The 57671-nt window shown below is 65.2% G+C and carries 58 protein-coding genes (1 of these 58 cut by a window edge); 29 read left to right on the top strand and 29 right to left on the bottom strand.

The window, feature by feature from the left end:
• Window positions 1-137, top strand: the 3' end of a protein-coding gene (locus tag NA5_RS16510) for a helix-turn-helix transcriptional regulator (RefSeq protein WP_062986737.1). The gene continues 826 nt to the left of window position 1, outside the view; only the last 137 of its 963 coding nucleotides appear in the window; its start codon lies beyond the left edge, outside the window; it ends in the stop codon at window positions 135-137.
• Window positions 138-173: 36 nt separating this feature from the next.
• Here the strand turns inward: NA5_RS16510 and NA5_RS16515 are convergent, their stop codons facing one another.
• Genes NA5_RS16515 through NA5_RS16530 form a run of 4 tightly spaced genes read right to left on the bottom strand, consistent with a single transcriptional unit; the run spans window position 174 to window position 5163 of the window.
• Window positions 174-1625 carry a GntP family permease gene (locus tag NA5_RS16515; RefSeq protein ID WP_062986740.1) on the bottom strand — a complete coding sequence of 484 codons (1452 nt, stop codon included), beginning with the start codon at window positions 1623-1625 and terminating at the stop codon, window positions 174-176.
• Between the two features lie 11 nt (window positions 1626-1636).
• A complete protein-coding gene (locus NA5_RS16520; RefSeq protein ID WP_062986742.1) occupies window positions 1637-2254 on the bottom strand; it encodes a bifunctional 4-hydroxy-2-oxoglutarate aldolase/2-dehydro-3-deoxy-phosphogluconate aldolase in 618 nt (205 codons plus the stop codon).
• Between the two features lie 5 nt (window positions 2255-2259).
• Window positions 2260-3870: an N-acyl-D-amino-acid deacylase family protein gene (locus NA5_RS16525; protein WP_062986744.1), complete on the bottom strand. Its 1611-nt coding sequence runs from the start codon at window positions 3868-3870 to the stop codon at window positions 2260-2262.
• A 9-nt stretch (window positions 3871-3879) separates the two neighbouring features.
• The gene (locus NA5_RS16530) at window positions 3880-5163 is read right to left on the bottom strand and encodes a type III PLP-dependent enzyme domain-containing protein (RefSeq protein ID WP_062986746.1); all 1284 of its coding nucleotides are present in this window, start codon (window positions 5161-5163) and stop codon (window positions 3880-3882) included.
• An 88-nt stretch (window positions 5164-5251) separates the two neighbouring features.
• On the opposite strand from NA5_RS16530, the gene NA5_RS16535 reads away from it, so the two are divergent.
• From NA5_RS16535 to NA5_RS16545, 3 genes are read left to right on the top strand one after another with little or no spacing between them, the layout of a single operon-like run.
• Window positions 5252-6349 carry a sugar kinase gene (locus NA5_RS16535; RefSeq protein ID WP_245672260.1) on the top strand — a complete coding sequence of 366 codons (1098 nt, stop codon included), beginning with the start codon at window positions 5252-5254 and terminating at the stop codon, window positions 6347-6349.
• Between the two features lie 49 nt (window positions 6350-6398).
• Window positions 6399-7169, top strand: a complete 771-nt coding sequence (locus NA5_RS16540) for an IclR family transcriptional regulator (RefSeq protein WP_062986748.1) — start codon at window positions 6399-6401, stop codon at window positions 7167-7169.
• Window positions 7166-7573 (top strand): RidA family protein, encoded by a 408-nt coding sequence (locus NA5_RS16545; protein WP_062986750.1) that lies wholly within the window; start codon window positions 7166-7168, stop codon window positions 7571-7573. Before NA5_RS16540 ends, NA5_RS16545 begins: the two co-directional genes overlap by 4 nt.
• A gap of 86 nt (window positions 7574-7659) precedes the next feature.
• On the opposite strand, the gene ppc is transcribed toward NA5_RS16545, so the two are convergent.
• The 7 genes from ppc to NA5_RS42225 all read right to left on the bottom strand — a co-directional run bounded on the left by ppc (window position 7660) and on the right by NA5_RS42225 (window position 15960).
• Entirely contained in the window at window positions 7660-10431 is a 2772-nt protein-coding gene (ppc, locus tag NA5_RS16550; protein ID WP_062986753.1) for a phosphoenolpyruvate carboxylase, read from the bottom strand.
• 102 nt (window positions 10432-10533) lie between these two features.
• On the bottom strand, window positions 10534-10953 hold the full coding sequence (locus NA5_RS16555; RefSeq protein WP_062986755.1) for a VOC family protein: 420 nt from the start codon (window positions 10951-10953) through the stop codon (window positions 10534-10536).
• Window positions 10954-11086: 133 nt separating this feature from the next.
• Window positions 11087-11194, bottom strand: coding sequence for a maltose acetyltransferase domain-containing protein (locus tag NA5_RS43565; RefSeq protein ID WP_503826374.1), 108 nt, complete (start codon window positions 11192-11194; stop codon window positions 11087-11089).
• 18 nt (window positions 11195-11212) lie between these two features.
• Window positions 11213-11788 carry a GTP-binding protein gene (locus NA5_RS16560; RefSeq protein ID WP_062986757.1) on the bottom strand — a complete coding sequence of 192 codons (576 nt, stop codon included), beginning with the start codon at window positions 11786-11788 and terminating at the stop codon, window positions 11213-11215.
• Between the two features lie 28 nt (window positions 11789-11816).
• Window positions 11817-12248, bottom strand: coding sequence for a DUF742 domain-containing protein (locus NA5_RS16565; protein WP_062986759.1), 432 nt, complete (start codon window positions 12246-12248; stop codon window positions 11817-11819).
• Entirely contained in the window at window positions 12245-12673 is a 429-nt protein-coding gene (locus NA5_RS16570) for a roadblock/LC7 domain-containing protein (RefSeq protein ID WP_062986761.1), read from the bottom strand. The genes NA5_RS16565 and NA5_RS16570 overlap by 4 nt, the downstream gene beginning before the upstream one ends.
• Entirely contained in the window at window positions 12670-15960 is a 3291-nt protein-coding gene (locus NA5_RS42225) for a nitrate- and nitrite sensing domain-containing protein (RefSeq protein WP_245672261.1), read from the bottom strand. Before NA5_RS42225 ends, NA5_RS16570 begins: the two co-directional genes overlap by 4 nt.
• A 354-nt stretch (window positions 15961-16314) precedes the next feature.
• Here NA5_RS42225 and NA5_RS16580 point away from each other — a divergent pair, with 354 nt between their 5' ends.
• The 9 genes from NA5_RS16580 (at window position 16315) to NA5_RS16620 (ending at window position 22892) form a co-directional block, all read left to right on the top strand.
• Entirely contained in the window at window positions 16315-16848 is a 534-nt protein-coding gene (locus tag NA5_RS16580; RefSeq protein WP_062986763.1) for a DUF3558 domain-containing protein, read from the top strand.
• A gap of 18 nt (window positions 16849-16866) precedes the next feature.
• Entirely contained in the window at window positions 16867-17253 is a 387-nt protein-coding gene (locus NA5_RS16585; RefSeq protein WP_062986772.1) for a hypothetical protein, read from the top strand.
• A gap of 347 nt (window positions 17254-17600) precedes the next feature.
• A complete protein-coding gene (locus NA5_RS16590) occupies window positions 17601-18500 on the top strand; it encodes a helix-turn-helix domain-containing protein (protein ID WP_157110451.1) in 900 nt (299 codons plus the stop codon).
• Window positions 18497-18703 (top strand): DUF397 domain-containing protein, encoded by a 207-nt coding sequence (locus NA5_RS16595; RefSeq protein WP_157110452.1) that lies wholly within the window; start codon window positions 18497-18499, stop codon window positions 18701-18703. Before NA5_RS16590 ends, NA5_RS16595 begins: the two co-directional genes overlap by 4 nt.
• A gap of 276 nt (window positions 18704-18979) precedes the next feature.
• Window positions 18980-19942 carry an alpha/beta hydrolase gene (locus NA5_RS16600; RefSeq protein WP_062986779.1) on the top strand — a complete coding sequence of 321 codons (963 nt, stop codon included), beginning with the start codon at window positions 18980-18982 and terminating at the stop codon, window positions 19940-19942.
• Window positions 19943-20163: 221 nt separating this feature from the next.
• On the top strand, window positions 20164-20454 hold the full coding sequence (locus tag NA5_RS16605; protein ID WP_062987202.1) for a DUF427 domain-containing protein: 291 nt from the start codon (window positions 20164-20166) through the stop codon (window positions 20452-20454).
• Window positions 20455-20508: 54 nt separating this feature from the next.
• On the top strand, window positions 20509-21276 hold the full coding sequence (locus NA5_RS16610; RefSeq protein WP_062986781.1) for an alpha/beta hydrolase: 768 nt from the start codon (window positions 20509-20511) through the stop codon (window positions 21274-21276).
• A gap of 25 nt (window positions 21277-21301) precedes the next feature.
• On the top strand, window positions 21302-21820 hold the full coding sequence (locus NA5_RS16615; RefSeq protein WP_174555237.1) for a PspA/IM30 family protein: 519 nt from the start codon (window positions 21302-21304) through the stop codon (window positions 21818-21820).
• Between the two features lie 43 nt (window positions 21821-21863).
• Window positions 21864-22892: a hypothetical protein gene (locus NA5_RS16620; RefSeq protein WP_062986783.1), complete on the top strand. Its 1029-nt coding sequence runs from the start codon at window positions 21864-21866 to the stop codon at window positions 22890-22892.
• 4 nt (window positions 22893-22896) lie between these two features.
• Here the strand turns inward: NA5_RS16620 and NA5_RS16625 are convergent, their stop codons facing one another.
• From NA5_RS16625 to NA5_RS16640, 4 genes are all read right to left on the bottom strand, one after another.
• The gene (locus NA5_RS16625) at window positions 22897-23670 is read right to left on the bottom strand and encodes an ESX secretion-associated protein EspG (protein WP_062987206.1); all 774 of its coding nucleotides are present in this window, start codon (window positions 23668-23670) and stop codon (window positions 22897-22899) included.
• A 23-nt stretch (window positions 23671-23693) separates the two neighbouring features.
• Entirely contained in the window at window positions 23694-24953 is a 1260-nt protein-coding gene (locus tag NA5_RS16630) for a hypothetical protein (protein WP_157110453.1), read from the bottom strand.
• A 286-nt stretch (window positions 24954-25239) separates the two neighbouring features.
• Entirely contained in the window at window positions 25240-25629 is a 390-nt protein-coding gene (locus NA5_RS16635) for a DUF5984 family protein (RefSeq protein WP_062986787.1), read from the bottom strand.
• A 196-nt stretch (window positions 25630-25825) separates the two neighbouring features.
• Window positions 25826-26719 carry a LysR family transcriptional regulator gene (locus NA5_RS16640; RefSeq protein ID WP_218020102.1) on the bottom strand — a complete coding sequence of 298 codons (894 nt, stop codon included), beginning with the start codon at window positions 26717-26719 and terminating at the stop codon, window positions 25826-25828.
• Window positions 26720-26767: 48 nt separating this feature from the next.
• Here NA5_RS16640 and NA5_RS16645 point away from each other — a divergent pair, with 48 nt between their 5' ends.
• On the top strand, window positions 26768-27493 hold the full coding sequence (locus NA5_RS16645) for an SDR family NAD(P)-dependent oxidoreductase (protein ID WP_062986789.1): 726 nt from the start codon (window positions 26768-26770) through the stop codon (window positions 27491-27493).
• A 310-nt stretch (window positions 27494-27803) separates the two neighbouring features.
• Here the strand turns inward: NA5_RS16645 and pheT are convergent, their stop codons facing one another.
• From pheT to NA5_RS16665, 4 genes are all read right to left on the bottom strand, one after another.
• Window positions 27804-30308: a phenylalanine--tRNA ligase subunit beta gene (gene pheT, locus NA5_RS16650; protein ID WP_062986791.1), complete on the bottom strand. Its 2505-nt coding sequence runs from the start codon at window positions 30306-30308 to the stop codon at window positions 27804-27806.
• A gap of 46 nt (window positions 30309-30354) precedes the next feature.
• Window positions 30355-31413 carry a phenylalanine--tRNA ligase subunit alpha gene (pheS, locus tag NA5_RS16655; RefSeq protein ID WP_062986793.1) on the bottom strand — a complete coding sequence of 353 codons (1059 nt, stop codon included), beginning with the start codon at window positions 31411-31413 and terminating at the stop codon, window positions 30355-30357.
• Window positions 31414-31520: 107 nt separating this feature from the next.
• Window positions 31521-31742, bottom strand: coding sequence for a hypothetical protein (locus NA5_RS16660; protein WP_062986795.1), 222 nt, complete (start codon window positions 31740-31742; stop codon window positions 31521-31523).
• 126 nt (window positions 31743-31868) lie between these two features.
• Window positions 31869-33293 (bottom strand): MFS transporter, encoded by a 1425-nt coding sequence (locus NA5_RS16665; RefSeq protein WP_062986796.1) that lies wholly within the window; start codon window positions 33291-33293, stop codon window positions 31869-31871.
• Between the two features lie 94 nt (window positions 33294-33387).
• On the opposite strand from NA5_RS16665, the gene NA5_RS16670 reads away from it, so the two are divergent.
• From NA5_RS16670 to NA5_RS40435, 7 genes are all read left to right on the top strand, one after another.
• A complete protein-coding gene (locus NA5_RS16670) occupies window positions 33388-33969 on the top strand; it encodes a TetR/AcrR family transcriptional regulator (protein WP_062986798.1) in 582 nt (193 codons plus the stop codon).
• A 523-nt stretch (window positions 33970-34492) separates the two neighbouring features.
• Complete coding sequence (locus NA5_RS41815) at window positions 34493-34642, top strand: hypothetical protein (RefSeq protein ID WP_218020109.1); 150 nt, start codon at window positions 34493-34495, stop codon at window positions 34640-34642.
• Window positions 34639-35163 (top strand): cysteine dioxygenase, encoded by a 525-nt coding sequence (locus tag NA5_RS16675; RefSeq protein WP_062986799.1) that lies wholly within the window; start codon window positions 34639-34641, stop codon window positions 35161-35163. Before NA5_RS41815 ends, NA5_RS16675 begins: the two co-directional genes overlap by 4 nt.
• 66 nt (window positions 35164-35229) lie before the next feature.
• Window positions 35230-35673, top strand: coding sequence for a rhodanese-like domain-containing protein (locus tag NA5_RS16680; RefSeq protein ID WP_245672262.1), 444 nt, complete (start codon window positions 35230-35232; stop codon window positions 35671-35673).
• An 869-nt stretch (window positions 35674-36542) separates the two neighbouring features.
• Window positions 36543-37208: a hemerythrin domain-containing protein gene (locus tag NA5_RS16685; protein ID WP_062986803.1), complete on the top strand. Its 666-nt coding sequence runs from the start codon at window positions 36543-36545 to the stop codon at window positions 37206-37208.
• Between the two features lie 311 nt (window positions 37209-37519).
• A complete protein-coding gene (locus NA5_RS40430) occupies window positions 37520-38029 on the top strand; it encodes a hypothetical protein (protein WP_157110455.1) in 510 nt (169 codons plus the stop codon).
• A gap of 169 nt (window positions 38030-38198) precedes the next feature.
• Window positions 38199-38585 (top strand): hypothetical protein, encoded by a 387-nt coding sequence (locus NA5_RS40435; protein WP_157110456.1) that lies wholly within the window; start codon window positions 38199-38201, stop codon window positions 38583-38585.
• Window positions 38586-38705: 120 nt separating this feature from the next.
• On the opposite strand, the gene NA5_RS40440 is transcribed toward NA5_RS40435, so the two are convergent.
• Window positions 38706-38876: a hypothetical protein gene (locus NA5_RS40440; RefSeq protein WP_157110457.1), complete on the bottom strand. Its 171-nt coding sequence runs from the start codon at window positions 38874-38876 to the stop codon at window positions 38706-38708.
• 433 nt (window positions 38877-39309) lie between these two features.
• On the opposite strand from NA5_RS40440, the gene NA5_RS16695 reads away from it, so the two are divergent.
• Together NA5_RS16695 and NA5_RS38815 are read left to right on the top strand one after the other, a co-directional pair.
• The gene (locus NA5_RS16695) at window positions 39310-39966 is read left to right on the top strand and encodes a hypothetical protein (protein WP_157110458.1); all 657 of its coding nucleotides are present in this window, start codon (window positions 39310-39312) and stop codon (window positions 39964-39966) included.
• A gap of 112 nt (window positions 39967-40078) precedes the next feature.
• Window positions 40079-40411 carry a hypothetical protein gene (locus NA5_RS38815; RefSeq protein WP_063813432.1) on the top strand — a complete coding sequence of 111 codons (333 nt, stop codon included), beginning with the start codon at window positions 40079-40081 and terminating at the stop codon, window positions 40409-40411.
• Between the two features lie 130 nt (window positions 40412-40541).
• On the opposite strand, the gene NA5_RS16705 is transcribed toward NA5_RS38815, so the two are convergent.
• The 4 genes from NA5_RS16705 to infC form a co-directional block, all read right to left on the bottom strand.
• Window positions 40542-41339 carry a TrmH family RNA methyltransferase gene (locus tag NA5_RS16705; protein ID WP_062986809.1) on the bottom strand — a complete coding sequence of 266 codons (798 nt, stop codon included), beginning with the start codon at window positions 41337-41339 and terminating at the stop codon, window positions 40542-40544.
• 37 nt (window positions 41340-41376) lie between these two features.
• Window positions 41377-41757, bottom strand: a complete 381-nt coding sequence (rplT, locus tag NA5_RS16710; protein ID WP_040689024.1) for a 50S ribosomal protein L20 — start codon at window positions 41755-41757, stop codon at window positions 41377-41379.
• A gap of 126 nt (window positions 41758-41883) precedes the next feature.
• Window positions 41884-42078, bottom strand: a complete 195-nt coding sequence (gene rpmI / locus NA5_RS16715; protein WP_062986811.1) for a 50S ribosomal protein L35 — start codon at window positions 42076-42078, stop codon at window positions 41884-41886.
• Window positions 42079-42139: 61 nt separating this feature from the next.
• Window positions 42140-42826 carry a translation initiation factor IF-3 gene (infC, locus tag NA5_RS16720; RefSeq protein ID WP_084484190.1) on the bottom strand — a complete coding sequence of 229 codons (687 nt, stop codon included), beginning with the start codon at window positions 42824-42826 and terminating at the stop codon, window positions 42140-42142.
• A gap of 338 nt (window positions 42827-43164) precedes the next feature.
• Here infC and NA5_RS16725 point away from each other — a divergent pair, with 338 nt between their 5' ends.
• The 4 genes from NA5_RS16725 to NA5_RS16740 all read left to right on the top strand — a co-directional run bounded on the left by NA5_RS16725 (window position 43165) and on the right by NA5_RS16740 (window position 46754).
• Entirely contained in the window at window positions 43165-43518 is a 354-nt protein-coding gene (locus NA5_RS16725; RefSeq protein ID WP_062986815.1) for a DUF1844 domain-containing protein, read from the top strand.
• Between the two features lie 84 nt (window positions 43519-43602).
• Window positions 43603-44223, top strand: a complete 621-nt coding sequence (locus tag NA5_RS16730; RefSeq protein ID WP_062986823.1) for a TetR/AcrR family transcriptional regulator — start codon at window positions 43603-43605, stop codon at window positions 44221-44223.
• 44 nt (window positions 44224-44267) lie between these two features.
• Complete coding sequence (locus NA5_RS16735; RefSeq protein ID WP_062986825.1) at window positions 44268-45809, top strand: FAD-dependent monooxygenase; 1542 nt, start codon at window positions 44268-44270, stop codon at window positions 45807-45809.
• A gap of 231 nt (window positions 45810-46040) precedes the next feature.
• Entirely contained in the window at window positions 46041-46754 is a 714-nt protein-coding gene (locus NA5_RS16740) for an alpha/beta fold hydrolase (RefSeq protein ID WP_062986827.1), read from the top strand.
• A 165-nt stretch (window positions 46755-46919) separates the two neighbouring features.
• Here NA5_RS16740 and uvrA read toward each other — a convergent pair whose 3' ends face one another.
• The 3 genes from uvrA to NA5_RS16755 form a co-directional block, all read right to left on the bottom strand.
• Window positions 46920-49955 carry an excinuclease ABC subunit UvrA gene (gene uvrA, locus NA5_RS16745; RefSeq protein ID WP_062986829.1) on the bottom strand — a complete coding sequence of 1012 codons (3036 nt, stop codon included), beginning with the start codon at window positions 49953-49955 and terminating at the stop codon, window positions 46920-46922.
• 115 nt (window positions 49956-50070) lie between these two features.
• Complete coding sequence (locus tag NA5_RS16750) at window positions 50071-52167, bottom strand: amylo-alpha-1,6-glucosidase (RefSeq protein ID WP_062986831.1); 2097 nt, start codon at window positions 52165-52167, stop codon at window positions 50071-50073.
• The gene (locus NA5_RS16755; protein ID WP_157110459.1) at window positions 52164-52400 is read right to left on the bottom strand and encodes a hypothetical protein; all 237 of its coding nucleotides are present in this window, start codon (window positions 52398-52400) and stop codon (window positions 52164-52166) included. The genes NA5_RS16750 and NA5_RS16755 overlap by 4 nt, the downstream gene beginning before the upstream one ends.
• A 657-nt stretch (window positions 52401-53057) precedes the next feature.
• Here NA5_RS16755 and NA5_RS16760 point away from each other — a divergent pair.
• Window positions 53058-53690, top strand: a complete 633-nt coding sequence (locus NA5_RS16760; RefSeq protein ID WP_062986835.1) for a response regulator — start codon at window positions 53058-53060, stop codon at window positions 53688-53690.
• On the opposite strand, the gene NA5_RS16765 is transcribed toward NA5_RS16760, so the two are convergent.
• A complete protein-coding gene (locus NA5_RS16765) occupies window positions 53687-54475 on the bottom strand; it encodes a sigma 54 modulation/S30EA ribosomal C-terminal domain-containing protein (protein ID WP_062986837.1) in 789 nt (262 codons plus the stop codon). The two genes, NA5_RS16760 and NA5_RS16765, sit on opposite strands and share 4 nt — an antisense overlap.
• Window positions 54476-54613: 138 nt before the next feature.
• Between NA5_RS16765 and NA5_RS16770 the strand changes: the two genes are divergently transcribed.
• On the top strand, window positions 54614-56353 hold the full coding sequence (locus tag NA5_RS16770) for a sensor histidine kinase (protein ID WP_062986839.1): 1740 nt from the start codon (window positions 54614-54616) through the stop codon (window positions 56351-56353).
• A gap of 6 nt (window positions 56354-56359) precedes the next feature.
• Here NA5_RS16770 and NA5_RS16775 read toward each other — a convergent pair whose 3' ends face one another.
• The gene (locus NA5_RS16775) at window positions 56360-57550 is read right to left on the bottom strand and encodes a beta-ketoacyl synthase N-terminal-like domain-containing protein (protein ID WP_245672263.1); all 1191 of its coding nucleotides are present in this window, start codon (window positions 57548-57550) and stop codon (window positions 56360-56362) included.
• Window positions 57551-57671 lie beyond the last annotated feature (121 nt).

Genomic DNA, 57671 nt, shown 5'->3' on the forward strand with positions numbered 1-57671 from the left:
ATACCCCGGAGGCACTGGTCTGGATGATCACCTCGGTCGATATCGACTTCACCCTGCTCAGCGGCCCACCCGAACTCGTCGCGGCGATTCGTGCCCAAGCCGACCGCTGCGCCGCCGCCCTCCGGAACTTCGACTGAACTGCCCGCCACCGAGAGCGCCGGGCCGCCCCGAGCTCAGCCGACAATCGCGAACAGCACCGCCGCGACCGCGAAACTCACCACCGACAGCACGGTTTCGAGCACCGTCCAGGTTTGCAGCGTCTGCTTCACCGTCAGGTTGAAGTACTTCGAAATGATCCAGAAGCCACCGTCGTTCACATGGCTGAGGATGATCGAGCCCGCCGCGATCGCCATGGCGATGAGTGCGATGGCCATCTGCGAGTAGCCGTGCCCGGTGACCAGCGGCGCGACAATGCCGCCGGTGGTCACGATGGCGACGGTGGCCGAGCCCTGAGCTATCCGCAGGCCGCAGCTGATGATGTAGGCGAGCACGATCACCGGTAGTCCGGCGGCCGACATGGTGTCGGCGAGTGCGGTGCCGATTCCGGTGGCGGAGATGACCTTTCCGAAGAACGCGCCCGCACCGACCACCAGCAGCAGCATGCCGACCGGCTTCAGCGATTCCGCGGTGAGCGTACTGAGTTCCTGCACACTGGAACCGCGCCGCACACCGAGCAGATAGAAGGCGACGAGCACCGCGATCAGCAGCGCGACAGCGGGTGTGCCGAGGAAAGTGAGCACCTGGAGCAGTCGCGAATCCTTGTCCAGCCATTGAGTGCCGAAGGTCGCACCGAGGATGAGCACCAACGGAATCGCGATGATGCCGCCGATGAGCCCGACCGCGGGTGGCCGGGTCTCGGTGCGCACGGCCTCCGGATCCGTTGCGGTGCCCGGACCTTCGCCCTTGCCCGCAGGCTCGGCCTCCGGCCGCACCAGGAATTCGGCAGGCACCTCGACCTGCACGCGCTTGCCGATGTAGGTGCCCCACACGATGCCCGCGGCAATGAAACCCGGTATGCCGCAGACGAATCCCATGATGATCAGCCAGCCCAGGCTAACCCCGAGCAGACCACCGAGCGCCACCGGGCCTGGATGTGGCGGCAGGAAAGCATGGGTCATGGACAGACCGGCCAGCATCGGCATGGCATACAGCACCAGCGATCGGCCACCGCGCTTGGCGGCCACATAGATCAGCGGCGCGAGCACGAAGATGCCGATATCGAAGAAGACGGGGATGCCGAAGATGAGCCCGAGCAGGCCCATGGCGACCGGTGCGCCCCGCTCACCGAAGATGCCCAACAGCTTGCCGGTCAAGACGTCCGCGCCACCGGAACGTTCGAGGATCGCGCCGAGCACCGTGCCGAGGCCGATAATGACCGCGATATGCCCGAGGATGCCGCCGAAGCCGGTCTCCAGCAGCGAATCACCGGACTTGATCGCCGTACCGACGATCTTCGACACCGGTAGTCCGGCGACCAGCGCCAGCCCGAGTCCGGTGAGCAGTAGCGCGATGAACGGCTCCAGCTTGATCTTGATAATGGCGAACAGCAGTACGGCAATCGCGAGACCGCACAGCACCAGCAAACCGGGTGTGGTGGTGCGCAGCCAGTCGACAGTGGCGCCCATATGGGTACCTCTCAATTCATGGATCGAACGAATGACGCCGCACGCGAGGCGATTTCGGACCATCGGCCCGCGGCGACGTCGGATGGGGCCACGACATCGGTACCCGCGGTCACTGCCACGGCTCCGTTGGCGAGGAATTCGGCGGCATTGCCCGCATTGACGCCCCCGGAGGGAATGAGCGCCACATCGGGCAAGGGACCGCGCAGGTCTTTCAAATAGCCGGGACCGAGCGCCCTGGCGGGGAAGATCTTCACCGCGGCGGCGCCGAGGTCGAGTGCGGTGAGTACCTCGGTGGGCGTGAAAGCGCCCATGACGACCGGAATGTCGCGCTCGGCCGCAACCGCTGCGACCTCCGCGCGCACACCGGGTGTGACGAGGAACCGGGCACCGTTATCGATCGCGGCCTCGGCCTGATCGGCATGCAGTACAGTTCCCACGCCGACGACCGCATCGGGAGCCGATGTGGCGATACGCAGGTAATCGAGCACACCCGGCGTTGTGAAGGTGAGCTCCAAGGTACGAATCCCGGAGCGCGCCAACGCATCAGCGAGCGCCAGCGGATCCGGAATCTCGGCGGCCCGCACCACACTCAGCACGCGGTCGGCGCGCATGACTTCCAGTGCGCTCATGGCATTCAATATGTCTCCTTCCGCGTGCCGTCCATGCGCAGCGCACGCCCGGCGAGCTTGCCGGTGGGCGTGCCGTTCTCGATGGCGAATTCGCCGTTGACCAGCACATGCTGAATGCCGCGCGCCTGCTGCTTCGGGTTGTCGAAGGTCGCGGTATCGACGATGGTCGATGGGTCGAACAGCACGAGATCCGCTGCGTACCCGGTGAATACGTGCCCGCGGTCGCTGAGCCGCAGCCGCTCGGCGGGCCGCCCGGTGAGGTGGTGCACACACTCCTCCAGCCCGAGCACGCCGAGTTCGCGGACGTAATGGCCCAGATAGCGCGGGAAGGTGCCCCAGGCGCGCGGATGCGGCCGATCACCGACGAGCAGTGCATCACTTCCGCCCATATGGACCGGATGCACCATGATCGCGCGCACATTCTCCTCATGCCCGACGTGCTGCAGGATGGTGGTGGCCAATTGGTCTCGGCGCAGCAGATCAAAGAACACCGCGACCGGTGCACGATCGGTATCGGCCGCGATTTCCGCGACGGTCTTGCCGACGTACTCCCCCAGTTCCGCATTCGCGACACCGCTGATCTGAATCGTCTCCCATTCGACCGTGACGCCGTGGCAGCCATCGGAACCATTCACGTTCACGTCCAACGTGATTCGCGCGCGCATCTCGGGATCATCGATGCGGGCCAACGCCGCATCCGGCCCACCGGACATCGCCCAACTCGGCAGCAGCGCCGAAAGTGTGGTGGAGCCGGGCAGATACGGGTAGGTGTCGAGGGTGATATCGCATCCTTCGGCCCTTGCCGCATCGATCAGTGCCAGGAATTCCGCTGCGCGCCCGCGGTTCACGCCGAAGTTCATGGTCGCATGGGTGAGATGCAGTGCACAGCCGGTGCTGCGAGCCAGTCCGATCATCTCGGCGTACGCCGCCAACGCGCCCTTGCCGTAGGAGCGCGTATGGGGTGCGTAGAATCCGCCGTACTCTGCGACGATCTCACACAACGCCGCCAATTCGCCTGTGTCCGCATACATTCCGGGCGTATACGTGAGCCCGCTCGACATACCGACCGCACCCTCGCGCAGACCCTGCGCCAGCAGTTCCCGCATCCGCCGGATCTCCGCCACCGTCGCGGGCCGCTGTTCGCTCCCGACGACCAGCAGCCGCAGCGTGCCCTGCGGTACGAGATAGGCGGCGTTCGGCGTTATGCCCTGATCGAGCCGGTCCAGGTACTGCGCGACCGTGCGCCAGGAGAAGTCCAGATCGGTGGGGTTGCCATTCCACCCGGCGATCTGACGTCGCAGCACCGCCAGGGTGGCGTCATCGATCGGTGCGTAGGAGAGTCCGTCCTGTCCGATGACCTCGGTGGTGACGCCCTGGCTGATCTTCGGGAAATGACCGGGCTCGGTGAGCAGATGCAGATCGGAGTGCGCGTGCATATCAATGAAGCCGGGCGCGAGCACCGAACCGGGTGCATCGATGAACCTGGCCGCCTCGGTGATCGTTCGCGGCTCGGCGATCGCGTTGATCCGTCCGCGATCGATGCCGACATCGGCGCGAAAGCGTGGCGCTCCCGTGCCGTCGATGACATCGATATCGCGAAACACTAAGTCCGTCATGGCCACTCGTCAGAAAAAGGTGTGGACGAGGTCGACGACGCGCGGCCGTTCGGCATCGGCATCGTCGACGACCGGAATCAGCCGCCACTTGTCGAATGCCGTGCACGGATGCGAGAGGCCGAGCCGCACCACACTGCCGACCGGCAGGTCAGCAGCGCCGCCGCCCGGAAGCCGCAGGAAGGTGTGCTGATCATTGAGCGCGCTGACGTGTGCCGCCGGATTCAATGAAACTTCCGGTCCCGCAATGAATTGCGGGACCGGAAGCCCCTCATCGAATGGCAGATCGCGCTTACCGGCATCCAGCAGCGCGAGCTCCGCCTCGGGTCGGGAAACGGTCCGCGCCCACCCGTGCATCGCCGAGCGCAGCGGTCGTTCGCTGCGTGGTGCGGCCAGCGGCGAGATGCCCGCGTAGAAACCGTCGTCGTGAATGATGTACGCACCGGAGCGCAACACCACCGTGGTCGCAACATCTTGCTCCTCGGCGAGTCCGGCCAGACATTCGACGACCAGATCAGGGAAGGCGCTGCCGCCCGCGGTGACGATCGCATCCTGCGGATAGCGTCCCGCGGCCGCGAGTTCGCGGTGTAGGCGGGCGATTTCGTCCAGGTAGTGCCGGACGGCGGCGATCCCGTCCGGGGTGCGATCGTGAGCGAGCGCACCTTCATAGCCGCCGACTCCGGCCAGCGTCAGCCGATCGGCGCGGCCGACCGCCTCGGCGATCGCATGCGCCTGCTCGACCGTGCGTGCGCCGGTACGTCCGTGCGGCCCGCCGAGTTCGACGATCACCCGAATGCGTGCAGCACCCGTCAGGTGCTGCTCCATCAGCGCGACGGTCTCGACACTGTCGACCCAGCAGTAGAATTCGAACTCCGGATCCCGCGCCGATTCCTCGGCGACCCAGCGCAATCCCACCGGATCGACCAGCGCGTTGGCCAGCACGATCCGTCCGACTCCGAAGGATCGGGCCACCTGCACCTGCCACACGGTGGCGAAGGTGATGCCCCAGCTCCCGGCGGCCAACTGCTGTGCCCACAGCTGCGGGGCCATGGTGGTCTTCCCATGCGGCGCCAGGCGCACGCCCGCGGCCGCCGCCCAATCGGCCATGACCGCGACATTCGCCGCGACGGCCGCGCGGTCGACGGTCAATACCGGGGTTTCGAACTCGTCGAGGTACGGCGCGGAGTCCAGGAAGTCGCGAACCGTGCGGCCCCATGCCGCGGGCGGCAGACCCTTGTGCTCGGGCCCGAGCATCCGATCCGCCAGTGCGGCAACGGCTTTCTCATCGATCGCCATGTCGCTCCTTCCCGCGGAATCGCGTCCGCCAAATCATGCCTCTAAGGCATTGCATAATTTGCAACGCTTGTTGCACATCGTGTTTTGTGTGGTTATTCTGCACTGGATGGCCGGTGGCCGCAAGGGCAGAAGGGAGATCGATGTGACGTGGCCTACTACGTCGCCCCGCCCGCGGGCGGTGACCATCGGCGAGGGGCTCGCCGTGCTGGTCGCGCGGCCCGGTCCGCTGGAGGACTCGGAGAACTTCGAGCGAACCGCGGGCGGCGCCGAGGCGAATGTGGCCACCGTGCTCACTCAGCTCGAGGTGTCCGCCGCGTGGATCTCCCGAGTCGGCGATGACGGATTCGGCCGGTACCTGACCGGACATCTCGCGGCGCGCGGCGTGGATGTGTCGGCGGTCGTCATCGATCCCGCGCGTCCGACCGCCGTCTATGTGAAGGAGCGCGGCAGCGGCTCGGGCAAGTCGAACGATCTGGCCGACGGGGCCAGCCGCATGCTGTACTACCGCACCGGTTCCGCCGCCAGCGCACTGTCCACCGCCGATCTGACGGCGGCGGCCGGACTGCTCGAGCGCTGCGACCTCGTGCATTTCACCGGCATCACCCCCGCGCTCTCGGAATCCGCGACCGGATTGACGGAAACCCTTGTCGCACTGCCCCGCCGGGGCAAGTTGGTCAGCTTCGACCTGAATTACCGTCCGGCGCTGTGGGCGGGGCGCGTCGAGCAGGCGGCCGAGGTGTTGGCTGGTCATGTGCGTGGCTGCGATGTGGTGTTCCTCGGTGCGGATGAGGCGGACGCGGTCTTCGGCACCGGTGATGCCGATCGATTGCGCGCACTGTTCCCGGAGCCGCAACACCTGGTGGTCAAGAACAACGAGCATTCGGTAACCGGATTCTCCGGAACCGAGCGCGTCGAAGTTCCCGCCCTGGACCTCGAGATCACCGAGCGGATCGGCGCCGGTGATGCCTTCGCGGGCGGATATCTGGCCGCGCTGCTGCACGGACGCTCGCTGGAGCAGCGGTTGCGTTTCGGGCATCTGTGCGCAGCCGCCGCGCTGACCGGCACCGGCGATGTCGCGGAACTGCCTTCACCCGGCGTCCTGCAGGCGTTGGCGGCGCTCGATGAGTCCGCTTGGGGGCGTGTGCGTTACAGCAGGGATGTCGTAGCAGAGAATGTGGCGTCATGAGCGAGCGAATCGAAGACGCAGCGTCCATGACGATGACGGAGCCACGGTCATGAGTCAGAGTTTGTCGCGCGCCTTGACCATCCTGCTTTCGCTCGGGGAGGATGCGCGCTCGCTCGATCAGCTGGCCGGTGAACTCGGCGTGCACAAGTCGACGGTGCTGCGGCTGCTGCAGACCATGGAGTCGCAGCGCTTCGTCACCCATGACAGCCAGCATCAATACGTCCTCGGCTCCCGGCTTTTCGAACTCGCCAACCGCGCCTTGGAACAGCGTGACGTCCGCACCCTCGCGCGCCCACATCTGAGCGCACTGAATTCCGCTACCGGGCAGACGATTCACCTGGCCACCTACGAATCCGGCGATGCCATCTATATCGACAAGTTCGACGCGATCCAGAGCGTGCGAATGTACTCCCGCATCGGCCGCCAAGCCCCGCTGCACTGCACGGCGGTCGGGAAGGTGCTCGTCGCCGCGCAGCCGCGCGCGGAATGGCGAACGATCGCCGAACGCCTCGACTACCGCAAGTTCACCGACCGCACCATCCGCACCCCGGAGCGCTATCTGGCGGAGCTGGAACTCGTTGCGGCACAGGGCTATGCGGAAGACCACGAGGAACACGAGAGCTTCGTCAATTGCATCGGCGTTCCGGTGCGCGATGGCACCGGGACGGTGGTCGCCGCGGTCTCGATGTCGGTGCCGGACATGCTGCTCGACCACGACCAGGTGTTGGCCGAATTGCCGAGGGTCCGCGCGGCGGCCGACGCCATCTCCGCCGAACTCGGCTGGACTCCCGGCCGTACCGCAACGAAAGGCCAATCATGAGTGAGAAGATCGCCATCCGCACCACCGATGCGCCCGCACCCGCGCACACCTTCTCCCAGGGTGTGCGCAAGGGCCCGTTCGTGCAGGTCTCGGGTCAGGGCCCGGTGGACCCGGCGACGAACGAATACCTCTTCCCCGGTGACGTTGCCGCCCAGACGATTCGGACCCTGCAGAATGTCAAGGCGATCGTCGAGGCGAGCGGCGCCACCTTCGACGATGTGGTGATGCTGCGCGTCTACCTGACCAAGCGCGAGGACTTCGCCGTCATGAACGACGCCTACGGCGACTTCGTCACCGCCAACACCACCGGTGGCGTATTACCCAGCCGCACAACGGTTTTCACCGGCCTTCCGCGAGAGGAAATGCTGGTCGAAATCGATGCGGTCGCCATCGTGTCGTCGTAGCTCGTACCTCCGGCAGCTCGCCGAGCGTAGTCATACGGCGGTCGAATTCGGCGTCGGCGACCACCATTCGACTACATCCGGAAGCACTAACCGGAATTGCGCAGTGCGGTGGCGAGTCCGTTCATGGTCAGCAGGATGCCGCGTTTGACGAGTTCGGAATCGTCGCCCGCCCGCAGCCGCCGCAGCAACTCGACCTGCATCTGGTTCAGCGGCTCGAGATACGGGAAGCGGTTGTGGATCGACTCCGCCAGTGACGGGTTATCGGCGAGCAGGTGATCGTTGCCGGTGATCGCGGCGTGCATGCGGATGGTGCGGGCGTGCTCGTCTCGGATCATCCCGAAGATGTGCTCACGCAAGGTCACATCGTCGACGAGTTCGGCGTACCTGGCGGCGATATCCAGGTCGCTCTTGGCCATGACCTGGGCCAGATTCGACAGCACCGTCCGGAAGAACGGCCAGCGGCGATAGAGGTCGGACAGCACCGCCAAACGGTTGGGATCACCGGCGACCCACTCCTCCAGCGCGGCACCGGTCCCGTACCAGCCCGGCAGCATGACGCGGGCCTGACTCCACGACATCACCCACGGGATGGCCCGCAGATCACTCACCGAATTCGTCGGCTTGCGCGAGGCGGGGCGACTGCCGATATTCAGGTCACCGACCTCGGCGACCGGCGTGGACTGTCGGAAATACTCGACGAACCCCGGTGTTTCGTGCACGAGCCGGGCATACGCCGCGCGAGCACGCGCCGCCAGATCGTCCATGAGGTCATAGGACGGCTCGGCATCGGGACCGAGCCCCTCCACATCGAGCAGTGTCGACTCCAGGGTGCCCGCGATCAACGACTCCAGATTGCGATGCGCCGCACCGGATTCCGCGTACTTGGCCGCGATCACCTCACCCTGCTCGGTCAACCGCAGCGAGCCCCGCACGGCACCGACGGGCTGGGCCAGAATCGCGTCATAGCTGCGCCCGCCACCGCGACCGACCGTGCCACCGCGACCGTGGAAGAGCCGCAGCCGAATTCCGGTCTTGCGCGCCACCTCCACCAGATCCAGCTCCGCACGATAGAGCGCCCAGTTGGCGGCCAGATACCCGCCGTCCTTATTGGAATCGGAGTATCCGAGCATGACCTCCTGACGCATTCCCTTGGCGGCCACCAACTCTCGATACACCGGAACATCGAGCACCGCGGCCAAGGTCGCCGCACCGGCACCCAGATCCTCGATGGTCTCGAACAGCGGCACGATATTCACCGGACAACTCGGCGGGCCTTCCGGCTCGCCGGGATCGAGCAGCCCGCCCTCCTTCAGCAGCAGCGCCGCTTCCAACATATCGCTGACCGAGGTGCACATGCTGATGATGTAGTTCGGCACCGCCTCAGCACCGAAAGTCTGGACGACATCCCTTGCCGCACGGACGATGTCGAGCTCTTTGGCGGCGAGTTCGCTCAACCGCGCATGCGGGCCGAGCAGCGGACGCCGGGTACGCAACTCGGCGGCGAGCAGTTCCACCCGCTCCGACTCGGCGAGACCGGCATAGTCCTGATGCACCCCGGCCCAGGCCAGCAGCTCGGTAACGACCTGTTCGTGCACCTCCGAGTTCTGCCGCATATCCAGGCCCTGCAGATGAAAACCGAATGTCTCGATGGCGTATCGCAGCGCGGCCAGGCGGTCATCGGCGAGCAGACCGTCACCGCTGGCGCGCATCGAGACGTCCACCGCATCCAGGTCGTCGAGTACCGCCTGTGGCGTCGGATAGGCCGGAGCGCCCATATCCAGCCCGTCGGCGGGCAATTCGCCGAGCGCTGCGACTGCCGATGCCGACAGGCGCGCCCGAATCCGATGCAGCGCACGGCGATACGGCTCATCCGAATGCGCCGCTGGATCGGGATAACCGGCCTCGGCCAGTGCGGCCACCTCCGGTGTCACCAGCACCAGCCGCGCCGATTGCGACAGCGACTTCTCCAGCTCCACCAGCTCGTGCAGATACCGTCCGAACGCCACCGCCGACGCCTGCGATGCCGCCTGACGCACGACATCCGCTGTCACATAAGGGTTTCCGTCGCGGTCGCCACCGATCCACGATCCCGGGCGCAGGATCGGCCGCGGCAGCAATTCCGCGCCCGGCCAGCGGGACCGCAGCGCCGCCCGCACTTCCGCATTGATCGCCGGAATAACGTTGAACAATGTGATGTCGTAGTAGCGCAGACCGACCGCGATCTCGTCCTGAATCCGCAAGCGCTGCAATCGAATCAACGCAGTGCGCCACAGCGTCAGCACCTGGCGGCGGATCCGCAGCTCCAGATCCGCACGCGCCCGCTCGGTTTCGGTATAGCGCTGCCGCAATCGCATCAACTCGGTAATGCGGGTCTGCACATCGAAGACGGTGCGGCGGCGGGTTTCGGTCGGATGTGCGGTGATCACCGGCGAGACCAAGGCGTCGGCGAGCAGCTCGGCGACTTCGGTGCCATCCAGTGCCGCCGCATCGAGTTTGCGGTAGGTCGCCGCGAGCGAGGAATCCTGCGGCGGCTCCCCCGCTGCCTCATGCGCCGCCCGCCGCCGATCACGCTGGATATCCTCGGCCAGATTCGCCAACAGCACGAAATAGGTGAATGCGCGGATCAGCGGCAGCGCGACCGCGATATCTACGCCATCCAGCATCTCCGCCACCGCGCTGCGCTCGACCTCCTCGCGGCGCACCCGGAACGCCTCGATCCGCACCCGCTCGATCAGGTCGAAGACCTCGGGGCCCTCGTGATCGCGGATGGTATCGCCGAGGACACCGCCCAAAAACCGAATGTCATCGCGCAGGGGCCGGGTCGCGTCCTGTTCCGTCTCGATCCGCGCTTGGCTCATATTTCGACCCTAGTGCCCGGTGCCACACCATTGGCGGTGACATTCGCCTCGGGCGGTTCTCGCCGATGCCGACCTGCTTCGGCATCGGCGAGTGCGACGGACTCAGCCGAGCAGCTGGGAGAACCGCAGGTGGTTGCCCCACGGATCGCGGAAGCCGCAGTCCCGGACGCCGTACGGCTGGGTGATCGGCTCCTGATCGACATCGACACCCGCGTCGCGCAGCCGGGCGAAGGTGTCGTCGACGGCCTCGATGGTGAAGATCAACGTGCCCTGCGCACCGCTGGCCAGCCGCGCCTCGGCGGCCTCGCGCGCGGCCTCGTTCGGATTCATCTCCGGGTTCTCCAGGATGAATTCGATCCCCGGCTGCGACGCCGGACCGACGGTCAGCCAGCGACCGCCCGGAAACGGCATATCCTGACGGACCTCGAAGCCGATGACATCGCGGTAGAACTCCAGCGCCTTATCCTGATCGCCGACCAGAATGGCGACGTGGGTGAGAGTGAAATCCTTGCCGTTGCTCATTGATATCTCCTTGTGTCGAACGGATCACCAGCAAAGACGGGGAGTCCATCCGGAATTCATCGGTGGTCTCGCGAAAATCTGCCCGGGCACACGATGACCCCGCTGCCGAACCACACATCGTTGCCGATCCGAATCAGCGCCGCCGACTCCCAGCACTGCCTGCGCGCCTCATGGCCCACCACTCCGGATCGCTGTCCCGGTACAACTCCCCGCGCAGCATCCGTTCCTTGTGCTCACCCACGAGCGCCAGGTTATGGGGTCAGACGACCTCGCGGGCTTGCAGGGGCGGTGCGGACAGACGCTGGACCAAGACCTGTTCTAGCAATGCCACGAGCACATCCCTTACCGAACTCCGTTCTCGCGCATCGCATTCCAGGATGGGGATCCACTCGTCGAGCTCGAGTGCCTCGCGAACCTCGTCGAGTTCGAAGTGCTCGCCCTGTTCGAAACGGTTGACCACCACCACGAACGGGGTGTTGTGCTCTTCGAAGTAGTCGAGCACCGGGTAGCAGTCCTCGACGCGGCCGGTGTCCACCACGATCACCGCGCCGAGCGCGCCGTCGACCAGGTCGTCCCACAGGAAGACGAAGCGGTCCTGGCCGGGGGTGCCGAACAGGTAGAGGATCAGCGAGCTGTCCAGGGTGATGCGGCCGAAGTCGAGCGCGACGGTGGTCTGGGTCTTATCCGCGCGATGGCCCGGATCGTCGACGCCGATGGCGACCTCGGTCATCGCCGCCTCTGTGACCAGCGGCTCGATTTCGGAGATCGCGCTGATGAATGTTGTTTTGCCGACACCGAATCCGCCGCTGATCACGATCTTGACCGACGAGGGCATGGGCCGCTCGACCGGTGGTGTCCGATATTCAGAGTGCCCGTACAAGGTCCCTGATCCTCTCGATGGCTGCGGTGGAAAGTTCGGGGGCGTCCCGGACCGAAACATGCCCGGCGGCCGCGAGATCGCTGACGATCACCTTCGCGACGCCCACCGGAACGTGCAGCGCCGTCCCGATTTCGGCAATGGAATGCGGCTGCTGACACAGCCGAACGACGGTGCGCTGTTCGAAATGCAGCGGCGCGGACAGCGCGGCAGGCGTTGCCCGCACCAGTGTTTCGATGCGCAGCCCGTCGATCAGTGGCGTGGTGCGTCCCGCCGTGACGACGAACGGGCGCACGAAGCGGTCGTCGAAGTCATCCGGACTGTCTTTCAGCGGCGGATTGGCCGCGAGCCAGCCGAAAGATTGGTTCACCGGGATCATCCGCGGGTCCGGCAACCGCGGCCGGTATGGATCTCTCATCTGCGCAACGATTCGCGCAATTCCGAGATGAGCGCCGGGTCGAGCAGGGCACCGGCGCGTTCGGCCAGCACCGCCATCTCGTAGCCGACGAGCCCGACATCGCAGCCGCCGTCGGCGATGACCCCGAGGCAGCTGCCGTCGCCGAGGGCGGAGACCAGCAGGAAGCCGCGCTTCATCTCGATCATGATCAGCTTGAGTCCGTCGAACGCGTAACTGCGCGAAGCACTTCGGGCCAGGCTGGACAGGCCGGAGACCATGGCGGCGAGTCGATCCGCGCCGGTGCGGTCCAGACCATCGGACATGGCGATGAGCAGGCCGTCGGAGGAGACGGCGACGGTGTCGCGGACGCCGTCGGTATTGCGGACGAAATTGGCCAGCATCCAGTTGAAGGTATGTGGGTCCGCGGTCTGTATGTGGGTGGTCACCGAATCTCCTCTGCGGTGGTGGGTGAAGCCGAGGTTTGCGCCAAATCCGTGACGCACGGGGTGTTTTCGTCAGTCTCCGCTCGCGGCGGTGCCGATGTGCCGCGCTCGTGCCCGGCCCGGAACGACGCGAGCATGCTGCGGATTTCGACGGGTGAGCGTTCGACTGCCGGAGCGCTCGGCGGGCTCGGGGTAAGAACCGTTGGCGCGCCGTCGCTTCCGGCGCCACGCGCCCGCTTATTGCGCTTGACCAATCCGTTCCGGGTCCGCTGCACATCAGCTGCAGCGGATTCTGGTGCCGCTGTTGCCGATTCGGGTATCCGCCACAGCGCATCGCTCGCCGAAGATGCGGCGGGCCGCGTTTCCCCGGTCGTGGGTGCGCTGTCGGTAGGGTGATCGGATCCGTTGACTGCGCGCAGGCTGGTCAGGGATCCGTTGGGCTCATCGTTCGCAGTTCCATTGCCCCTTGGCGAGCCGGTCATCTCTGACGCGGCCATATCGCCGATCGGCATGGTTCCATCGCGCCCGCTCCCGGTGGACACGGCACCGTCACCGGAATCGTCCGACGTGGAAAGGAAGTGGGCGAACGGCACCGATGTCGGCGACGCGAATCCCGGTCGTGTATGCGCGTGTCCACCGGACCTCGTTTTCCGGGGCCCGGATCCATCGGGGTCGGACCCGCCAGTCATTCGCGCATGATGTGTCGGCGCGACAGGTGTCGGACCGCCGGTAATCGGGGCACCGTCGATCGGAGCACTGTTGACTGCGACGCCACCAACCGGAGCGTCATTTACCGGAGCACCACCGACTGGAGATCCATTGTCCGCAATGCCCCCAACCGGAGCACCATTTACCCGAGAACCGCGAGTGGGCGTGCCACTTATCGAACGACCACTGGGCGAGGAGCCATCTACTCGACCACCACTGACCGGACCACTGCCGATCGCGGCGCCGTTGACAGGATGACCGTGGGTCCGGTCACCGTTGACCCGAATCCCACGCCCCGAACCGCCATCGACCGGCATACCACCCACCGGAGCACCGTTGGCCGTCCCCTCGCCGACCGGAGCACCGTTCGGACCACTGCCGATCGGGGCGCCGCTCACAGGATCACCATGGATCCGGTCATCGTTGACCGGGGCACCGTTGCGCGGCGCACCGTGCCTCGGCGCGTCGAGCGCCGATCTCGCCGAAACAGCCTCGCCCGCAAGATGTCCCCTCGAATCACCGACAGGGCCGCCCGGCGCCGACTCGGCAGCATCTTGTGCACCCGGCACCACTCCGGGAGACCCCGCAGCCGCCTCGCGCCGCTCCCCGGCAACGCGCCGATCCTTCTCTCCCGCAATGATTCCCGCGGGCAACAGCAGTCGCGCGACGATTCCGCTCACCGGCGACACATTCAACTCGACATCGATTCCGAGTCGCCGTGCCAACCGGCCGACCACGTAGTGCCCCAGGTAGCGGGTCGGCGCGACGACGAAATCGGTCTCGCCGCGCAGCCGGGCATTCGCCTCGTCCAACTGTGCCACCGGCATGCCGACACCGTGATCAACCACCGCGAGCAGATATCCGGTGGGCAGCTTGCGCCCGTAGATCTCCACCTCCATATCCGGTGGAGAGAAGGCCAATCCGTTCTCGATCAGCTCGGCGAGCATATGCGCGAGATCGCTGACCACCGCGCCGGTGATGGCGATATCGTCCACGCGCCGCAGCACCACCCGGCGATAGTCGTCGACCTCCGACAGCCCGGCGCGAATCACATCGGTGAGCGCGATCGGCTCGGCCCAGCGGCGCGGACTTCCCGCACCCACCAGCACCAGCAGGCTTTCGGCATTGCGCCGCATGCGGGTGGCGAGGTGGTCGAGCTCGAACAGATTGGACAGCGCCTTGGGATCGAGTTCCTCGCGTTCGAATTCACTGATCAGGCCGAGCTGACGGCGAACCAGATTCTGGTTGCGCCGCGCCAGATTCGCCATCGATTCGGTGGTATTGCGGCGAACCAGCGCCTGCTCCGAAGCCAATTCGAAGGCGGTGGTCTGCACACCGTCCAATGCACCTGCCACGGCGGCGATTTCGATGCTGGCCCCGCGCGGTGTGCGCACCGCTGCGGGCGGATCCGGTTGGGCGTCATCGGATTCCCGCCACGCCGCGATCACCCCGGGCAGCCGGTGATTGGCCACATCATCGGCCTCCGCCGCCAGCTCGGCGAGTGGACGCACGATAGCGCGCACACTGGCAAAGACCAGCGCCACCTCGGCGGCCATGGCGAGCAGCGCGGCGAGCAGGAAGCCGCCGAGCGTCAGGAACGCCTCCCTGCGCAGCGCCGCCGCGCGCCGCTGCACATCGTCACCGACCGCCTGCTGCACCGTGCGCTGCTCATCGATGACCGCCGTCATCTGCGCCCACCAGGTGCCCGGATCCACCGAACGCACCAGCGGACCGGCGCTCGACGCGATCGCGATCCGCTCCGATTCGCCTGCCCTGACCGCATTTTCGCTGCGCAGCGCGGCATCGAGCCGGGCCTGCTGTGCTGCGGTCGCGTCCCGCGCGAAAGCGGTGAGACCGGCCATCTTGGCGGCGCGGATATCGAGGAATTCGACATATTCGCCATTGCGGAACTCATCGGCGGCAAACACGCCATTGAGGAAGCCGCGTTCCTTGGCCGTCTGCTCCTTGGCCTCGCCGAGCGCGTACAGCGCCTCCAGGCCGTGCCGAACCTCGGCGTCGCGCGCCTGATCGAGCCCGAGCGTCAGCCGATTCAGCGCGGAAATCCCATAGGTATAGAACTGAAAGGCGGCCTGCCTGCTGGCGCGGTGGGCATCGATCTGCGTGCGCATCGCATCGAACGCGTCGAATTGGCCGATCGCCGAACGTACTCGGTCCGCGCCCGGCGCATTCCCGGCCGCCGCCGCCCCGAGTGCGGCCAGCGCCCGATTCGTCTCGACCCGCTGGTCGGCCACCGCCTGCGCCAGCCGGATATCGCCCCCGAGCAGGCCGTTGGTGAGCCCGCGTTCGCGCTGCGCCTCCTGGACCAGATCCTGTACGACCAGTGCGAGCGACACCGCGTGCACGGTGTCACCGCTGTCGCGGAAAGCCTCGACCTCACGGGCGACCGTCACACCGAGCAGCGCGAGCACCAAAACCAAAGAGACGACGAGGATTCGGGCCAATTGCCCCCTGATCGTGCGCGGTCGCACTATTCTGTTCCCGGCAACCTGGCGTTCACCTCCGGGGTCGGCGGTCATGTCCGGTGTGCCACCGGATTTTTCCGACCGTTGACGTAAACGCACCACCCTGCTCCTCCGATTGCCAAGCCGTGACAGCTCCACCGCGAACGCACGGAAAGTCACGCAGCAGCCTGCTGCAGGGGTATGCCACTGTCAACGCGAAAATCAGACAAAACAGACATTGGGCAGATTTGTATACACGCTGGTAATCCAGCGTTTCCGCGGTATCGATCCGCTCACAACTCACCGGACGAAGGTGTGACGTGACGGCCGTCGCAGAACAGGGTTGCCGAGTATTTCAACGCGCACGATTCTGCACCGAATCCTCGAAGCCCGCGCGCCATCGCGACCACCATTGCCCCCCATATCGTTTGATAGGGTCAAGATCTTCAGAAGTCGCAGGTAGAGAGGGCGGGGATGGCACACCGATGGAAGTTTCTACTGCTCGCGGCGGCCGTCCTGCCGGGGTTGGTCGCGTGCGGGAGTTCGAAGAGCGGCAATCCGAGCGCGAGCAGTGCGACGAGTGCGGCGCCGGTGAAGTTGTTCGATCCGTGCACTCAGATCCCCGATGATGTGCTCACCGCTGCGGGAGTGAAACCAGCAACCAAGGAAAGCGGAATCGCGGGCGTCCACCAATCCGGGTGGGAGATCTGTGCATGGGACGGATCGAAGTATGCCGTCACGGTCTTTTCCACCGGTCGCGCCATGGATGAGTTCGAGAAGAAGCCCGGCAATGTCGAGTTCCAGGATGTGACCATCGCCGGGCGAAAGGGCCGCCAGTTCCGCATCGAAGGCGGTTCATACGATCTGATGTGCGACGTGGCGTTTCCGGCCGCGCAGGGTGCCGTCACCATCAAGTTGAGCAATCACGCGTCTCTCGATCACCCCGATGAGCCGTGCGGACTCTTACGGCGAGCAGCCGAACCGATCGTGCCGGTACTGCCGAAATAATGAGACGAGGGGCATCCATTGAGTGAGGTAGAAACGGCCCTATGGCAGCGCTTTGCCGAGCAGGCCAACGCCGGGGAGCTGTATCTGGACAGCGAAGAGGCCGCACGCCAATGCCTAGCAGCGTGTGATCAGCGCGTCACGGATCTGGAGAGCATCCTGCGGTATGCCCAGCAAGCGCAGTTCGTTTCCGGCTTCGGCGATTTCCACATGGCCGATGATCTAGCAAAGGCGTTCAAAGGACAGGCCAGCGGCGAACCCAACTCGATCGACGCCATCATTCGCGAACACATGGAAGTCGTTAAAGATATGGGCCAGATCATGGCTCTATCTATCAAACGGATCACTGGTCAGGACGTCACCAACTCTGTCCACTTCAACACCAATACGGAATCAACCGGGGAATAAAGCAATCGCACCGTCGACTCGCTTTTGCCATCCGTCAAAGCGTCCCCTCTGAATACGCCTAGGCGCAAACACTTCCGCCCCGTGCCGCTACGGTAGCTCATCTCATAACCGGAAAAGGTTCGGATGTCTTTCTCCTCGCATATATTCGCCTCCCGTCAAGTCAATTCCCATGCCCCGGCGGCGCCGTTCCGCGCCGGGCACTGAGATACCGTCTGATGCATAGCCAGTAAACCACCGAGCAGGTACGGTGGGAGCCCTCCAATTCGATTCGGCCCGAATCGAATTCGCTCCAAACAGACTGACTATTCCATCTAGATTGACATGACTGCGAGTAACGCTAACGAAGGGTGGGTGGCATTACTTTGTCGACCGAATCGAACAACACGACTCTGCCGCGTCGCGTGCTCGGACGGCAACTGCGCGACCTGCGGGAGAAGCGCAAGATGAGCCGGACGCGAGCCGCCCAGGCGTGCGAGATGGGCTCACAAACGCTGTGGCGCTTGGAATCCGGTCGCAGCAGCGAAGTCAAGAAGATGGTCATCAACGCACTCTGCGACCTTTATCAAGCCAGTGATGACGATCGACGCGTTCTGCTGTGGCTCGCTCAGGAGTCCCGGAAGGACGGATGGTGGCAGTCGTACACCGACGCCATGGCTCCGGATTTCGCGATATTCTTCGGGCTGGAGCAATCCGCCAGGCGCATGATCTCATGTCAGTCGACATTGCTGCCAGGTTTGCTCCAAACGCCCGGCTACCGGCGTGCCATGTGGGAGATATCCAAGGCACAGCCGAGCCGACCACTTGATGTCGATCGCGAAGTTGAACTGATCGCGAACCGCCAGAACCGGCTCGACGATTCGGATTTCACGCTGGAAGTGCTGCTGAGCGAGTCCGTGTTGCGACACCGTATCGGTAACGATGAAGTCATGGAAGGTCAGCTGAAACGACTCATCGAGGCGGGGGATCGCCCGAACGTCTCGATTCGGGTAGTCCCGTTCGACGCACCGAATCACTTGGGGCTGACCACTAAAGACTTCGTCTGCATGGAGTTCCCCGATCATCCGAACCCGGCGCTGAAGGAGCCGCCCGTGATCTTCGTGGAGGGCTTCACTGGCGCCCTCTACTTGGACAAGAGCAGTGAGGTCGAGCAGTACATGTCTGCGTATGCCGACATGTGCCGAGTAGCGTTGAGCGAGAACGACACCCGAAGCCTCCTAGTGGCGATTGCAAAGGAGTACGCAGCGTGATGGCTGACTTGTCCGGTGCGGAATGGTTCAAGAGCAGCCGGAGCGCGAGCGGCAAGGACTGCGTCGAGGTCGCACACCTCGACGGTGGCTTGGTCGGAGTACGTGACTCGAAAAACCCAACCGGCCCAGCGCTCGTCTTCACCCCCACCCAGTGGGACACCTTCACCGCAGGCATCCAGAACGGCGAGTTCACCCGGCCCTAGCACCGCCAGCCCAAGCCGCCCCACCCCATCGAGGGTAGTGAAATGGTCGCCGGACACGGCGCCGACAACCACCATTCCACTACCCTCGACAAACCCTCACCAGTCGATGCCGCAGTCGACTCACCAACTGTGGGAATCCGATATCCCCGATTACATGACGCTTCATGGCATTGTCGACGCGAAAATTCCACGGCCTCCGGCAGAGGCCAACCGTCGATGAGGATGTACATGGGTTTGCGTATGTCGGTGTTGCGAGGAAGCCGGGGGTTCCGGCGAATGGCGGCGGTCGCCGCGGCCATGGCGGTCGCGGTCGCGCCGCTGATCGTCGCGGCGCCGCAGGCGAATGCGGCCGCGACCGTCGAGCGGATCGAGCACACCTCCGCGCAGCAATGGCAGATGTACGTTCGCTCCCCCGCGATGAATCGGACCATCCACCTCGATGTGCTGGTACCGGCGAACCAATCGGCATCGCGTCCGACCCTGCTGTTGCTGGACGGAAACGGGGCGTCGGAATCGCAGTCGGCCAGCACTTGGACGCTGCGTGGTGGCGCCAAGGAATTCTTCGCCGACAAGCCGGTCAATGTGGTGATGCCGGTCGGCGGCGGGGGCACCTACTACACCGACTGGTTGAAGGATGACCCGAAACTCGGGCATCAGAAGTGGGAAACCTTTCTCACCTCCGAGCTGCCGCCGCTGATCGACCGCGAGCTGAAAGGCAATGGGGTCTACGCGGTGGGCGGACTTTCGATGGGCGCGGGCGCGGCGGCGATTCTGGCCGTGCGGCACCCCGATATGTTCCGCGCCCTGGCCGCATTCAGCGGTTGCTATTCCACCGACGGTGTCGGGCAGCTCTCGGTACGTCCCGTGGTCGAATCCAAGGGTGGGGACCCGGACAACATGTGGGGCACCGCGGGCAATCCAGAGTGGGCGGCCCACGATCCGAGCAAGCACCTCGACGCACTGCGCGGTAAACCGGTGCACCTGTACGTCGGCACCGGCGTGCCAGGCCCCGACGATGCCCCATTCGACGATCGCTGGTCGTGGCCGAACGACCCGATCCGGGCGAACGAGATCGAACAGATCTCGCATGACTGCACCCTCGCCACCGCACCTGCCATGAAACTGTTCGGCGCCGACCTCTCCATCGATTACGCCGCCGTCGGCGTGCACTCGTGGCCGTACTGGAAGGCCGCACTGCCCAAATCCTGGCCAGCCCTCAAGGCGGGCCTCGGCGTATAAGCGCAAGAGACCATGCGCGGCGTGCGGCCTCCAAGGCCCTGATCGGCCATCGGCCGTAACGCACCCTTTCATCACGGGCAACCGGTGCGCAGAGATTGTGCGCAGCGTCGCGAGCACGATCGGAGATATCGGCCGCCGGGAATAGGGCGGGTGTGGGCTGGGTTACACCCGCTACCTGCGGTTTGTCCGCGGCGGAATTCGATGCGACGGTGGGAGATTCGATGAGTGTGCGAGCCGTATGGAATGGCACGGTGCTGGCCGAGAGTGACGACACCGTGGTGGTCGAGGGTAATCATTACTTCCCGGCGGAGGCTTTGAAGACGGAGTACTTCCGGGACAGCGATACGCATACCGTGTGCGGATGGAAGGGGCTCGCGTCGTATTACACGGTCGAGGTCGAGGGCGCTAAGAATCCGGATGCCGCGTGGTACTACCCGGATCCGAAGCCGGAGGCCGAGCAGGTGCGCGATCGGGTCGCGTTCTGGAAGGGCGTCGACGTCGTCGAGGTGTAGTGCGTTCGGGGAGTCGGCGCGCAGCGGTGGCGGGTTGCGGGTAAGAACGATGGCATGCGACATCCGGCCAGTCCGATCCTCAATGCGCTGACCTTCATGCCCGATCGGTTGATCGTGCAGACGCCGTCGATCCTCGACCTGGACTACACCGAGTTGTCCATCCGTACGCCCGACGGCGAGACGCTGCAGGGTTGGTGGCTGCCCGCCGCACGTTCGATCGGGCACGTCCTGTTCGCACACGGCAATGCGGGCAATATCGGCGACCGGGTGCCGATCTACGCCCTGCTCACCCAAATCGGTTTGGATGTCCTGACTTTCGACTATCGCGGCTACGGCCACAGCACCGGGCGCCCCACCGAGTACGGCACCTATCTCGACGCCCACGCGGCCCGGCGGGTGCTACTGGAGCAGCCGGGCGTCGATCCGGATCGCGTGCTCTATCTGGGTAAATCGCTCGGCGGCGGCGTACTGCTCGAACTGGCGACCGAGCATCCGCCCACGGGATTGATACTGATGTCCACCTTCACCGGCCTGCGTGACGCGGCCCGTTCGGTATATCCCTTCCTGCCCAGTCCATTCGTCCCGGACGCCTATCCGAGCCTGCGTCGCATCCGCAAGCTGCGCGCACCCGTCCTGATCATGCACGGCGACCAGGATGAACTCCTGCCGCTGCGGCATGCCGAGCGGCTGTACGCGGCCGCACCCGAGCCGAAGCGATTGGTGGTCTTTCCCGGCGGGCATCACAACGATCTGATCATGTCGACCGGAGTCGACTGGCAGGGTTTGATCCGTTCTTGGGCGAGCGAACTGCTCACCCCCTGATCGCGCTCGTGCGTAGCCTGGCGATATGAGCGATTTGGGTGAGATCACCGCGCGGCTCGCGGCACTGTCCGATGACGAACTTTTGGCGGTACTCGGCACCGCCACCGCGGGGCGACCCCGGCTCTCGTGGGTGCACACCGCGGTCGCGGAGGCCGCCGGACTCGGCCATGCGAACGCTGAAGCGGCTGTGAGTCCCACCACTGTGACGCCGCATTCGCATGACCAGGACTCGGGCGCCGGTGCATCCGGGCAGGTCGGAGGCTTTTCTCCGGTACCGGCGGTACCGGTACCGCCGACCGGTATCCCGTCCGGCCCGGATGTGGGCGGATATTCGTCCGAAGGCGTACCTACTTTTGAGTCAGTTCGCGATAAGGTCGAGCAGCGCTTCGGCACCGCGCAGGGGATGGGCGAACTCGACCGGCAGACTCCCGCGGGCCGCAGCGCCGACGAACAATGGGAGGCGCGCGAGAAAGCGGCGCGCGAGCGTCTGGCTCAGATACGGAAATCGTTGCACGGCAACGACGTCGAATCGAACGATCCGTAAGCTGACCGAGCGCCACGGACTACGAATGTGATGGTGGTATTCGATGAGCGAGCCGCGTGCGATCGCCGAACGGCTACTCGATGCCCAAGTGGAATTCCTGCTGGCCGAGGTGAGCGGCGAGCGCTTCACCGAGGTCGTCGCCCGGGACGTGGAATCGGTGCTCGGGGTGGCCGACACCCTCGTCTTCCGCGACATCGTCGGCATCGACGATGCCAAGGAGACGGTCCGCACGGTCATCGATCTGATCGGCGGCAGTCCGGTCATCGCGGATATGGTCGGGGTATTCGCCGACTCGATCTACGACAATATCGCCGCGAACAACGACTACACCCTGGGTCAGGTGGTCGACCGCGAACCGGTCGAGGCGCTGCTGGAGAAGATCTTCGGCATGCACCAGGCGCAGGAGCGCATTCTGGAGCGGCTCACCGAGAGCCCGCTGGTCGCCACCGTCGCATCCAAGTTCGTCGACAAGCTCATCTCCGATTTCATGGAGGCGAATAAGCAGATCGCGGGCAAGATTCCCGGTGTCTCATCGCTGATCTCCATGGGACAGTCGGCGGCCAAGTCCGCCAAAAAGGCCACCGAGAGCACCTTCATCGGCGATATGGCGGGCAAGGGCGCGGTCTTCGCACTCAAGCGCACCAACAATGCGATTCGCGAGATGTTGCGCGACGCACCCGTGCACGATGCCGCGATGGAGTTCTGGGATCTGCATGCCGATGAGCCGGTGAGCGGACTGCGGGAGTATCTGACCCAGAAGGATCTCAACGAACTGGTACTGCTCTGCTACGAGATCGCGATCACCACCAGGGAAAAGGAGTACTTCGGGCTGCTCGTGGACGAGTGCGTGGATGTCTTCTTCACCAAGTACGGCGATTACACGCTGGCCGCGATGCTGCCGGAACTCGGGCTGTCCGGCGACGATATCGCCAAGGAGATCCTGCGGTACGGTCCCGCCGTCATCGAGGGTGCGAAGCGCGATGGTGTGCTGGGCAAGCTGATTCGCGAGCGGCTGGAGCCGTTCTACACCTCGGATGTGGTGCTCGGGATTCTGGGCGAGGTCGAAGGCTGAGCCCTCAGCGTGCGAAATGATCGCCGTTGCGGACCTCTTCGACTGTGCGGCCGATCATTTCGCGCAGCGTCGCGGTGATGCGCTGGCGATCGGTCGGCTTCACGATCACGGTTCGACTGCCGAAACTCACGTAGCGGCCGTCATTTTCGAAATCGGTGATCTGGAAGTCCTTGCGGCCCTTGGTATGCCGATTGTCCACACTGCCCAGTGGATACACCCCGACGTGCACGGTGGCGGTCGTCGGCCGACGGAAGAATTTGTCGAACTCCTCGCGCACCGTCGGCCGCCACGCGTCGCGCACCACCGGCGGCGGCTTCTCCAATTCCTCGACCGGCACCTGCATCGGTTTACCTTGTCCCGGACGGGATTCCGGCAATACATCGACCACGGCGGTGGCCAGATCATCGGCCGAGAGGAACAGCAGGTCCACATCCCCGCCGTGTTCGTGATCGGGTCCCGGCTGCTGGATCGCCAGTGCGCCGTGCTGAAAATGCACGCCGCCGTGCGCGCGGATCTTGTGCTCGTTGCGCGGACCGCGGAAGCCCGCCACCTCCACCCTGGCCTCCGGCGCCAGCAGGACCTGGACAGCACGCACCAGATCCTCGTCCAGTTGCGGCACCACCACCTCGGCGGCAGCCCGGCGCAGCCGATCCGAATCCTCTTGGTAGATCTCGGTGGAACGATGTCGCAGCGGATACGGGAGCACATCCCGGCCGGTCGATTCCCAGAGCACTCGGAATTCGAGCGCGGTGAAACGCCACCGCCGCGCGGTTGTCATGCGGTCTTCCTGTCTGACGCTGTTCACTCGCCGATGACCGGCGGGACCGTCTTCGGTGCCTCGGCGAGTCCGATGAGCTCTTCGCCGTTCTGCTGGTTGATCAAGTAATCGGGGACGCCCTTGCTGGACTCGTTCTCGTCCTTGCCGCCGCGATTGCCGGGAGAGCCCATGCCGGACATGCCGTTGCGGCCCGTGCTGGCCGCGGTCGTCGTGGCCGCTGCGGCGGGCGTGGCGGTGCCGGTCGGTGTGCCGGTGACGGTTCGGCCCGGGGACTGAGCGGTCGAACCGGGGGTGCCGCTCGGGCTGCCCGTGGTGGTCGGCGAACCCGTGGTGGTCGGCGTTGTGGTCGAGGACGGGCTGGTCGCGGTGGTATCCGGTTTAGTCGTGGTCGGCTCGGTGCTCGTGGAGGGCGTCGTCGAGCTATCCGTCGACTGGGTACTGGACGGATCGGTGGATGGACTCTGCTCGGTGCTCGTGGGCTCCTTCTTCTCCGTCGGCTGGTTGCCACCCGGAGTGGAACCGGGCTGGCCGCCGCCGGGGCCCGGTCCGGTATCGGTAGTTTCGCCCGGCTTCGCGGTGGGATTATCCGGTTTCGGGATGACCGGGACGTTGGTGTCGGTCTCCTCGATCACCGGGGCGTACACGGTCTTCAGCACCCGGACCGCCTCGGCATGTGCGGTGCTCTCGGCCTCATCGTTATCGCGCCACCCGCGGCCCGCGATCCAATGCCGGGCATTCTCGACATTCGACCGGAGGTCAGGAGCATGCGGCACAAGGGCTTTCGTCGGCTCCAGACCGGTCTTCAGTTCGGCGACCTTGCTACCGGTCAGTTTGGCCGCATTGGCGAGCTGCACGGCCTGGGTGCTGTAGTCGCTGACCGCCTTGGCGACGGCATTGCGCGATGCGCCCTTCCAGATGCTTTCGTCGGTCGCGCGCTTCATCGCGTCGTTGAAGGTATTCAACGAGGTTTCGGCGCGTTTGCCGATTTCGTTCCATGCGGTGGCGAGATTGTCGACGGCGGTGAGATCGATCTTGTCGACCTTTTCGCGCAGCTGTGCGGTAGTCGGCGTATCGAAGTCGTCGCGGCTCTTGACCGAACGCGGTCGGTAGTCGCCCTGGAAGCCGATGCCACTGGCGGTGCTGCGAACACCGTCGCGCTGCTGATTGAATCTGGTCTGCACGGCGGCGGGATCGACACCCGGTTTGCGCTCGTCCCCCGCGATCCAGTCGGTGAGACTTTCCAACATTGCGGAGCCGAGATCCCCTGCGCTCCAGTCGAACATGCCGAACCCCATGGGTTAACCACCCATCGTTTCGGCATCGCAGTGCGCGGTGCTCGTGAGGTCCCGCCCAGCGGTTCGCACCGCTACCGCGAGCAGCATCAACTCCACTCGGTCCATCCCCACCCTCTCGACCCGTCCAGCGGTCCTTACCATATCAAACGGTATCCTGGTCCCGGTCTACTACCGGCCCTCTTTCACAAGAGGCCGTTTTCGCGCTGCCGATCAATTCCTTTGCCGCACTGGATGTTACGTATGCCGAATCGCACGCCACGGCATTTCCGTGCGTTCACGCCGGATGCGGAGCCAGGATCGCCGCGCCTGCACGTACGGCGGCCCAGTCGGTGTCGTCCTGCCGCGCCAAAGCCCGCGGCAACCACGTCCGGCGCTGCTCCTGTTCCCGAATCAGCGCAGGGATATCGAGCTCGATCCCCGGGACGGCTCCGGCCACGGCCAGGTGGTCCACACGCTCCTGCATGGCTTGCAGCAGTCGGTGGTCGAAATCGGTTACGGCAGTAGCAAATTCCTCCGTGCTGACCGTCCTCAGGCCCGACAGCGGCGCGGAGAACGTGATCTCACCGTCGGGATCGGGTGTGAACTGCCACGCCACGGTGACCGTGTCCTCGGGGCAGAGGGTGCGACGGTGACCGTGTCCTCGGGGCAGAGGGTGCGCCACCACCGAAACGCGGGCCCGAATCGCAGATACGAGGCGTCGATCCAGCGCAGGCTGTACGCCTCGGAGGCGGCAGGTCCTCCCACAGCCGCACCACGTAATAGTCCACCTACGACGTTACGGCAGCGCTGCCATCGCCTATCGAGTTCGTAGTCCGCTCGGCATATCTCAGCAGCTCGACACCACCCACTAGCGGTGTCGGCTAGAGACGTATCGCAGTGCGGACGAGATCGGCGACGGCTTTGGATCTGCTGTGTGGTGGCCAAGCGATGACGGTCGTGACCGCTGGTGCGTCCAGCACCGGCACGATCGCGTGAACGTCGCGTAGCTGGGTTCGGACCGACTCGGGCATGACTGCGCAGGTTCGTCCGAGCGCGATCAGTTGGGCCAGTTGGGTGTGGTCGCGAACCTGCGGACCAGGGCCGTCGGGATAGCTCCCGTCCCGTCGGGGCCAGCGCGGTAGGGGCAGATCCGTCAGGGCGGAAACCTCGGCTAACGACATGTGGGGCCGGTTGGCGAGGGGGTGGCCCGCGGGCAGGACCAGGACCTGCTGTTCGGTGTGCAGATCCTCGGTGTCGAATCCGGCGGTCGTGTCGAAGGGCCGGTGAAGCAGGGCGACGTCGGCACGGCCGTCGCGCAGCAATCCCTCCTGCTCGCCGGGCCCGCACAGCATCACTTCGACGGTGACAGCGCCCGGTTCGGCGGCGTAGGCGTCCAGCAGCTTCGATAACAGTTCGCTGGACGCTCCGGCCTTCGTGGCCAGCACCACACCGGGCCGATCGGCGGCGCGGCGGGTGCGGCGCTCCGCGGCTTCGACCGCGTCGAGCGCGGCACGGGCCTCCCGCAAAAGCACCGACCCGGCCTCGGTCAGGGCGATCGAGCGAGTGGTGCGGTGTAGCAGAACCACGCCAAGCCGCCGCTCGAGTTGTTGGATCGCCCGTGATAGCGGTGGTTGCGCCATGGCGAGTCGCTGTGCCGCTCGCCCGAAGTGCAACTCCTCCGCGACGGCGACGAAGTATCGCAACTCCCGCGTCTCCACCGTGTCATCGTATCCGGCGCTCACCGTCACCAATACCCGTGCGGTATGAGCGGCCACCCAGCTGGTGTTGGACGCACCACCCGAGACCGAACCAGGATCGACGGTATGAGTGAACAGACGATCGCGCTGGTGACCGGCGCGAACAAGGGAATCGGATACGAGATCGCGGCGGGCCTGGGTGCTCTCGGCTGGCGAATCGGTGTGGGTGCGCGGGATTCACAACGCCGCGACACCGCGGTGGAGAAGCTACGCGCGGCCGGAATCGACGCTTTCGGTGTACCGCTCGACGTGACCGACGACGCGAGTGTGGCCGCCGCGGCCGATCTCATCGCCGACCGAGCCGGAGGCCTCGACGTCCTGGTCAACAACGCCGCGATCACCGGCGGTATGCCACAGGCGCCCACCACGGTCGATCCCGCGACCGTGCGAGCCGCCGTGGAAACCAACGTGATCGGCGTCATCCGCGTCACCAACGCGATGCTGCCCCTGCTGCGCGGCTCGGCATCACCGCGAATCGTGAACATGTCCAGCAGCGTCGGCTCGCTCACCCTCCAGACCACGCCCGGCAGCGAGACCGGTCCGATTTCCGCCGCGTACTCGCCGTCGAAGTCCTTCCTCAACGCCGTCACCGTCCAATACGCAAAAGAACTGAGCGACACCAACATACTGATCAACTGCGGCTGCCCCGGTTTCACCGCCACCGACCTCAACGGCTTCCGCGGCCACCGCACCCCCGAACAGGGCGCGGCAATCGCGATACACCTCGCGACCCTCCCCGATGGCGGACCGACCGGCGAATTCTTCGACGACGCCGGAACAGTGCCCTGGTGACAGACTCACAGGAGGACCCCGTACCACAGCGAGTGAACCCCGCATACCGCACGTCCGGGTTCACCTCACCAACCGCCCCGAGCGGGTAGCACTCGGCAACGGCTCACTGCGCAGGCAGCACAAGCCTGCCAGCGCGGACGACACATTCTTGTATTCGGCATTTCCGGACGCCGTCGCCATGATCGGTCGGCATAACGAATCCGGAATATGTTCTCCCCGCGAATCACCTGCTGTCGTTGGTCCCACGACTGGCGACGCGGTGGTCGGACAACGGCCCGGCCGAGGCACCGCCCCGGCCGATTTCAGCTCATCAGCCGCGCAGTACCGCTCCGACCGCGTCGGCGGCGGCCGCGACCGCCGAGTCACGCGCGGCACTCGCCTCATCCTCGGTGAGGGTCCGGTCGGTGGCGCGGAAACGCAGGGCATAGGTGAGGGACTTGCGGCCCTCGCCCGCTTGCGCACCTTCGTACACGTCGAACAGGGCGATATCCTCGAGCAACGTACCGCCGCCGCTGCGCAGCGCCGATTCGACCGACGCCGCGGGCACGGACTTCGCGACGCTCACCGAGACGTCCTGAAGTACCGCTGGGAACGGGGAAACCACTGGCACGGGCCGAGATTCGCGCAGCGGCAGCGCATCGAGATCGAGTTCGACGGCGCAGGTGCGCGGCGGCAGACCCGCCCGCTCCAAGACCGCCGGATGCAATTCACCCGCATGCCCGATGACCTGACCATCGACCACCAACTCGGCGCACCGTCCCGGATGCCACGGCAGATAAACCGCGGGACGACGCTCGATGCTCACTCCCGCGGCATCGGCGACGGCATCGGCCAGCGCGAAGGCGTCGGCGGCCTCCGCCGTACGCCCGGCACCCCACGGTCCGCGCGGTTCCCGCCGACCCGTCAGTACCGCGCCGATGTGCACCGGCTGCGCGGGCAGCGAATCGAGCAGTTCCTCGATCTGCGCATCGGTCGGACGACGATCCACCGGCAACGCCGCCACCGGGCGCACATTCGGGCCGGGCAGCACTACCTGTGCGATCCCGAAGATCGCGAGATCGCGCGCGCCACGAGAGATATTGCGCGCGGCCACTTCCAGCAATCCCGGCAGCAGCGTGGTCGCCAATTCCGCGCGCTCCACATCGAGCGGATTCAGCACCCGCGTGGTGTTTCGGCGCGGATCATCGGCGTCCAAGCCCCAGACGTCGAAAATCCCGGCGGCGAGGAACAGCGGCGGCGGCACCTCGACGCATCCGGCGAAGGCAAGCGCCCGGCTCACCGCGCGACGGCGACGCTGCGCGGCGGTCAGCCCACGCCCGGCCGGTGCGGTCGGAATGACCGACGGAATCTGCTCCAGCCCCTCCAGCCGCAGCACCTCTTCGACGAGGTCGGCGGGCTGGACCAGATCGGGCCGCCAGCTCGGCGGCGTGACGACGAGCTGTCCGTGGCCGGTGGCCTCATCGACGCCCACCTCGACCGTGCAGCCGATCTGCGCGAGCCGACGCGCCGACGTTCCGGTCGCATACACCACGCCAGCCACCCGATCGGCGAGATCGATGTCGATCCGGATCGGCGGCGCGGCAGGCACCGGCACCCGCACATCGGTCAGCGCGGATTCCACAGTGCCACCGGCGATTTCGGCCAGCAGCGTGGCGGCGCGATCAAGCGCGACGACATTGATCTCCGGATCCACGACCCGCTCGTAACGCTTACCGGCCTCGGAGACCAGCTTGTGCCTGCGCGCGGTCCGGTAGACCAGCAGCGGATTCCAGGTGGCGGCCTCGAGCACGATATCGGTCGACTCCGCGCCGACTTCGGTTGTCGCACCGCCCATTACGCCCGCGAGGGAGACCACGCCGGAATCGTCGGCGATCACCACATCCTCGGCATCGAGCTCGCGCTCGACCTCGTCCAGCGTGCGCAGCGTCTCGCCCTTATTGGCGGTGCGCACGACGAGACCGCCGTTGAGCTTGGCCGCATCGAAGGCGTGCAGCGGCTGACCGAGTTCGAGCATCACATAGTTGGTGACATCGACCGCGGGCGAAATCGGGCGCACACCTGAGAGCAGCAGCCGACGCTGTAACCACCAGGGGCTCACCGCATTCGGGTCGATACCGGTGACCCGGCGCACCGCGAAACGGGTGCACTTGGACTCCGGTTCGAGCCGCACCGGCCACGCGTCCTGCTCGTCGTCGGGCAGGGTCCGCACCGCCGGATCCGCGTATTCGAGATCGAATCCGCACGCCAGCTCGCGCGCCAGACCGCGGGTCGAGAAGCAGTACCCGCGATCCGGCGTGATGTTCAACTCGATGACCGTATCGTCGAGTCCGAGCAGCTCATTGGCGTCGGTGCCCGGTTCGGCGGTACCCGGCTCGAGCACCAGAATGCCCGAATGATCCTTGCCGATACCGAGTTCGGCGACCGAGCAGATCATGCCGTTGGACACATGCCCGTAGGTCTTGCGCGAGGAGATCTGAAACCCGCCGGGCAGCACACCGCCCGGCAGCACCACGACCACCAGATCGCCGACGGCGAAGTTCGTTGCGCCGCAGACGATCTCCTGCAGCTCCGGGTTGCCGACATCCACTTTGCAGAACCGGATCGGCTTCTTGAACTCGGTCAGCTCGGTGATCTCGGCGACGCGGCCGACCACCAGCGGCTTATCGATATCACCGTTTACCCGCTGGAGCTTGTCGACCTCTTCGACCTCCAGCCCGACGCGGACGAATCCGGCATCGAGCTCCTCCGGCGTCACCGACCATTCGGGGGTGGTCCGCCGCAGGATTTCAGTCAGCCAGGACTGCGCTACTCGCACTTGACGTTTCGCTCTCTCGATCGAAGGTTCGTTGGAATCGACAAGCTCAGGACCGGATACCGAAGGGCAGCGTGAAACGCACGTCACCCTCGACGATGTCGCGCATGTCCGGGATGCCGTTGCGGAACTGCAGCGTCCGCTCCAGCCCCATGCCGAACGCGAACCCGCTGTACACCTCGGGATCGATCCCGCTGGCGATCAGCACCTTCGGGTTCACCATGCCGCAGCCGCCCCATTCGACCCAGCCAGCGCCGCCCTTCTTGTCCGGGAACCACACGTCGACCTCGGCCGACGGCTCGGTGAACGGAAAGTAGTTGGGGCGCATGCGGGTGCGAGTATCCGGCCCGAACAGGGCGCGCGCGAACGCGTCCAGGGTGCCGCGCAGATGCGCCATGGTCAGGCCCTTGTCCACCGCCAGACCCTCCACCTGCGAGAAGACCGGCGTGTGGGTGGCGTCGAGTTCGTCGGTGCGGAAGGTCCGGCCGGGGCACACCACATAGATCGGCAGTTCGCGCTCGAGCAGCGAGCGCACCTGGACCGGCGAGGTGTGCGTGCGCAGCACCTGCCGCGAACCCTCCGGCGCGATATGGAAGGTGTCCTGCATCGTGCGCGCCGGATGGTCGGGCAGGAAATTCAGCGCGTCGAAGTTGAAGTGCTCGGTCTCGACCTCCGGCCCCTCGGCGACCTCCCATCCCATCGCGACGAAGACATCGGCGATCTGCTCGGAGATAACCGTGATCGGATGCCGAGCCCCGAGGGCGTCCCGGCGCGCGGGCAACGTCACATCGATCGTCTCGGCGACCAGCACGGCCGCGTCACGCTCGGCGAGCAGCACCGTGCGACGCGATTCGAATGCCTCCGATACCCGGGCCCGCGCGACATTCACGCGCTTGCCCGCATCCGCCTTCTCCGCCTTCGGCAGGCTGCCGAGCGCGCGCTGCGCCAAGGCCAGCGGCGCCTTACCGCCGAGATGCTCGGTCTTCGCGACCGCGAGCGCATCGAGATCGGCGGCCGCCGCAAACGCCTTCTCGGCCTCCGCCGCGGCGGCGGCCAATGCCTCCTCGCTCAGCGCTGCGTTCTCGACTCCATCGTTGTCGTCGGCCACGATCGTTCGTCTCTCCCCTGGGGATCGGTTCGCGGGTCCGCGTAATTGCCTACCCACATTGCTGCTGGTCGAATCGTATTAGATGCGGCGTGGCCGATTCATCCGGATTACCGCTGTGTCGCTTGCCGACGGTATGCCAGCGCTGCGGTCGGGTCGTTCCCCCAGGCCAGACCCGGCTGCGGCGCGGCGGCGAAATCGCGGTGCCGGTGGCGTCCGAGAACCGGCCCTGCCCGAGCCAGCGCTTGATGACGGGGTAGCAGCACGCGGGATGTCGTCGCCAAACGCAGCGCGCTCGCCCATTGGCCGTCGGCCTTGGACGAGCGCACCACGACATCCGCACCGTTGGATCGATCACCGAAGCGCTATCCGGAACGGGTCTGGCTGTCCACCGACCGGCGGACGCCCCACTCAGTTGCTCACCTGGGCGGACCACTGGTCGCCGAACAGCGGCTTTGTCAGTCCGCGGCGGTAATCCGGCGCGGCAACAGCCGCGACACCAGCGCACCCACCGCCACGATGGCCGCACCGACCCACACCGCCGGAACCAACCCGTCGACAAAACTCTGCGGGTCGACGTAGGAACCGTGTGAGGCGAAGACCGACGCCAGCACCGCGACCCCCATCGCGACGCCCACTTCCCGAATCGTGCTGTTGGTGCCGGACGCCATCGCCCGATCCTCGGGTGCGGCACTGGCCATCACCACGGTCGCACCGGGCGCGAAGGTCAGTCCCATCCCGATACCACCGAGCAGGAACGGCCCGACGAAGGCGAGGTAGCTCGCGTCGACCGCGGTCACCGCCGCCATCCAGGCCAGCGCCGCCGCGAGCAAGGTCTGTCCGGCCGTCAGCAGATTCCGCGCACCGACCCGGTCCACGATCAATCCGGCCAGCGGTGCGACCACCATCGGTGCCATCGTCCACGGCATGGTCCGAATGCCGGATTGCAGCGGCCCCAAGCCCTGCACCACCTGGAAATACTGCGCAAGCAGGAAGATCGAGCCGAAAACACCGACCGAGAAGGTGAAGACGGTCGTATTGCTCACCCGGAATGCCCGGGAGCGGAACAACCGCAACGGCAGCATCGGATCCGGTGTCCGCAACTCCCAAGCGATCAGCAGTGCGAGCAGCACCGCACCGCCGATCAGAGCGGTCAGTACGCCGGTCGAGGTCCAGCCGTCATCGGCGCCGTGGATCACGCCCCACACCACCGCGAGCACACCGCCCGCGGACAACACCAGCCCGAGCGGATCCAGTCGCTTGGCCCGCCCGTGCGATTCGGCCAGCGCCCACGCCGCGAAGGGCAGCACCAGCACGCCGATCGGCACATTCACCCAGAAGATCCACTGCCAGCTCAGCCCCTCGACCACCGCCCCGCCGATCAGCGGGCCGAGTGCGACGCCGAGTCCGGAGATACCACCCCAGATGCCGATCGCGGCACTGCGCATCTTCTCCGGTACCGCCGATGACAGCAGGGTCAGCGAAAGCGGCATCACCGCGGCCGCACCGAAACCCTGAATCGACCTGGCGGCGATCAACATCCAGGGCTCGGTGGCTAGCGCGCAGGCCGCCGATGCCGCCGTGAAGATCGCGATACCGGCCAGGAAGATCCGGCGGCGACCGAGCCGGTCACCGATCGACGTGGCGGTGAGCAGCAACGATGCGAAGGCCAGCGTGTAGGCGTTGACGAACCATTGCAGATCGGCGAGGGATGCGCCGAGTTCGGTGCGGATCACCGGCAGCGCATTGGTCACCACCAGGTTGTCCAGCGTGACCATGAACATCGGGATGCCGACGGCGGCCAGCACGGCGGCCAGCGACCGCCCGCCCGCGCGCGGTTCGACGGACGCCTGCGGATCGGCGGTTACGAGTGTCTCGGACATGTCCAGCCTTTGTTGTAATCGACTGATAACTTACTGTCCGAAGAGTATGCATCGGCTGATAACATGTCAACAAGCGACGACGAAGTGGAGCACGATGGCGAGTTCAGCCCGAACCCGGATGACCGCGACCGAACGCAGCGCGGAAGTATTGCGCGCCGCCGTCACCGCATTCGCCGAATCGGGTTATGCCGCAACGAAAACCGATGAGATCGCGCGACTTGCCGGGGTTTCGCAGCCGTATGTGATCCGCCTCTTCGGCACCAAACAGCAGCTATTCCTGGCCGCGACGCATCGGGTGTGCGATCGCATCGAGGAGGTCTTCCGCGCGGCCGCGGCCGAGCACATCACGCCGGAGTCCACCCCGGAGGAGAAGATCCGCGCCCTCGGCACCGGCTACCAGACATTCCTCAACGAACACGAACTACTCCTGGTCCTGTTGCACTCCTTCGCCGCCGCGTCCGATCCAGCCATCGGTCCGGAAGTCCGCGCCCGCTTCGGCGGCATCTACCGAGTGATCGAAGAACTCACCGGCGCATCCGTCATGGAAATGCGCCGCTTCCTCAGCACCGGCATGCTGCTGACCGTAATGACCGCCATGGGTGTGGCCGGTCCCGACGCGGTCGAGGCTCGCTGGGCTTTCGAAATACTCGAAAACCTCCGCGCCGAGGGCGATTAGCGCATCGGTCCATGCGGTTGGCTCGGTCCGCGTGCGCCTGCGAGCACGCCGGGATGAGCTGGGCCAGCACAGGAAGGGGCTGGCAGTCGGCGGCAAAGCCCGGGCGGTGGCGGTCATCGGACGCATCTCGGCCGACGCTTGCCGGAACCAGCACGGAAAGGTACTGCTAGTCGCTGGAAAATCCCGGCGATGGCGATCACCGGACGCATCTCCGCCCCTACCTTCCGCAACCAACGCGAAAAGGCCCTGCTGGTCGCTGGGAAAGCCCCGGCGGTGGCGGCCATCGGATGCTTCTGCGCCCACGCTTGCCGCAACCAGCACGGAAAGGTACTGCTAGTCGCTGGGAAAGCCTCGGCAGTGGCGATCACCGGACGCATCTCCACTCACACCTTCCGCAACCAGCACAAAATGGTGCTGCTAGTCGCTGGAAAGCCCCAGCAGTGGCGGCGAACGGATGCGTCTGCGCCCACGCTTGCCGCGGCCCCGGTGCCGCTACCGCCCGCGAATGCGCTGCGCCTCAGCGATGACGGTGCGCATGCGGATTTTGCTCATGGTGATCGAGACCGATGGCAACGGCGTCGTGGTGCCGGAAAATGCGCGAGACCGCTTCGTCGCGGTTATTGGCAGCGCAGTCGATCGTCCACCACGACCATGTCAGGAGTATTTCGCTTGACCACATCACTGCCGGTGAATCTCAAGCACACCAACGATATTCATTTTGCGGTCGACGTACCGCTGATGCGCGAAGCGGTGTGTCCGGAGCGGACGCTGTGGTCCCCCGCGGAATTGCGGGAGTTGACCAGGTCGGTCGCCGATGCCCTTGCGACCCCGCTACTGGACATCGTGCGGTTCGATACGCAGCAACGTTGGTGGACCCGGCTGGCGCTGACCATGGGCGTCGAAGTGTGGCTGCTGTCGTGGGCGCCGGGACAGGGCACCGAACCGCACGATCACGGCGGTGCGTCCGGCTCGTTCACGGTATCCATCGGTGAACTCGGCGAGGAATACCGCCACCCCGGCGGACCGGTGCGCACGGCGAATTGGCAGGCCGGTGAAACGGTCGCCTTCGGACCGGATCGCGCGCATCGGCTGCGCAATCACAGCACCCGCCCGGCCGCCTCGGTACACGCGTATTCACCACCGCTGCGACCAGTCCGCGAGTACCGTGCTCTCACGGATTTCGTGGGCGTATGAGCGAGCGAACATTCAATACAGTCGCCAAGGTGGTCACGACGGAGCCGAGCCTAGCGAGGCGCAGTCATGAGACGCGCCCGTTCCCCGGCGATCCCGGCCATGAAAGAAGGTAGTGCTATCAGCGCCGAAGACAGGCTCGACCAAGCGCGAGCCAAGCTGAATCGCGTCGACCCGGAGCAGGCGGCGGCACTGCTGGCCGAGGGCGCATTGGTCGTCGATATCCGCCCACACGCTAACCGCCTCGCCGAGGGCGAAATCCCTGGCTCGGTCGTGGTGGAACGAATCGTGCTGGAATGGCGCCTCGACCCGACCAGTGCGCACCGACTGCCCGGCCTCACCGAGCACACTCCCGTGGTGCTGGTCTGCAATGAGGGCTACGCCTCCAGCCTCGCCGCCGCCGACGTCCTCGAACTCGGCCTCCACCAAGCCACCGACCTCATCGGCGGCTTCCGCGCCTGGCAAGCAGCTGGCCTCCCAGTAACCCCCGGCGGCACCCCACCCGTCCCCTAACCCGGCCACTCGAACCCTCGAGCCGCAGTTGTCGCATATCCAGTACCTACTTCGCAGAGGCTATAGCTTGTGCGAGAGCATCACTGGGTATGCGACAGCTCACGTGACCAGTGGTGGCGAGCACGGGAATGCGTGGTGCCGCAATGGGATCCGGCTTGCGTGGATGTCACGCGCGGTACGGCCCTCAATCGCGCCCTGTGGCGGCGAGCACGCTAAGGCCCTCTGCCCGAACGGCATCCAGCCGTACACCGAGGTCACGCGGCACGGCACACAGTCGCACCCGGTGGCGGCGAGCACGCTTAAGGCCCCCGCCCGCACGGCATCCAGCCGTACACCGACGTCAAGCGGGGCACGGCACACAGTCGCACCCTGTGGTGCCGAGCACGCTTAAGGCCCCCTGCCCGAACGGCATCCAGCCGTACGCCGAGGTCACGCGGCAGGGCACACAGTCGCGCCCTGTGGCGGCGAGCACGCCAAGGCCCCCGCCCCGAACGGCATCCAGCCGTACAGCGACGTCACACGCAGCACGGCACACAATCGCGCCCGGTGGTGGGCGAGCACGCTAATGCCCCCTGCCCCAATGGCATCCAGCCGTACGCCAGACGCCACACGCGGCACGGCACACAGTCGCGCCCTGTGGCGGCGAGCACGCTTAAGGCCCTCTGCTGCAATGTCATCTAGCCGTGCACCGAAGGTCGCGCACGGTGCGGGCCGCAGCCGAACGGACTCATTTGTCGGCATCGCGCAGGAAGTGAAAACGCCTTAAGTCGCCGATAAGTTCGGTGCAAGCGACGGAATGCATCGTTGCTCCAACAAAGCGTGAACTGCTTGCCATCGCGCTCGCGGACCGCAACTTTCGAGGAGCCATTATGACCAGCAATCCCGCCGTCACCACCCGCGTGACCCCCGACGTCACCGGGATGAAGATCGCGCACCGCGGGATGATCGCCGATACCCGACGGTTCGCGCAGATCACCGCCCGGATCGCGGCCGGATCCCCATGCCCGCCCCGCCGCGCCGCGGCCATCACCGAGTACCTGAACCTGCTCTGCGACTCCATCCACCACCATCACACCATCGAGGACGACGTGCTCTGGCCGGTCCTCATCGCGTCCGCAGGTCCCGCCGTCGACGTGCGCGAACTCGAAGACGATCACATCCACGTCGACGAGTTGCTGGCGACACTGCGCACACGCGCGGCCGCGTTCGCCGTAGCCAGCGATAAACAAGCGGCCGCCGCCGCACTCGCCGAGACGCTGGAAACCGCACACACCCTGCTCTCCGAGCACATCGCCGATGAGGAAAAGGTGGTGTTCCCGATCATCGACGAGCACGTCACCCTCGAAGACTGGGCGCGCATCGAAAAGGCGGCAAAGCAGGGCGGCAACCTGAAATTCGAGGTGCCCCGCGTGCTCCAACACGCGACCGAACCAGAACTGGTGCGCATGAAACAGGATGCCGGACTGGCCATCCGCCTGATGCTGAAGGTTCTGGTGCGCGGCTTCAATAAGCGCGAGGCCATCATCGCAGGCTGAGCGCCCGGCAATTCGCTTAGCGGACATGGGAATTCGCGTAGAGACAAATCGAGGCCGCCGTCAGCCGAATTCGGGCGTCTCGGCGCGAAGGCAAATGGTGATGCGTATGCGGTGGTCGGCACGCGCGACGACCACCGGATCGAGGCCGTGCCTCGTTGCCGACAACCACATCGGCGTGATCTCCGGCTGGTACAACGATCAGCCGGAAATCCTCAATCGCGCAACTTACCGATGCGACACCCGCACCGGGCAGCACAGCGCACACAACATCGCCCACTTTGATCTCGTCGGCAAGTCGAAGAAGGATAGATGTGAACTCGGAGATTAAAGAGTACGACGACAGGTGGATAATACAACCTTTACGAAGCAGTATTGCCAATATAGAATGGCGGCCCGATGGATTCGAATTCCACCTCGATTCCGGATTCAGGATAGCTGCCGGATACGGTACCGGACTCTCGCCACGATCACTTGCCGAAGACGATCCCAACCGTCATGTGATCACACACTGGCCGAAATCCGAAATCGAAAGAACGCTTACAGGGCCAATCGTATCGCCAGTATTCTTCAAGTCCGGCAGCTTGCGAATCGGCTTTCGCAATGGATGGAACATGTTTATCTCAGATCGGCACCCCGAGATACCGGCTGAGGTTTTCTGGGGCGATATTCTCATTTGGAACCGATCGGGTATCGCAAATCAATCAGATTATCCGGTTGTTACCATAGACAAATGGTCAGGAGCCAGAATTCAGTCTCCCCCGTGGCCATCTCGGCCAGCCGACCTAAAAATAGACTACGACTCAGAATATATCAATGATTGACCTGGGACTCTCCGTCACCGACCGATAGTTCTCCGGCACCACTACGTGTATATACTGACGACAAATATGTCTACGATCCGAGCCGTAGTCCGAACCTCATTTATATCGAGCAATGTCGGAAGACTATTATGGGAGATAATCCCGGCGCTACGATCAAGGAAGTAGGGTAATGAATTCTAGTGACTTTATTACTCGACTGAAGCGGTACGGAGACCTGGAGTGGTATCGCCATGCGGGCGGCATCGGTGATGACGACACTCCCGCTCCGCCGCTTGTTGTCTGGCGTTCCCCTGAACCTCGGCCAGCTCATGTTGCTGAACTATTGCATCAGGCTGCTTTTGCCGACAATCGGGAGATCGACTGGTTGTTCGACACTACCCGACGAAACTGGGTGCTCGTACCTTCACGAGTAATGGCTGAGAAAGAACTCCAGGGACTGGCAACCGAAGCGCAAGCTGTGGACCTCTTAGTGAGGACGGATCGAGAGTTCTGCCAGCGTTCGGTACGCGATTTCGAGAGAATCATCGCAGTGTTGGATCGATATTCTGGCAACTGACTCGACGAATTCGCGCTGGCACCTTGTTGCGTAACCAAACCTCAACTGCTGGAACCGGACCGATACTTCGATGATCACAGGATGCACACTCCGCTACGGGCCCCCGATCTGCGCGAACGTCTATTCGTCGGGATCTGTCCCGTAGATCGAGCGGTAATCCTTGGCGAAGGCACGGCGGCCAAGCAGGCGCCAGGCCAGGCGGGCGGCGAAAGGCATGTCGGCGAGGAACTTTCGGCGTTCGACGTGCGGTACGCCTTGCAGGACGAAGCCGAGGTGCCGGTCCTTGGGCACGGCGGCGCGTCCCCCGTTCGCCGAGCGCCTGCCATTCGCGGGCGGTCATGACGCGGCCGACGAGCGGCAGGACGAGCGCCGCCTCCTCAGCCATATGCTCGCCGAGAGCGGCGGCCATCGCCGACAGCGTGGCGGCGAGATACCCGCGCACCTCAGAATGCGCCGATGCCGCGAATTCCTCGGCCTGCCGGGTCCGCGCGGTCGATCAGTTCGGCGTAGCGGCGTAATCAGCCGCAGCACACGCTTAGTGGTGTACGCACATCCTTGCGTACCCTTGCCGACGACGCCGGTTCGGCGGTCTTGACGAGAGAGCTGGGCTATGAGTTATCCGCAGTACCACAGTGTTCAGTACCCGTATTCGCAGGCGTCGACACCGAAACCCAAGGGCGGGACTGCGATTACCGCCGGGGTACTGGCGGCGATCGGCGCAGTCGTGCAGATGCTGGTCGGGCTGATGAATATCGTGCTGGTCCTCACGCAGTCACACGAGCTCCGCCAGGCTGCGGGCTTGACGTGGTATCCGACTTATGTGTTGGGCACAGGGACGGTCGCACTCCTTGCCGGGACGCTGCTAGGGACCGGAGCAGCGGCATTGTTCCGTCGCAGGCCTGCAGCGCGGTTGCTGATCGTCGCGGGCTGCGCGTCGGCGATCGTGTTCGGAATCGCCTGGGCGGTCGTCATGTTCGGCGTCACCCTGATCGGAGGCGCGTCGGGCATTGCCGGGACACTCGGTGGTTCCATCGGCTTGGTGTTCCCCATTGCCACAATAATTTTGGCAATGGTGCCCTCGGCCCGACGCTGGATCGCCGCCGCCCCGGCTCAGAACGCCGTCCAGCCCCCGCCCTACCCGGGCCAGCCGTACCCGGCGCAGCCGATGCCAGCTACCTGGCAGCCTATTCCGCCGCTAGGGCACCAAATGCCGTACAGCCCGGTGCACGGTCAGTTCCCGGCAGCGCAGCCGCTGCCATATCCGCAGCCTGCTCAGTACCCCGCCCGGCCGGGCGATCGATGGGCAGCAGGAAAAACGGGTGAGGAGCCCGAAATCCGGTCAGCCGAGGTTGTTACTGCACCGAACCGTTCATCCACATGATCGCGTATTGGTAAGCACCCACCGCCGAGGAACTGCCACCGACCGGATGCGGTGGTTGCGTCCGAGCTGAAATAAGCTCGACCCGAACATGCCGCGAACGTACGCTGGTCGCATGTGCATCTACCCGAGTCGGACGCATCTGGTGTGCCTGCGCTGCCGGGTTTCTAACAAGCACACGATCGGACACGGCCCGCAACACTGCCCGCAATGTCATGGCGAATTCATAGATGCCGGACCGGATCTCGAAGTGCCAAGGAAAGTCGACAACGCGGGTTGGCGAGTGCTCGCAACAGTCCTCGAATCCGGGCTGAACTTCTACGGCGGCTGCTGCGGCACCGGTCCCGGCTACCGGCCCCGTACCTCCCGTGAGGTTCGTGAGCGGCGGATGCTCGCCGAACGCACAGGTATATCGATCGCCGAGGCATTGGCCACGCCGAACCCCTGATCGGTTGTCCGACAGGTTTTTCGCACGAGGGCAGGCCAGGTTCACAGTCGGGACACGCCGCCGACGATCACCACTCGCTGACCAAGTACGGGCTCACGCCCGAGCGTTCCGCTGTGGATTCGCGCCAGCCCTATTTCGCATGCTGGACCCGCGCGCTCGCGTACAGGCAGATAGCTGCTGCGGCGGCGAGATTGAGACTTTCGGCGCGACCGTGGATCGGGATACGCACCCGGTGGTCGGCTCGGCTGGCGACCGACGGATCCAGACCATGCGCCTCATTACCGAACAGCCAGGCCACCGGACCGGCCAGCAGTTCGTCGGCATCGTCCAGATCGACCTCGCCTTTGGCGGCGGTAGCCAAAACCGTAATGCCCGCTGCCGCAATGGCATCGAGTACCTCGCCGATATCGCGATGCCGTGCGATCGGCACGTGGAACAGGCTGCCCGCACTGGCGCGAACGCATTTGCCATTGTGCGGATCGACCGTATCCCCCGCCAGCACAACGCCATTCGCACCCACCGCGTCGGCGACCCGGATAAGAGTCCCCGCATTGCCGGGTTCGGCGATCTCTACCGGGACGGCGAGCAGTGTCGGCCGCTCGGCCAGTACGTCCGTCAGCGGCACGTCGATTTGGTCGCATACCGCGACGAGCCCCGGCGCGGTGACGGTTTCACCGAGGTGTTCGGCAGCGCGCTCGCTCACCAGTGTGGTGCGCACACCCGCGGCGGCGGCCCCGGCGATCAGGGAGTTCTCCCGAGTGGCGGCATACATCGAATAGAACAGCTCACGCACCCGACCGGTTTCCAGCGCCGCCGCAACCGAATTCGCGCCTTCTGCAAGAAACAGCCCGGTCTTGCGGCGAACTACGCCGCGCTGGAGCTTGACAGCGGAAACGACCCGCGGATTGTGCTCGGAGAGCGCATCCACGGGTCGTTCCGAATGCTGTGTCGTCACGCAGCCCGGATCAGGCGGCCGGAGCGTTGACGTCCTGCGGGAGAGCGGCCTTGGCGACGGCGACCAGACCGGCGAACGCCTCGGCGTCGGAGACGGCCAGCTCGGCGAGGATCTTGCGGTCCACCTCGACACCGGCGGCCTTGAGGCCCTGGATGAAGCGGTTGTAGGTGATGTCGTTCAGGCGCGCCGCGGCGTTGATGCGGGCGATCCAGAGCTTGCGGAAGTCACCCTTGCGCGCCCGGCGGTCCCGGTAGGCGTAGGTGAGCGAGTGCAGCTGCTGCTCCTTGGCCTTGCGGTACAGCCGCGAGCGCTGGCCGCGGTAGCCCTTGGAGGCCTCGAGAACGGAACGGCGCTTCTTCTGCGCGTTGACGGCCCTTTTGACGCGTGCCATGGGTCAGTCCTTTTAGATCTAGGGGGCGCATGCGTCACGCCCAAGAATTGGTCGGTGGTCGGCGTCCGGAATCCCGGTCGCGAATGCTGGTCTTTTGGAGCGACCAGTCAACGATCGCCAGCGGTCTCAGAGACCGAGCAGGCGCTTGACGCGAGGGACATCAACGGACGCGACGGCCTCCGTGCCGTCCAGACGACGAGTCCGGCGAGTGGACTTGTGCTCGAGCAGGTGGCGACGGTTCGCCTGCTGACGCAGCAGCTTGCCACGGCCCGAAAGCTTGAATCGCTTCGAGGCGCCGCTGTGGCTCTTCATCTTCGGCATGGATTCCTCTATCTGTCTCGTACCGGTGGTCCTCGTCGGACCACCGGTTTTCTGATCGGTATTACTGCGGTTCGGCCGGCGCGGCCTGTTCGGCGGCCGGTGCGCCCGCGGCAGGTGCGGGAGCGGCAGGCGCTTCGGTGGCGGCGGGACGCGGTGCCCGCGAATCCTCCTGCGCCTTCACCCGCGTCTTCGCACCCTTATGCGGCGCGAGGACCATGGTCATATTGCGACCGTCCTGCTTGGCGGAGGTCTCGACGAAACCCAATTCGGCGACGTCGGAGGCCAGACGCTGCAGCAGTCGGAAGCCCAATTCGGGGCGCGACTGCTCACGACCGCGGAACATGATCGTCACCTTGACCTTCGAGCCCGCCTCGAGGAAGCGAACAACGTTGCGCTTCTTGGTCTCGTAGTCGTGGTCATCGATCTTGGGACGGAGCTTCTGCTCCTTGATCACGGTCTGCACCTGGTTCTTGCGAGACTCGCGCGCCTTCTGCGCCGTCTCGTACTTGAACTTGCCGTAGTCCATGATCTTGCAGACCGGTGGACGGGCATCCGGCGCGACCTCGACCAAGTCGAGATCCGCCTCGAGGGCGACGCGTAGTGCATCTTCAACACGCACGATCCCAACCTGTTCACCACCCGGTCCGATGAGTCGGACCTCGGGAACGCGGATGCGATCGTTGATGCGGGTCTCAGTGCTGATGGGGCCTCCTAGGTCAAGCGGTGTCGTCAGACGACCGCACGCAATAACGGCAACCCCTTTTCAACACAAAGGCCCCGGTGCGGTATTCCGCAACGGGGCCCGAGTCGACCGGCCTTCGACCACGAGCATGCTCGCGTCGATCTTGTCCGTGATGATCCTCGCGAGGACCCTCCGCACAAGAAACCCGCCCTGGAGAGGCGGGGGACCGGACCGTTTAACCAGTACGATCGCTCGTCGGCAACGGTGGGAGTCGGGCTCCACTTATCAGCCCCGAGCAAGCCCGGGGCGGTCGTCAGCGGAAAGTCTAACATTCCCACTCGCTATCGCCGAATCGCCCCGCCCCGGCGAGCGCGCCCGACCGCCACGATGCCATCCTCGTTCCTATGAGTGACGAGGCAGTATCCGATCCGACCGATGTCCGCGAGTTGGCCGATATCCCCGCGGTCGAGATCATCAGCCGCGCCGCGATGATGCTGATGAGCGCGGCGGCCGAGAAGCTCGGACTCGCCGACGAGGATCCGGACAACAGTCCGCGCCGCGATCTGGACGAAGCGCGCCGCCTGATCACCGCGCTCGCGGGGCTGGTCACCTCGTCGATCGAATACTTCGGTCCGCACGCCGGTCCGTATCGCGACGGCCTGAAGTCGTTGCAGCTGGCCTTCCGGGAGTCCTCGGCGCATCCGGACGAGCCGGGCAAGGGCCCGGGCGAGAAGTACACCGGTCCGGTCTACGCCTGATAAGCCATTGAATTTTGCCCAGCGGGCAACATTGCCCGTCGGGAAATATTGCCCATCGGGCAAGTTTCGCGGTACTCTGGTGTCATGCCAGATGAGCAAGTCCTCAGCCTTCGGGAGCGCAAGAAGCTCGACACCCGTAAGGCACTGAGCGATGCGACGCTCGAGCTGGCATTCGAGCACGGACTGGCCAACATCACCAGAGAGGACATCGCGGCGCGCGCGGGCGTGTCGGTCCGGACCTTCAACAACTACTTCACCGGTAAGCACGAGGCGTTGGCCTACCAGCAGACCGAGCGGATCCAGCGCAGTCTGATCGCACTGCGGAACCGGCCCGCGGACGAACCGCTGTGGACCGCGATTACCGCGGCGGTCCTCGAACCACTCGAGGCCGACGGCGCCGGAGATCACCCGCCAACCGCGCGCCAACTGGCGGTCATTCGCGAATTGCTCGAGGCACCCGAGACCCGAACCGCGGTGTCCAAGGCGGTATCCGACGACTGGATCGAGGCGATCGCGGCACGCACCGGAACCGACGCGGCCCGCGATCTGTATCCACGCCTCGTCGTCGCCGCGATCGGCGCGATCTACCAGGCCGCTACCGCGACCTATGTGTACGCGGATCCGCCGGTATTGCTCACCACACTGCTACGACAAGCCATCGACGAGGTAGCCGCGGGACTTCCCGCGCCTTCCGTCGGCGACTGACTCACCGCACACACTTATCAAAGGCAATAAGAGGTGTATTCGTCATGCCCGAAAACTCTTTCGACGTAGTTATTTCCGGTGCCGGACCGAACGGGCTCATGCTCGCCTGCGAACTCGCACTGGCCGGTGTGCGTCCCATCGTGTTGGAGAAACTGAGCGAGCCCAGCGCCGAGCCGAAAGCGAACGGCCTTGTCGGCCAGGTGATTCGGCTGCTGGATATGCGCGGCCTGTACCACGAATTCGGCGGCGCGCCGGGCGCTCCGCAGCCCGTGCCCGGTTATATGTTCAGTGGGATGCCGGTGTCCTTCGCCGAAGTTGCGGACAATCCGATGTACGCGCTGCTCATCCCCCAGCCGAAACTGGTTCGCCTGTTAGAGAAAAGGGCACGCGAACTCGGTATCGAAATCCGTTGGGGCCATGAGCTCACGGATCTGGTCCAGCAGGACGGAAGCGTGACCGTCGCAGTGACCGGGCCCGACCGCAAGTACGAGCTGACCACCACCTACTTGGTCGCGGCTGACGGCGGCAAGAGCTTCGTCCGCAAACACATCGGAATCGAATTCCCCGGCAGCACAAACGCATCGAAGTTGGTTCGGATGGCACATGTGAGCGTGCCGGAGGAACTGCGCACCGGAGACGGCGGCATCCTGATTCCCGGCCTCGGACGACTTCCCTTCGGACACAACCGCCTCGAACGGGGCATGTTCATCTTCGCGGAGCTCGAACGCGGCCGCCCGTTGGTCGCGACCATGGAGTTCGAGGGCGATCCGGTACCGGAGGACACGCCGATGACGCTCGACGAACTGCGCGCGAGCCTGCGGCGGGTGCTCGGCGTCGACCTGCCGATCGCGCCACCGCCCGGATCCGGCCCGCACGCCTTGCGCCGGACCGAAGGTCAGAACACTCGACTGGCCGAACGCTATCGCGACGGAAATGTGTTCCTGCTCGGCGATTCCGCCCACGTGCACTCGGCGATGGGCGGCCCCGGCCTCAACCTCGGTTTGCAGGATGCGGCCAATCTCGGCTGGAAGCTCGCCGCACAGGTGAACGGTTGGGCACCCGAGGGCCTGCTGGACACCTATCACTCCGAGCGATACCCGGTCGGCGAGCGCGTAATGATGCACTCACTGTCCCAGCTCGCACTGATGGTGCCCGGTCCAGAAGTCACCGCGCTGCGCGAGTTCATGGGCGAACTACTCAAAGTGCCTGAAAACGCGGGACATATCGCACATCTGCTCGCCGGATCCGATATCCGCTACGACATCGGCGATCTGCACCCACTGTCCGGACGCATGGTCCCGGACCTCATCCTCGAAACCTCGGAGGGCCGAACGCGTATCGCCGATCTGCTGCACTCGGCGCGAGCGGTATTGATCCAATTGACCGAGGACGGCGGATTCGCCGATATCGCGGGCGACTGGAACGACCGCGTCGACACCGTGATCGCGACCTGCCCAGACGCGCCCGCTGACGCGCTACTCGTCCGACCGGACGGATATGTGGCCTGGGCAGGCGAAGTCGGTACCGATGATGACCGACTCCGGAACGCATTGACGCGGTGGTTCGGTCCAGCTCGAAGCTCGTGAACACGCCGATGTGGGCCGCCTGAAACCGCTCAGATGCGACCCGAGTGGGCCGCAAGCGACTCGGGGTAATCAAGGCCGCCGCAGCCTGTCGATGTCACGGACAATCCCACTCGATCCAAAGTAGTTCACCGTGTGAACAATGAAACGCTTTGTGCGCGTGGCCTTCTCGACGACCCAGACCTTTTGCTGCGGATTTGCGTCCCGCCAGGTTCGGCATGCGATGCTCACTGAATGGCACGGATACTTCTGATTCCCGGATTCTGGCTCGGCGCGTGGGCATGGGACGACGTCGCGGCCGATCTGCGCGGCCGGGGTGACGATGTTTCGGCGCTGACCCTGCCCGGACTTGATCCGGCCGATGACGACCGGCTGGACGCGACCCTGGAAACGCAGGCGCAGGCCATCCTCGACGAAATCGGCCCGGATGAATCGGTGGTGGTCGTCGCGCACTCCGGCGGCGCGGCGGCCGCCTATCTCGCCACCGATATCGCACCCGAACGCTTCCGTCGCGGCATATATGTCGACGCCGCTCCGCTACCGAATGGCTTCATCCTCAATTCCGCACTGGATGCGACCGTTCGCGAACTCGCCCTGCCGGATTGGGACCAGTTGGAGGCCGACGGCAATAGCCTCACCGGATTGGACGAGGTGTCCCTCGCCCGGTTCCGCGAGCGCGCCGTCTCCGAACCCGCCGGAGTCGCCGCCGCTCCCCTGCGACTGAGCGATTCCCCGGCGCGCCTTGTCATTCCGACAACGGTGATCTGCAACAGCATTACCGCGGACTTGGTCAAACAACTCCGCGACGCGGGCCAGGAACCGCTGTTCGCCGAGTTGGCCAAGATCGACGCCGAATACATCGATCTGCCCACTGGGCATTGGCCGATGTGGTCCCGATACAAGGAACTCGCCGAGCTGATCCACACCATCGCGAACCGCTCGGGTTAGTGCCTGGTCCAGATAGCTTCTGCCATATCGCTACTCGGATCCTGGGGTCCCGTCGAACGTAGTCGAATGGTGGTCGCCTACGCCGAAATCGACCGCCATATCACTACGCTCGGCGAGCTGCCCGCCTCGGTGGCGAGAACCCGGTGCCGGGCGTGCGGGCGAGATTCAGCGCAGTGCGGCGGCCTTTCGTGCGGCGCGCTTCGCGGCGGTGGGGTTGGGTGCCGGAATCTTTGTCGTCGACGCCTTTGTTGTCGAGGAGTTGTTCGCCGCGGCTTTGGTTGCGGCCTTTTTGGCGGGGGCCTTCTTCGCCGACTTCCCGGCCGGAGCCTTGGGCTCGGTCGCGGCGGGCAGTGCGAGGACTTCCTTCAAGAACTGGCCGGTGTAGCTGGGTGCTACTTCGGCGACGTCTTCCGGAGTGCCCTCGGCGACCACCATGCCACCGCCGGAACCGCCCTCGGGACCCATATCGACAACCCAGTCGGAGGTCTTGATGACGTCCAGATTGTGTTCGATGACGATGACCGTATTGCCCTTGTCCACCAGTCCGTTGATGACGAGCAGCAGCTTGCGGATGTCCTCGAAGTGCAGACCGGTGGTCGGCTCGTCGAGGATGTAGACGGTGCGTCCGGTGGAGCGCTTCTGCAGTTCCGCCGCCAATTTCACGCGCTGTGCCTCACCACCGGAGAGCGTCGGTGCGCTCTGGCCGAGACGCACATAGCCCAAGCCGACATCGACCAGCGTCTTGAGGTAGCGGTGGATCGAGGTGACCGGCTCGAAGAACCCCGCGGCCTCCTCGATCGACATATCGAGCACCTCGGCGATGGTCTTGCCCTTGTAGTGCACCTCGAGTGTCTCCCGGTTGTACCGGGCACCGTGACAGACCTCGCACGGCACATACACATCCGGCAGGAAGTTCATCTCGATCTTCAAAGTGCCGTCACCCGAACATGCTTCGCAACGGCCGCCCTTGACATTGAACGAGAACCGGCCCGGCTGGTAGCCGCGCACCTTCGCCTCGGTGGTTGCCGCGAACAGGGTCCGGATCTTGTCGAACACACCGGTATAGGTGGCCGGATTCGAGCGCGGCGTCCGGCCGATCGGCGACTGATCCACCTGCACGAGCTTGTCCAGATGATCGAGGCCGTTGATCCGAGTGTGCCGACCCGGCACCTGCCGCGCACCGTTCAGCTTATTCGCGAGCACGGTCGCCAGAATGTCGTTGACCAGCGTGGACTTACCGGAACCGGAAACGCCGGTGACCGCCGTGAGCACACCCAGCGGGAAGCTGACATCAATATTGCGCAGGTTGTGCTCGTTGGCGCCGACCACGGTTAGCTGGCGCTTCTTGCTGACCGGTCGCCGCACCATCGGCACCTCGATGCGCTCGCGGCCCGAAAGATAAGCGCCGGTAAGCGATTTCGGATCGGTGAGCAGTTCTTGATACGGACCGCTGTGCACGACTTCACCGCCGTGCTCACCGGCCAGCGGACCGATATCGACCACCCAGTCCGAGGCCCGGATGGTGTCCTCGTCGTGTTCGACCACGATCAGCGTATTGCCGAGATTCCGCAGCCGCGTGAGGGTTTCGATGAGCCGCCGGTTGTCGCGCTGGTGCAGACCGATCGACGGTTCGTCGAGCACATAGAGCACCCCGACCAGCCCGGATCCGATCTGGGTCGCCAACCGGATGCGCTGGGCCTCACCACCGGACAGCGTCGCCGCGGCCCGCGACAGGCTCAGATACTCCAGTCCGACATCCAACAGGAATCCGAGCCGGGCCTGCACTTCCTTGAGTACCTGCCCGGCAATGGCGGTCTCGCGCTCCCCCAGCGTCAAGGCATTCAGGAATGCCGAGCAATCACCGATGGACAATTCGCTCACATCGGCGATGGACTTCTGCTCACCGCCCGAGGCGATGGTGACGGCCAGAATTTCCGGACGCAGCCGAGCACCGTTGCACACCGGGCACGGCACATCCCGCATGTACCCGTCGTAATGCTCCTTCATCTGCTCGGATTCGGTGCTCTCCATGCGCCGCTGCAGGAACGGCATCACGCCCTCGAAATCGGCGTAATACGAACGCTTGCGCCCGTACCGGTTGGTGTAGGAGACGTGCACCTGATCCGAACTGCCCTCCAGCACCGCCTTGCGCGCCTTCGGCGGCAGGTCCTGCCACGGCGTATCCATGGAGAATCCGATGGATTCGGCCAGACCCGACAGCAACCGGGTGAAGTATTCGGCGGTCTGCCCGCGCGACCACGGTGCGATCGCGCCCCCGGCCAGGCTCAACTCGGGATCGGGCACCACCAGATCCGGATCGACCTCCTTGCGAATGCCGAGTCCGGTGCAGTCCGGGCAGGCGCCATAGGGCGAGTTGAACGAGAACGAGCGCGGTTCGAGATCTTCGATATCGAGGGCGTGACCATTGGGGCAGGCCAGGCGTTCGGAGAAGCGGCGCTCCCGATCGTGGGCGTGCTCGTCGCGGTCGACGAAGTCCAGCACCACGATGCCGTCGGCCAACCGCAGCGCGGTCTCGATCGAATCGGTAAGGCGCTGTTTGGAACTCGGCTTCACCTGGAGCCGGTCCACCACGACCTCGACGTCGTGCTTCTCCTGCTTCTTCAGCTTCGGCGGATCGGTGAGCGGATACACCACCCCGTCGACCCGGACGCGCGAATAGCCCTGGGAGTTCAACTGGTCGAACAGATCGACGAATTCGCCCTTGCGGGTGCGCACCACCGGCGCGAGCACCTGGAATTTGATGCCCTCCTCCATGGCGAGCACCTGATCCACGATCTGCTGCGGACTCTGCTTGGCGATCAGTTCACCGCAGACCGGGCAGTGCGGCGTGCCCGCGCGCGCGTACAGCAGACGCAGGTAGTCATAGACCTCGGTGATGGTGCCGACCGTCGACCGGGGGTTGCGGTTGGTCGACTTCTGATCGATCGAGACGGCAGGCGAAAGTCCCTCGATGAAGTCGACGTCCGGCTTGTCCATCTGCCCCAGGAACTGGCGCGCGTAGGCCGATAGCGATTCGACATAGCGGCGCTGCCCCTCGGCGAAGATCGTGTCGAAGGCGAGGCTGGATTTGCCCGAACCGGATAGACCGGTGAACACGATGAGACTGTCGCGGGGCAGATCGAGGTCGATGCTCTTGAGATTGTGCTCCCGAGCTCCGCGCACAGTGAGGCGTTCCGCCACCAGGTGTCCCTTCTCGATCGTGTCGGTCCAACAGACGTGATACCCCCAGCGCCATGCTAGGACGACCCACCGACAAGTTTCGTCGCGCGCCAGGTTCCCCGGCCATCGGTCCAGGTCAGGAGTCGGATCGACGCAGCTTTCCAGCCAATCCGCTGAGCTGCCAGCCTCCATTGTCCACGGTGACGGTGAGCACGTCCGACCCCACCCGCACGCCGCTCACCCGCAGCGGCAGATACCGATCCGGCACCGCTGGCGCGACCGACGCGGACCCGGTGCCCGGCTCCAACCGCAACATACTCCGCATGAAAAGCAGCGGCGCCGCGGACGCCCATGCCTGCGGTGAGCACGAGGTCGGATACGGCACCGGCGCGTCGAATTCCGCGCGGTCGAAACCACTGAACAGCTCGGGCAGTCGATAGCCGAAGCGGGTCGACGCGTCGAGCACTCCATCGATCACCTGGTTGGCGTGTTCAGTGAAGCCGTAGCGCATCAGTCCGGCGGCGCAGATCGCGTTGTCGTGCGGCCACACCGATCCGTTGTGATAGCTGACCGGGTTGTAGGCACCCATATTGGTGGCCAAGGTGCGGATCCCCCATCCGCTGAACATTTCCGGCGACAGCAGATGGTCCGCGACCGAGCGCGCCTTGTCCGCATCGATGATGCCGGTCCACAGGCAGTGCCCCATATTCGAGGTCAGCGCGTCGATCGGCCGCTTGTCCCCATCCAAACCGATGGCGTACCAACCGTGCTCGGGCAGCCAGAACGCCTTGTTGAACGCGTCCTTCAACGCGGCCGCCTTGACGCGGAACCGGTCGGCGGTCCGGTGATCGCCCACATCGGTCGCGAGCTCGGCCCGCGCCAGATACGCCGCGTACACATAACCCTGCACCTCGGCCAGCGCGATCGGCGCGTCGGGCAGCCTGCCGTCGGCGAAATTCACCCCGTCCCAGGAGTCCTTCCACCCCTGATTCGCCAAGCCGTGGTCGGCCGCGCGCTGGTACTCGACGAATCCGTCGCCGTCCGCGTCACCGAATTGCTCGATCCACTGCAGCGCCCGATCCGCATGCGGCAGCAGTTCGTCCCTGGTCTCGGCATCCAGTCCCCAACGGTGCAGCTCACCGAGCAACATCACGAACAGTGGTGTGGCATCGGCGGTTCCGTAGTACACGGTGTCACCGCCGAGCAGCGCGGTCGCCGCCCGCCCGAATCGCACCTCGTGCGGTATCTTCCCCGGCTCCTCCTCGTTCACGGCACGCAGCTCGATGCCCTGCAGACCAGCCAGACTCTGCAGCGTGCCGACCGCAAGCCGCCGGTCCAGCGGCAACACCATCCAGGAGGTGAGCAGCGAGTCCCGTCCGAACAGCGCCATGAACCACGGCGCCCCGGCGGCGACCACCGCCCGCTCCGGATGACCGGGATCGAAGATGCGTAATGCGCCGAGATCGACAACGGCGCGCCGCAGCACCGCGGCAAGGGTCTGATCGTCGGTCTGTACCGACGGCGAATTCTCGTACCACTCCCGCATCCGCAGCGCGGGCGCACTGTGCGATATCGGATTCCCACACAGATGCCGCGGCGTCACCGCCGATCCGAGCGTCGGCTGGTACTGGATGCAAACCGACCATTCCCCGCGCCCGGGCAGATCGACCTGCCAGCGCAATTCGCGATCGACCGCGGTCGCCCCCGCGGCGGTCACCGCGATCGCCAGCGGCAGATCGGTCCGGCTGATCTCGACCGTGCCCGCCGTCGACTTGCTCTTGGTGACCACCACGCTGTCGCCGATGCGCCCCTCCTTCACCTCGAACAGATCGGCGAAATCGGCATCGAGCTCCAGTACGACCGCGCAGCTGATCGCCGCGCCCGAGAGATTGCGCACGGTCACGTCCTCGCGCATACCGTCGCCGACATACCGCGCGACAGTCACCAGCGCCGTGCTGTCGGCCCGCCCGGTCCGCGGCGGCGTCCTGGCCAGCAGCGTCGCGCTGAAGGGTTCGGTGTGCTGGACGGCGAGCGGTTGCGGCGTCGACCCGTCGACGGTCAGCCGCCACCGTGACAGCACTCTGGTGTCGCGCACGAACAATCCCTCGGCCCGATTCGGGCTGATGACACCGCCGTCCTCGCTGATGCAGAAGGTCGAGCCCTCGACCAGTGTCACCCCGGCAACGGCTCGTGGCGCCCCGGTATCGACGCCGTCGCCCCAGGGGCTCGTCAAGCGACCGGGGTGGGCAGCAGGGCCCGGCTCGTCCGCTCACTGGTCAGGATGCGTCGATACGGCCGTTCGTGGTTACGGCCCATCAGCAACCGGTCGAACCAGTGCGTCCCGTGGCAGACCCGTCGGTCGAAGGGGTCGATCCGGTCCAGCGCATCGGCATACCGCACCAGCTCTACCCGAGGCGCCACAGGCTCCTCGTGCGGTTCGGGGTCGGCTCCCATCAGTGGACGCACCCGCTCAGTGTAATGGCGGCATCCCGGCGCCTCATGGAACTTGGTGATCGTCACCGGTTTTCGGTGCGCCGCCCGGGCCGTCCTGCTCCGCATTCATCCGGCCGACGAAGACGAGGTAGCCACCGCAGAGCAGTCCGAATCGGTGTGCCCGAGCTTCATGGACACGTCCATACTTCTTCGGGCCCCAGCTCAGGATCGATAACGGGAATCTCCCGAACGGCGCGGCCCTGTGCGAACCGCCATTGCACGCCGCATTCGCGACACCGGAAAAAGGTATCCCGGTGGTCGACGAAGGTGCCGATACCCTGCGAACCACAATCGGGACAACTCTGCGGCGGACCGAAGATATTGCCGAAATCGAGCGTCGCTGAATATTTCATTGTTCGAGACACCTTTGCATTGGGCCCTCCAAGGCCGCTGCCTGAATCCCGCTGTGAATGACTTCGGCCCCAGCATACCCGGAACCCCGATGCGCACAATATCATTCGAGCGGTCGGTTTTTCGCGGCGTTTCGATAGCGCGCGCCGGAAAATTCGAGTCGCCATTACTCGGGAAATTGTCGCTTCCGATATACCGGCGCGGCTCGTCGAGGGCTACCTTGTCGGGTAGGACTGAACGCAGGGCACGCGAGATGCCCTGCACCGCAAAGGAGGTCGCGTGATCACGGTGTTCCTTGTGGATGACCACGAGATCGTCCGACGCGGCCTCGTCGACCTGCTGGAGAGCGATCCGGAACTCACCGTCATCGGCCAGGCCGGGGACGTCGCCGACGCCATGGCCGGTATCCACACGCTGCGACCCGATGTCGCTGTACTGGACGTCCGACTTCCCGACGGGAACGGCATCGAACTGTGCCGTGACCTGCTCGCCGAAATCGACGATTTGCATTGCCTCATCTTGACGTCCTACACCGATGAACACGCCATGTTGGACGCAATACTGGCGGGCGCGAGCGGCTATGTCGTCAAGAACATCAAGGGCATGGAATTGGCCGAGGCGATCAAACAGGTCGGCGCCGGACGTTCGCTGTTGGATAACCGCGCGGCGGCCGCTCTCAAGGCCCGGCTACGTTCCAGCACCGAAAAGGACGGACCGCTGGCGGGCCTCACCGAACAGGAACGACGATTGCTCGCACTGCTCGGCGAGGGATTGACCAATCGACAAATCGCGGCACGAATGTTTTTGGCCGAGAAGACCGTCAAGAATTACGTCTCCCGGCTGCTGGCCAAACTCGGAATGGAACGGCGCACCCAGGCCGCGGTGCTGGCCTCCAAATTGCGTGACGGTTAGCGTATTTCGACCGGAACGACGATGGTGAGATCCCCGTCGTAGCGGCGGTACAGCAGGCGGCCGCGGCCGCTGTCGGCATCGGTGAAGAACAGGAACGGCAGTCCCTTGCGGCACAGTCTGGTCACCGCCGCCTCCTCGATCAGGGGCGGCGCCGACTCCGAATCCATGATCAGCGGTAGCGAATTCACCGTGAGCGGCCGCTGCGCCGGGGGCTGCGGCGGCTGTGTCGTTCGCTGTCTGGTCAGCCGGACCCCTACCGGATCCGCCCAGCTCACCAGGGCATCCTCACCGGTTTCGGCATCGACGAACAGGTAGGAGTCGTAGTCCATCGCATCCATCACCGCCGTCGCCTCGGCGGGCGTACCGGTCAGCAACGCGCAGTGCTTCCTCCGCACGATCGGGCGCGGCTCGGTGACCCTGGCCAGGGGCGGACGCGCCGGATCGGGCCACTCGCGTGACTGTTTGGTCGCCAGCCGGGCGATCTGACGGTCCAGTCGTTCCACCGCGAAGGTCACCGCGAAGCCGCGTGGACCGGTGACCTGAACCCGCGTCGGGGTGTCGTGTATGCGAATGTTGGCCTGTACCAAGGTGGGTTCGTCCGAATCCATCGGCGCCGTCACCCGCACCCGTGCCGCTGCGTCGAGGTGGTACCGGCGCAGTACGCGGCCGATCCCCCGCACCGCCCTGGTCACATCCGCGGGCGGCACCGCACCCCGGGTGGTCACGGCCAGTTCGGGGTCGGCGGCAGTGGCCCACAGCTCCGAGGAACGCAACGGCGAATTCATAGGACATCCCTACTTTCTATTCCCGGTGTGCGACCATGCCATCACCGCTACGCCACCGCGAACAGGGCCGAAAGTCCTCGATCGACCAACTAGACTGGCCTAGGCGCTGTTACGCGCCTGCCAGAACAGGATGCCGTCATGACCGAAGAGCTTGGCAGCGGCCTCTATTCGGTACGCGACACGCTGTCGCAACTTCGGCTCAGGGAGCTGCTGTCGGAGGTCAAGGAACGCGTCGAACTGATCATCGATTCACGCGACCGGATGGACGGCTTGGTCGAGGCGATGCTGACCGTCACCTCCGGCCTCGACCTCGATGAAACCCTGCGCGCCATCGTGCATACCGCCACCAGCCTGGTCGACGCCCGTTACGGCGCACTTGCCGTGCGCGGACACGAACAGCAGGTCACCCAGTTCCTCGACGAGGGCATGGACGACACCATCAGGCAGCGCATCGGTCGACTGCCCGCCGGACACGGCGTACTCGGCGAGGTGTTCACCCAACCCAAACCGCTTCGCCTCGACGAACTCTCGAAACACCCTGCCTCCGTGGGGTTTCCGGAACACCACCCGCCGATGCACACCTTCCTCGGCGTCCCGGTGCGCATCCGCGACGAGGTCTTCGGCAGTCTCTACCTCACCGAGAAGGCCAATGGTCAGCCGTTCACCGAGGACGACGACGTGCTCGTGCAGGCGCTGGCGGCCGCGGCCGGTATCGCGGTCGACAACGCCAGACTCTACGAATCGGCGCGCACCAGACAGGCCTGGATCGAGGCCACCCGCGATATCGCCACCGAATTCCTCGCGGGCACCGAACCCGATCTGGTACTCGCCCATGTCGTCGACCATGCGCGCACGCTGACCGGATCGCATCAGTCGTTCCTGGCCAGCACCGCGATACCGCAACTCGAACTCGCCGCGGTCTCCGAACTCGTCATTACCCAATGGTCCGGTCCTGGTAGCGGATTCGACGGACTGACCGTCGTTGCCGATGGCACCGCACTCGGCGAGGCCTTCACCCGCCGCACCCCGCTGCGCTTCGACGATGCCGCCCTGATCGACCTCGGCGTTCCACTGCACGATGTCGGGCCCGCGCTGATCCTGCCGCTGTGCACACCTGACGCGACACTCGGCACGCTGGTCACCGTGCGCCCCATCGGCGCACCGCCCTACCCCGACGAACTCGTCGAGCTGACGAACGCCTTCACCGACCAGGCCGCACTGGCCATGCAGCTGGCCGAAACCCAGCGCAGGATGCGCGAACTCGATATCCTCGCCGACCGCGACCGCATCGCCCGCGACCTGCACGACCATGTGATCCAGCGGCTGTTCGCCATCGGACTCACCTTGCAGAGCGCGGTGCCGCGCGCCGAGGTTCCCGAAGTGCGCCAACACCTTTCGACGGTCATCACTGATCTGCAGGAGGTGGTTCAGGAGATCCGCACCTCCATCTTCGATCTGCACGGCGGCAATGGCGGCAGCATCGAATTGCAGCAGCGGATCGAGGATGCGGTACGCCAGCAGACCACCGATTCGCCGCTGCGGGCCACCGTGCAGGTGACCGGCCCGCTGTCGGTGCTCGAGGCCGAATTGGCCGATCACGCGGAGGCGGTGGTGCGCGAGGCGGTGAGCAATGCGGTGCGGCATTCCGGCGCGGCGACCGTCTCGGTGGAGATCAGCGTGGCCGATGATCTGACCATCGTGGTCACCGATGACGGCTGGGGCGTCCCGAATCACGTGATCCGCAGCGGATTGCGGAATCTGGAGCAGCGGGCGGAGAAGTCGGACGGGCAATTCACCATCGGGCCCGCGGCGGCGGGTTCGCATGAAACGGAGAGCATGCCGGGCACGAAATTGTCCTGGTCGGTGCCGCTTCCGTAAGTGGGCTCAGTCGACGGGACCGAGCACGACCATCGAATTATTGCCGCCCATGCCCAGCGACAGCTTGACCGTGATCCCGCCCTCGAACGGCGTCGGTCCATCCAATAGTCGCTCGTAGGCGGGCGCGACGATCGGCGCGGCGGGCACGATGCCGCGGTCGTAGGCCAATGCCGCCGCGGCCACCTCGACACCGGCCGCCGCGCCCTGGCAGTGCCCGGCCAGCGGTTTGACCGAATAGACGTGCGGCCGGTCGTCGAACATCCGCCGAAGCAGATCACGCTCGGCCGCATCGCACTGCCGGGTGCCGGTGCCGTGCGCGTTGAAATACCGCACATCCTCAGGGGCGATAGCGGCGTCGGCGAGCGCGTAGCGTGCACAGTCGAAGATCTGGGTGTGCCCGGGATCGACCGAAACCACGTGATAGGCGTCGTTGGTCATACCGCCGCCGAGCACCGCGGCATAGGGCCGCTCGACCGAACGAGTGAGGACGAACGCGACCGACGCCTCGCCCATACTGAAACCGCGGCTGCCCTCCTGGAAGGGGCGGCAGGCCGACAGCGGTTCGGCATCGCCGACCGCGGCGCCGAGCCGGACGAAGTGCTCGAGCATCTCGGGGGTGGCCGACATATCGGTGGCGACACAGATCACATCGTCGGCGACACCGCAGTCCAGCCATAGTTTGGCGGTGATCAGCGCGACATTCGCCGAACTGCACGCCGCCGAGACATTCATCGACGGACCGTGGAAACCGAATTCCTGCTGTAGCACCGAGATCGGTGTGGACGGCAGTAGCCGCAGGTAGTCGCGGGAGCGTCGGTGACCGTCATCGGCCAGATAGAACTCGCGCCAGTTGGCGACATCGCCGAGCACGATGGCGTGCAGCAGGCCGACGGTGCCGCCCGGTCGCCAACCGCGCCCGGACGCGTCGGCGATCGCCTCACGACCCGCCTCCTGGATGGCGCGCCCGTAGACGCTGGTGCTCACCATGGGATCGCCGCCTTCGGGAATCAGCGAAACCCAGGCGTGCTCATCGCGGCCGACGCCGTAGCCTGGTTGTAGTGAGGCCGCGGATTTCCCGCTCAGCAGCCCCTGCCAAAGCGTCTCCCGACCCCAGCCGTACCCGCTGACCGCACCGATCCCGGCGATCGTCATATGATCTTGATGGCGCTTTTCATTGTTGGGGTGGGTACCCGACATGGCATCGCTCCTTCACCGGCTCCCGGGGCCGAAGCGACGTTCGGCTCGAGAAATGTTCACAAATCCGGGTTCGGTAATGATCAACACATAGGCGGCCGATGGAGTGCCCGGACTGTGAGCG

It is taken from the genome of Nocardia anaemiae NBRC 100462 (assembly GCF_001612725.1).
GTDB lineage: Bacteria > Actinomycetota > Actinomycetes > Mycobacteriales > Mycobacteriaceae > Nocardia > Nocardia anaemiae.

Coding starts and splice junctions, on each gene's coding strand:
- NA5_RS16540 (WP_062986748.1), top strand. CDS start 6,399: ATGAGTCAGAGTTTGTCGCGCGCCTTGACCATCCTGCTTTCGCTCGGG.
- NA5_RS16770 (WP_062986839.1), top strand. CDS start 54,614: ATGACCGAAGAGCTTGGCAGCGGCCTCTATTCGGTACGCGACACGCTG.
- NA5_RS16765 (WP_062986837.1), bottom strand. CDS start 54,475: ATGAATTCGCCGTTGCGTTCCTCGGAGCTGTGGGCCACTGCCGCCGAC.
- NA5_RS16545 (WP_062986750.1), top strand. CDS start 7,166: ATGAGTGAGAAGATCGCCATCCGCACCACCGATGCGCCCGCACCCGCG.
- NA5_RS16620 (WP_062986783.1), top strand. CDS start 21,864: ATGAGCGAGCCGCGTGCGATCGCCGAACGGCTACTCGATGCCCAAGTG.
- NA5_RS16740 (WP_062986827.1), top strand. CDS start 46,041: ATGGCACGGATACTTCTGATTCCCGGATTCTGGCTCGGCGCGTGGGCA.
- NA5_RS16730 (WP_062986823.1), top strand. CDS start 43,603: ATGCCAGATGAGCAAGTCCTCAGCCTTCGGGAGCGCAAGAAGCTCGAC.
- rplT (WP_040689024.1), bottom strand. CDS start 41,757: ATGGCACGCGTCAAAAGGGCCGTCAACGCGCAGAAGAAGCGCCGTTCC.
- NA5_RS16560 (WP_062986757.1), bottom strand. CDS start 11,788: ATGCCCTCGTCGGTCAAGATCGTGATCAGCGGCGGATTCGGTGTCGGC.
- NA5_RS40435 (WP_157110456.1), top strand. CDS start 38,199: ATGAATTCTAGTGACTTTATTACTCGACTGAAGCGGTACGGAGACCTG.
- NA5_RS16515 (WP_062986740.1), bottom strand. CDS start 1,625: ATGGGCGCCACTGTCGACTGGCTGCGCACCACCACACCCGGTTTGCTG.
- rpmI (WP_062986811.1), bottom strand. CDS start 42,078: ATGCCGAAGATGAAGAGCCACAGCGGCGCCTCGAAGCGATTCAAGCTT.
- NA5_RS16600 (WP_062986779.1), top strand. CDS start 18,980: ATGGCGGCGGTCGCCGCGGCCATGGCGGTCGCGGTCGCGCCGCTGATC.
- ppc (WP_062986753.1), bottom strand. CDS start 10,431: ATGAGCCAAGCGCGGATCGAGACGGAACAGGACGCGACCCGGCCCCTG.
- NA5_RS16580 (WP_062986763.1), top strand. CDS start 16,315: ATGGCACACCGATGGAAGTTTCTACTGCTCGCGGCGGCCGTCCTGCCG.
- NA5_RS16665 (WP_062986796.1), bottom strand. CDS start 33,293: ATGTCCGAGACACTCGTAACCGCCGATCCGCAGGCGTCCGTCGAACCG.
- NA5_RS16680 (WP_245672262.1), top strand. CDS start 35,230: ATGAGACGCGCCCGTTCCCCGGCGATCCCGGCCATGAAAGAAGGTAGT.
- NA5_RS16615 (WP_174555237.1), top strand. CDS start 21,302: ATGAGCGATTTGGGTGAGATCACCGCGCGGCTCGCGGCACTGTCCGAT.
- NA5_RS16725 (WP_062986815.1), top strand. CDS start 43,165: ATGAGTGACGAGGCAGTATCCGATCCGACCGATGTCCGCGAGTTGGCC.
- NA5_RS38815 (WP_063813432.1), top strand. CDS start 40,079: ATGTGCATCTACCCGAGTCGGACGCATCTGGTGTGCCTGCGCTGCCGG.
- NA5_RS16625 (WP_062987206.1), bottom strand. CDS start 23,670: ATGACAACCGCGCGGCGGTGGCGTTTCACCGCGCTCGAATTCCGAGTG.
- NA5_RS16555 (WP_062986755.1), bottom strand. CDS start 10,953: ATGAGCAACGGCAAGGATTTCACTCTCACCCACGTCGCCATTCTGGTC.
- NA5_RS16735 (WP_062986825.1), top strand. CDS start 44,268: ATGCCCGAAAACTCTTTCGACGTAGTTATTTCCGGTGCCGGACCGAAC.
- NA5_RS41815 (WP_218020109.1), top strand. CDS start 34,493: ATGACGGTGCGCATGCGGATTTTGCTCATGGTGATCGAGACCGATGGC.
- NA5_RS16630 (WP_157110453.1), bottom strand. CDS start 24,953: ATGTTCGACTGGAGCGCAGGGGATCTCGGCTCCGCAATGTTGGAAAGT.
- NA5_RS16605 (WP_062987202.1), top strand. CDS start 20,164: ATGAGTGTGCGAGCCGTATGGAATGGCACGGTGCTGGCCGAGAGTGAC.
- NA5_RS16525 (WP_062986744.1), bottom strand. CDS start 3,870: ATGACGGACTTAGTGTTTCGCGATATCGATGTCATCGACGGCACGGGA.
- NA5_RS16670 (WP_062986798.1), top strand. CDS start 33,388: ATGGCGAGTTCAGCCCGAACCCGGATGACCGCGACCGAACGCAGCGCG.
- NA5_RS16565 (WP_062986759.1), bottom strand. CDS start 12,248: ATGAGAGATCCATACCGGCCGCGGTTGCCGGACCCGCGGATGATCCCG.
- NA5_RS16520 (WP_062986742.1), bottom strand. CDS start 2,254: ATGAGCGCACTGGAAGTCATGCGCGCCGACCGCGTGCTGAGTGTGGTG.
- NA5_RS16685 (WP_062986803.1), top strand. CDS start 36,543: ATGACCAGCAATCCCGCCGTCACCACCCGCGTGACCCCCGACGTCACC.
- NA5_RS16645 (WP_062986789.1), top strand. CDS start 26,768: ATGAGTGAACAGACGATCGCGCTGGTGACCGGCGCGAACAAGGGAATC.
- NA5_RS16530 (WP_062986746.1), bottom strand. CDS start 5,163: ATGGCGATCGATGAGAAAGCCGTTGCCGCACTGGCGGATCGGATGCTC.
- NA5_RS16775 (WP_245672263.1), bottom strand. CDS start 57,550: ATGTCGGGTACCCACCCCAACAATGAAAAGCGCCATCAAGATCATATG.
- NA5_RS16610 (WP_062986781.1), top strand. CDS start 20,509: ATGCGACATCCGGCCAGTCCGATCCTCAATGCGCTGACCTTCATGCCC.